Here is a 54,553-nt window from a genome sequence, read left to right on the forward strand (position 1 = left end):
CCCGTTGCGGGCGTTCAAGGTGAGCGGGTGGGTAGTGCTATGTCGCAAAAAGACCTGGAAACTTAATTTACGGACTACTCACGCCATACGAACCTACGGGCATATCCACAGAGATCGTGATATAGGCCGCAGTGATGTCATCATCATCAGCAACCAGATCTCCCACATAGTCCACGCTATAATCGGGAAGAGTTAACCAGAAGCTGATAACCTCTTTGGGCTTAAAGCCACTCAAGGACATGGCGATAAATTCGCCTTGCTGGATAGAGGTCGGAGTCACAACCATAGATGCGCTTTGAGCGCGAGCCGGGGTAGCAAAAGCGGTCATCACCAACGCAATCGTAGCCAACAAGACAAACATGCGACGCATCAGGACACCTCCGTAGCTAATGCTCGATCACGATACTAGTGTGCAACACTGCACATCTAGCCATTCCGCAACGCGCTTCACTCATCGGTCGTTCCGCATCACAGTCAAGTAGTATGTTGAGCAAGATGTTGAGTGTATGCTTCTACTCATTCTAGTGGTTTGCTCCAACACCTCCTTAGTATTGACAGCAGGATTGATGCTGCTTATTGTACACTACTTATTGATGAAAAAGTAGTGTATATTAGGTTAATGATCCGCATTCTATGGATAGACTCCACGGGTCTGATCAGCATCAGCGACGCGCTGGACGGCAAGCAGATAGGCGGCGGTACGCATCGGGAGGTTACGAGTCTGGGCGATCTGCCAGACATGCTCGAAGGTTGCAATCATAATCCGTTCGAGCCGATCATTGACATCACGCTCATCCCAGAAGAACTCCTGAAGCCCTTGCACCCACTCGAAGTAGCTAACGATCACCCCACCCGCATTGGCGAGAATGTCGGGCACAACCAAAATACCGCGTTCGGTAAGGATCTGATCCGCATCGGGGGTGGTAGGGCCATTCGCTCCCTCGACGATCACCGCTGCACGAATGTGTGGGGCATTGGCGCTCGTGATCTGGTGTTCGAGCGCCGCCGGAATGAGCACATCACAATCGAGTTCGAGCAACTCGGCATTGCTGATGTGTTGCACACCGGAGGCGGTGTAGCCCTCTAGGGTATGGGTGGGATGCTGCTCACTAAAGGCACGCATGGCAGTGACATCAAGCCCGTGGGGGCAAGCATAGCCGCCACTCGCATCGGCAAGCCCAACCACCCGGCAACCAATCTGGTCGAGCAGCAGAGCCGCAGTCCCGCCTACATTACCGAAACCCTGCACTACCACCCGCAAGTCAGTGACGTTGCGCTGCATGCGGTGGGCCACCTCGCGCACCATCAGCATCACGCCGCGCCCGGTCGCCTCCATACGCCCCAACGACCCGCCAATGATCACCGGCTTGCCCGTCACCACTGCCGGAACAGTATAGCCACGGTGCATGGAGATGGTATCCATGATCCAGGCCATCATCTGGGCATTGGTGCCCATGTCCGGGGCCGGAATATCACGTTCTGGGCCGAGCAGAATGGAGATCTCCGTTGCAAAGCGGCGTGTCAGGCGTTCCAATTCACCCATTGAGAGCAGTTGGGGATTGACAATCACTCCGCCCTTGGCTCCACCATAGGGGATGTTGACCAGCGCACACTTCCATGTCATCCACATGGCCAGCGCACGCACTTCATCAATATCTACGTTCGGATGGTACCGAATGCCGCCCTTGACCGGGCCACGGCTGAGGTTGTGCTGCACGCGGTAGCCGGTAAAGACTCGTGTACTCCCATCATCCATCTTTACCGGGAAGTTGACGGTGAGTTCGCGCTGGGGAACCCGCAGGATGGCCCGAATACCTTGGGGAAGATTGAGCAGATCGGCAGCCAGATCAAACTGCTGCTGGGCGATGGCGAAGGTGTTGGGGTGTTCAGACGTCATTGTCTTGCCCTCGTGTGTTGAGCTTCCGGGAAGCTTCAAACTTCCCGGAAGCTATGGGAGATCATCACGTGTGTTTACAGCAGGCTCTTCCGCATGTAGTACCACGTTCCTTGCCCAAAGAGGAGCCAGGCAAAGAAGGAGTGACGGGTGGAAGCATGGACAAATCCGAGGTGCAGGTAGAGGTTCAGTGCGGTGGTATTTCGCGCACTCACATAGAGACCCAGAAAACGTTTGTGGCGCGCCCGTGCATCCTCTTCGGCGCGCGCCAGCAGACTGCGCGCCACACCACTGCGACGGTACTCTTCGCGTACCGCCACGTCGGTCAAGAAGCCCTCGTTACGATCAATCAGGTGGTCGAGCAGCGAGAGCGCAAACATCGAGCGAGTGGCCCGCCACACCCCTAATACCTCCTGAAAAGTCGCCTCAGCCAAGGTCGAATCATAATTACCCATCTCGGATGTCCGTACCGTGGTCGTTCCGATCAGGCGACCTTCATATTCAGCTACCAACATCCCGCGCATGGCACCATCACCTTGACGCTGCCAAGTTGTTGCGAGGGCGTGTACCCCCCGATCTATCTGGTCGCGGCCAAATGCTCCGCCGAAGGTATCGGCGAAGGCATTGCGGTGCAGATCGAGGATAGCGGGAACATCATCAAGATGGGCAGGCCGAATATGCACCGTGATCGGCGGGCCAGCAACGGGGGTGGCTACCAAGTTGGAGTTACTTAGGATCGCCTGGGTCGTCATACATGACCTTCCGAACCAGCACACCACGGATGCTACTTGGTCAGCAATTCCGTCACCCGACGGTCGAGGCGCGCCGAAATATCACGGTACATGTTGCCGCGCATCTGCTCGGCTTGGAGTTGACGCCGGAGCACAACGGCATAGAGCGCTGCGGCAGCAAGCAGGGTAAAGAGGAAGAGATTGAGTTTCATTCAGGTTCTCCTTAGGCGGATCTTCCGCTTAGGTCTCCATTCTAACGCAGTGTGATACAAGCATCAAGGCTGTTTATCCGCAGATGTTTGTCCGCAGATGTTTGTCCGCAGATGTTTGTCCGCAGATGTTTGTCCGCAGATTACGCAGATTGCGCAGATTGCGCAGATTATTTTCTTTTTTAATAATCTGCGTAATCTGCGTAATCTGCGGATAAAAACGCGGGACTCCCTACTCAGCCACCTTTTTGCGCTGGCGCCATGCGTTGTAGAGCGTGATACTCCCGGCGACAGATGCGTTGAGCGAGGCGATCTGGCCGGCCATGGGCAGGCGCACAAGAAAATCGCAGCGCTCGCGCACCAGGCGCGCCAATCCCGGCCCCTCGGCACCGACCACTAAGGCCAGCGGCAGGTTGAGATCAGCGGTATCAAGATCTTGGGCCTGCTCATCATCTTCGAGGCCCACCACCCATACACCCTCGCGCTGCAAGGTGGCTATCGTCTGGGCCAAATTGCCCACCAGCACCACCCGCAGGTGCTCGGTGGCTCCGCTGGAGGCGTTCACCACCGCCGGGGTGATCTCGGCGGCCCGGCGGCCCGGTATGGCAACGCCATGCACGCCCACCACTTCGGCGGTGCGCAGCAGTGTGCCGATGTTCTGCGGGTCTTGCAGGTGATCGAGCAACAACAACAGCGGTGGCTCGCCACGTTCTGCCGCGTAGGCAAGGCAGTCCTCAAGTTCCACGTAGGGGTACTCGTCGGTCTCCAACATCACCCCTTGGTGGTTGGCATCGCGCAACTGCTTGTCGAGTTGCTGGCGCTCCACCCGCTGCACCGGCACCCCCACCTGCTCGGCCAACTTGATGATCTCGGCAATAATGCCCGTCTCCTGCACCCCGTTGGAGACGACTAGGCGCTTGATGGTGCGCCGCTTGGCGCGTAATGCCTCGCGCACGGCGTTGCGACCATAGAGAAGTTCTGTCATTAGGTATGTACGCTTCTTCTAGGAGAGACGCAAATAGTAGAGACGCAACATGTTGCGTCTCTACGTTGCGTCAAAACGTTGCGTCAAAACGTGAACCATCACAACCCCAGTGCATCCTTGATCCGCCCAAAGAAGCCCTCGTCATGTTCACCCTGATCTTCGGGCTCGAAGGTGCGCGCCAACTCTTGGAAGAGCTTGCGCTGGTGCTCATTCAGACGGCTCGGTACCATCACCCGGCTGACCACGATCTGGTCGCCGCGCCCACTCTGACGCAGGAAGGGCACGCCCTTCCCGCGTAGCCGGAAGGTCTGGCCGGTTTGGGTTCCGGGCGGAATACGCAGACGCTCCGTACCATCCAACGTGGGCACATCAATTTCCTCACCAAGAGCGGCCTGCGCCACATTCAGCTTGAGTTCGAGGATGATGTCGTTGTCATCACGGGCAAAGAGCGCATGCGGCTGCACATCGAGCGCCACATAGAGATTGCCGGGAATACCACCGCGTGGCCCCGCCTCACCCTCGCCGCTGATGCGAATCTGCTGGCTGCTATCCACCCCCGCCGGTACCTTGACGGTAATGCGGCGGCTTTGACGCACCCGGCCCTCCCCGCGACACTCCCGGCAGGGCATGGGGATGACATAGCCCGACCCTGAACAGGAATCGCAAGTGGTCACCGTGACCATATTGAAGAGCGGGGCACGCTGGCGAACCTCGCCACTGCCGCCACACTTGGGGCAACGCACCGGATCAGTGCCGGGTTCAGCACCATTACCCTTACAGGTGGGGCATGTTTCGAGGCGGCGGAACTCGATCTCCTTATCACAACCAAAGATCGCCTCTTCAAACGAGAGCTTCAGGTTGTAGCGCAGATCGGCCCCACGCTGCGGGCCACGCTGGGTGCGCCCGCCACCGCCCGCCCCACCAAAGAAGGCATCGAAGATCGTACTGAAGGCATCGCCGCCCCCAAAGGGATCATAGCCCCCACCACTGCCGGGGGTACTATGGCCAAAGCGATCATACATCGCCCGCTTCTGCTCATCAGAGAGCACCTCGTAGGCTTCGTTGATCTCCTTGAACTTCGACTCCGCGTTCTCCTCTTTGTTCACGTCAGGGTGGTACTGACGTGCCAAACGGCGGAACGCCTTCTTGATCTCATCCGGCGAAGCACCCCGGCTGACGCCAAGCACCTCGTAGTAGTCACGTTTTGCACCCGTTGTCATAGCGCTTCCCTCAGACTACTCGGCCTTAAATTCGCCATCCACCACATCATCGGGTTGGTTGGCATTTGCTTGGTAGGCCATCTGGCTGACCTTCTGCACCGCAACGCCCAGTTCGGCATTACGGTTACGAATGGTCTCAACATCATCGCCGCTCAGTGCCGCCCGCAACGCGGTGATCTTATCCTCAACCTCAGTACGGGTTAGGCCATCAACCGCATCACCGGCTTCACGCAGAGCCTTCTCCGCCGCGTAGATCATCGTGTCGGCGGCATTGCGCACCTCGATCTGCTCGCGGCGTTGGGCATCCTCCTCGGCATGCACCTCGGCATCCCGTACCATCTGCTCAATCTCCGCATCGCTCAGGCCCGACGAGGCGGTAATGGTGATGCGCTGCTCTTTGCCGGTGGCCTTGTCGGCAGCGGTGACATTCACAATTCCGTTGGCGTCAATATCGAAGGTAACTTCGATCTGGGGCACACCACGCGGAGCCGACGGAATACCACCGAGTTCAAACTTGCCCAGGCTCTTGTTGAAGCGCGCCTCGGCACGTTCGCCCTGAAGGACGTGGATCTCAACGCTGCTCTGGCTATCGCTGGCCGTCGAGAAGACCTGACTCTTGCGGGTGGGGATGGTCGTATTGCGCTCGATCAGCGGCGTCATCACGCCCCCCAACGTCTCGATGCCCAGCGTCAGCGGGGTGACATCGAGCAACAGCACATCCTTGACCTCGCCACCGAGGACGCCCGCCTGCACAGCGGCACCCACCGCCACCACCTCATCAGGATTGACGCTGCGGTTCGGCTCCTTGCCGAAGAACTTGCGCACAGCATCCTGCACGGCGGGCATACGGGTCTGCCCACCAACGAGGATAACCTCATCAATCTGGGCGGGGCGAATGTCGGCATCCTTGAGCGCCTGACGCACCGGACCCATACTGCGCTCGATCAGATCGCCGGTCAGTTGCTCCAGCTTTGATCGGGTCAGCAAATAGCTCATGTGCTTGGGGCCAGTCGCATCAGCGGTGATAAAGGGCAGATTGATCTCGGTCTGCATGACCGTCGAAAGCTCCATCTTGGCCTTCTCGGCAGCCTCCTTGAGCCGCTGGAGCGCCATACGGTCGGAGCGCAGATCGATCCCGAACTCCTTCTGGAACTCACTCGCCAGCCAATCAATGATGCGCTGATCGAAGTCGTCACCACCCAGGTGGGTATCGCCACTGGTGGACTTGACCTCAACCACACCCTCGCTCAGTTCAAGCACCGAGACATCGAAGGTGCCACCGCCCAGATCATAGACGACGACCAGTTCGTCCTTGCCCTTCTTATCGAGGCCATAGGCGAGAGCACTCGCGGTAGGCTCGTTGACGATGCGCAGCACCTCAAGGCCCGCGATCTTCCCGGCGTCCTTGGTCGCCTGGCGCTGGCTATCATTGAAGTAAGCTGGCACCGTGATCACCGCCTGCGTCACCGGCTCACCCAGATAGGCTTCGGCATCAGCCTTCAACTTCTGCAACACCATAGCCGAAATCTCAGGCGGAGCATAATCACGGTCGCCCATCACCACGCGCACATCACCATTCGCCGCACCAGTCAACTTATACGGCATCAGATCATGATCACGCTGCACCGTCGGATCAGAAAACTTACGGCCAATAAAACGCTTGACCGAAAAGATCGTATTTTCAGGATTAGTCACCGCCTGACGGCGGGCGACCTGGCCGACCATCCGCTCACCGGACTTATTCATCGCCACCACCGAAGGGGTCAAGCGGGCACCCTCAGCATTGGGGATGACCACCGCCTCACCCGCTTCAACGACGGCAACCACCGAGTTGGTCGTTCCAAGATCGATACCGATAACTTTAGGCATAGGAAGTCAATCTCTCATCATACATAACGAAATACAGCCGAATCGCACCTACCCGCGCCCGACCTTCACCATCGCGGGGCGCAACACCCGCTCGTGGAGCTTATAGCCACGCTGAAGCTCGGCAACCACCATGCCATCCTGGCCCTCAGCCTCCTCATAGAGCACCGCCTCGTGGATGTTGGGGTCAAACTCCGTCCCCACCGCCGGGATCGTCTTAACGCCCTCACTCTCCAGAAGTGTGCGCAGCTTTTGGGCAATAAGCTGGGTGCCGCCCCACCATGCCGACTCAGCAATATCGGCAGGAATATTGGCAATCGCACGGTCAAAATCATCAACCACAGGCAACAGCTTGAGCAGCACACCCGCCCCAGCACTGCGAATAAGTTCCGCACGCTCAGTATCAGAGCGGCGCTTAAAGTTCTTATAATCAGCCGTAGCGCGCAGCCACTGATCCTTAAACTCAGCCGCCTGGGCTTCAGCCTTGGCGAGCCGCGCCTCCAGATCGGCTAGGCTCGCGCCACTCGACTGGCCAACCGCCGCGTCCACCACCTCAGCAGCAGCGTGACCATTGTTCTCAGCTTGTAGGTTATTCTGTTCCTCGCTCATAGTTCTCCTCGTCTATCTATCTTCGTCCGGTGGGGGCGGCTATGCCGCACAGTCGTTCGGTTATGCGTCCTCTTGCGCCCCGGTTGTTGACCGCAGAGGACGCAGAGGAACGCAGAGGAAGAACCAGAGGTAGTGTGAAACCCATCCCTCTGTGTCCTCTGCGGTGGTTATGGTGTACCACCGAGGATGATGCCCTCCTTAACCGAATACCTATGCAGCTAGGCCGCCGCCAAAGAAATAGCACAATTCAGCCCAAACCTTACCATTACTCCTCAACTGGGGGCCGTGATTCACCAGCATAGAGTTCGGACAGCAGATTACTCATCAGCGACGAGATATAGCGCACCGTCGAGATCGAGCGCGGATAGGCCATGCGGGTCGGCCCGATCACGCCCAGCACCCCCGTGACCGCACCACCCACGCCATAGCGGGCCAGCACGACACTATACTCACGCATCTCATCTTCGCTATGTTCCCCGCCGATGATCACCTGAACACCCTCACTCGCCAAGGCTTGCGGGATGAGTTGGCCCAAACCGCGCCCACTCTTGAGAATATCCAGCGCACGGCGCAGGCGCTCGACGGCACGTTCAGCATCATCGCGGGCCAAGGCGGGGATAAACTCCGGCTGGCTGAGCATCTCCAAAAGACCATCGGAATAGATATGTTCGCGGGCCTGCTCTTCAAACGCCTGCATCGCGTGGGTGACGAGGCCAATCACTACCCGCTCAAACTCACCGAAGGTGGGGTGGGGGCGCACGGCATCCTGCGCCAGAAGCTCCTCAACCCCACTCAGCGTAAGATCGGCCAGTGCCTCACTCATCCGCCCGGCACAGCGGCGCAGATCCTCAGACGTGCGCACCCCATCAAGCCCAAACGTCTGCTGTTTAATAATCCCGCTATGAAAGACCATCACCGCCAGCACCATGGTCTCATGGATCGAGATCAGTTCCAGATTCTTAAAGCGCAATTGCTCGGCACGTGGCGGCGTGACCAGCGACGCATTCTGGGCAGTACGCGCCAAAACCGCGCCAGCCAATTGGATCCACTGATCCAACTCCCCACGCACCTGATAGAACTGATGGCGAATCATCCGCTGCTCGACCAACGAGAGCGACGTGCGCTCCATCAGATTCTCGACAAAAAAGCGGTAGCCCGCGTCCGTCGGCACCCGACCCGCCGAGGTATGCAGGTGCGTCAGATAGCCCAACTCCTCCAGCGCGGCCAGATCATTCCGCACCGTCGCCGAAGAGAACCCCAAGCCAAACTTGCGTACCAGCGCCTCCGAGGCGACGGGGTTTGCCGTCTCGATAAACTCCTGCACCACCAGTTTGAGAATGAAGAGACGCCGTTCGGTGAGATTGGGTGCCATAGCTGCCCATCCTAGTCGCTCGATGACGGGTAGCGCATCGTTGGGAGTTGTTAGCACTCTCAAGGGTGGAGTGCTAAGGGTTCAAGCGAAATGATTGGCGTGCATTTATGCACGCCGCTGAATATGATACCACGATTCGGCGTAGTTGTCATGGGGTATACTAGATGACTCAGGGCATGGGCAAAGTCACCTCCGGTGGGGGGGCGGGAACGGCTGCGCCGCCAAAACATACCAAAAATGGGGTTTGGGGCGTAGCCCCAAGAACGTTGCCCATGCCCTGCTGGAGGTACACGAAACTTTATTGAGGACATACCTATGCCCCCAGCAGATCAGAATCCGTTCGAGTCTGGTATTCGGGATAACCGTTCGCGGGGTCGGGTGGGCGATTTTCTGCGTGCGCAGGTTCAGCCGGGTGCGCACCTCGCTTTTGTTTCGGCCTATTTCACGATCTATGCCTACCACCAACTCCAAGGGACACTTGATCAGATCGAACACCTGCGCTTCCTCTTTGGGGAACCGCGCTTTATACGCACGCTCGATCCTGATCGCAGCGATGCGAAGGCGTTCGCGATCCAAGAAGATGGCCTCAAACTTGCTACGCTCTTGAGCCAACATCGGGTGGCCCGCGAGTGCGCTGCGTGGATCAGGCAGAAAGTGGCCATCCGCTCGGTGAAGCAGGCGGGGTTGCTCCACGGTAAGCTCTACCATATCAATAATGGCGGGCTTGATGAGGCGCTCCTCGGTAGCTCCAACTTTACCGTGCGGGGTCTTGGTCTGGCTCCTACCAATAGTAATATCGAACTCAATCTGGTTGTTGATAGTAGCCGCGACCGCCGCGACCTCAAGCAGTGGTTTGATGAGATCTGGGAGAATCACGATCTGGTGGTTGATGTGCGCGATGAGGTGCTTCAGTATCTTGCGCAGCTCTATGTCAATCATTCACCCCAGTTGATCTACTATAAGACGCTCTTTCATCTCTTTGAGCGTTATCTTGATGAACAACAACGCAGTGATCTGCTCGATGTCCATACCCAGATCGTTGATAGCGATATTTGGCAGTCGCTCTATGAGTTCCAGCGCGATGGTGTCAAGGGCGCAATCAATAAGATGATGCGTCATAATGGGTGTATCATTGCTGATAGTGTCGGTTTGGGTAAGACCTATGAGGCGCTGGCGATTATTAAGTATTTTGAATTGCGCAATGATAAGGTATTGGTACTCTGCCCGAAGAAGTTGCGCGAAAATTGGACGATCTATCAGGCGCAGAATAATAGCCCGCTTAATCCCTTTTTGCGTGATCGCTTTAGTTATACGGTGCTCTCACATACCGATCTGAGTCGCGATGGTGGTTATGCCGATGGAATCAATCTGGCAACCCTCAATTGGGGTAATTATGATCTGGTGGTGATTGATGAGTCGCATAATTTCCGTAACAATACCCGTGGCCGCCGTGATGAGGAGGGCAATCTGATCCGTAAGAGCCGCTACGAACGGCTTATGGAGGATATTATTCAGCAGGGGGTGCGCACGAAGGTGTTGCTGCTTTCGGCCACGCCGGTTAATAACGATCTGCGTGATCTGCGTAACCAGATCTATCTGCTGACGGGGGGGGCCGATAGTGCCTTTAGGGAGTCGCTTGGTATTGAGAGCCTGGAACAGACCCTCACTGTTGCCCAGCGTACCTTTAGCGAGTGGGCACGCAAAGGGAGTGAGCGCCGTACCAGTGTGCTGCTGGAACGCCTGAGTGCGGGTTTTTTTAGCCTGCTTGATGCGTTGACGATTGCGCGTTCGCGCAAGCATATTCAGCGTTACTATGGGGCAACTATCGCTGCATTAGGCGGCTTCCCTGAACGTAAACGCCCCTTGGCGATCTATCCTGAGATTGATCTCGATGGACTCTTTATGTCCTATGACAAGCTCAATGATGAGATCTCGAACTACCGTTTGGCGCTCTTCAACCCCACCCGCTATGTGCGCCCCGAATTTCGCGCACGCTATGAGCAGGCCAGCCAACGCGATCAGAAGACGCGCTATTTTAGCCAGGGGTTGCGTGAACAGTCGCTGATTGGGATGATGAAGGTCAATTTCCTCAAACGCTTGGAGAGTTCGGTCGCTTCGTTTGGGATTACGCTGAAGCGCACGGTGGAGAAGATTCGTGCGCTTGAGGATCAGATTAAGCAGTTTAAGTCTGTCCAGGATGCCGAGATTGTGGTCGAGCCGCCTTCGCTTGATGTGCTTGATGCTGAAGATGAGGAACTGCGCGATATTCTGCTGGTCGGCCAGAGTCTCAAGTTTCAACTCGCACACCTCGATATTGATACCTGGTTGCACGATCTCCAGAATGATAAGCAGCAACTCCATGGCCTCTATATCGCGGCGCGTGATGTTGGCCCCGAACGCGATGCAAAGTTGGCTAAACTGAAGGAGTTGATTCGGGCAAAGGTGTCTCATCCACCACTCGATACGCATGGGCAACCTAACCGTAAGCTGCTGGTCTTTACGGCATTTGCCGATACGGCTGCCTATCTCTATACCCAGTTGGCTCCCTGGGTGCAGCAGGAATTTGGTATCCATGCGGCGCTGGTGTCGGGTGGCGCTGCCGAAAATAGAACCAGTTTCGGGCGTGCGCAGTTCAATGAGATCCTGACCAATTTTGCCCCGCGTGCGAAACAGCGCGACCGTATGCCCACTATGCCCCAGGATGCGGAGATTGATCTGCTGATTGCTACCGATTGCATCTCTGAGGGTCAGAATCTGCAAGATTGTGATTACCTCGTGAATTATGATATTCACTGGAATCCGGTGCGTATCATTCAGCGTTTTGGGCGGATTGATCGCCTGCGCAGTAGCAATCAGGCGGTGCAGATGGTGAATTTCTGGCCGACCCAGGATCTGAATAAGTATATCAATTTGAAGAATCGGGTTGAGGCGCGCATGGCGCTGGTTGATGTCACCACAACGGGTGATGATAACCTGTTGGCGAATGAGCAGCTTGAAGAATTGATCGCTGATGATCTGCGTTACCGCGACCGCCAGTTGCTGCGGCTGCGCGATGAGGTGCTCGATCTGGAGGATTTTAGCGAGAGTGTGGCGCTTACCGAGTTTACGCTTGATGATTTTCGTGCCGATCTGCTGCGCTTCCTGCAAACCAATCGGCGCATGCTTGCCGATCTGCCGCTGGGTCTCTATGCCGTGGTGCCTGCCGATGCGCCCCATGAGGCCATCCGTCCCGGGGTGATCTTCTGCCTACGCCAAAAGCGGCCAACCGGCGAGACCCATATCGTCAATCCGCTCCAGCCCTACTATCTGGTCTATGTCTATGCCGATGGCACGGTGCGCTTCGGGTTTGCGCATCCCAAGCAGATCCTCGAAATCTATCGCCTGCTCTGCGCTGATCGTGCCGCTGCTGATGCGGCGCTCTGTGCGCTCTTCGACCAAGAGACTCATGATGGGCACGATATGGTACGCTATAATCTGCTGCTCGAAGCATCTCTGCGCGATATTGAGCGCCGGTTTAGCCGCCGCGCTGCCGCGACCCTGACGAGTGGCCGCACGGGGGTGTTGCCCGAACGCGCACAGCAGGTGCGCTCGTCTGATGATGTTGATCTGATTACGTGGTTGGTGGTACAGTGAATACTCCCTCCCTCCTCGCATCGCTTAAAGATACCCTCGCCTCCCTCGCCACCGCGCCCCTCGCCTCTACGGCACGGTCTCTCCTGGCCACTCTCGGCTATCAGAGCCAGCGCTGGTTGGAGTTTGAGCCGACTCCTGCGGCGTTCTGTGCGATGTTCGATCCCGATCAGCGCATGAACCCCACCCATGCCCGCCTTAGTCAGTGGCTTTCGGTGGCGATGTTGGCGCAGATTACGGGTGAGGAATTGGCTACTCGTGCCCAACTCCATCTTGATCTGGGTGCGCCACCCAACTTTAATGCCCAAACCTATCAGTCGTTACTCTTCTTTGCGGTTGATCTCGCGCCTAAGCCCGCTGCGCGCCCCTATACCCGTGGCGAGTTGGCGACGATAACCCGCGAGATCAATAAGCTCTTCCTTATGCCGGTAAGCGTGATCTTTCGCTATGATGCCACCCTGACGCTGGCGATTGTCACCCACCGCCCCCATCGCCGCGATGCTAACCGCGATGTCCTGGAGAAGGTGTCGCTCATCCGTGATCTGGATCTCTCCGCCCCCCACCGCGCCCACCTGGAGATCCTGGCTGATCTGAGTCTGCCCGCGCTGCTTTCCCGCCAGACGATCAGCGGCTTCGCCGATCTCCAACGCGCTTGGGCACGCACGCTCGATAGTAGCGAACTGAATCGGCGCTTCTACCGCGAGATTGCTAATTGGTATTTCTGGGCGGTGCAGGTGGTGGAGTTCCCTGATGATGCGACCCCGCGCCCGCGCCGCAATGCCGACCGGGTCATCCGCCTGATTACGCGCCTCATCTTTATCTGGTTCCTGCGCGAGAAGGGGCTGGTTGACCCGCGTCTCTTCCGGCGTGCCGAGGTTGCCGATCTGCTCGTGTCGCTTGATGATGCTGCCAGTAGTTACTATCTGGCGATTTTGCAGAATCTCTTCTTTGGTACGCTCAATCAGGAGATGCGCAAGCGCGCCTTCCGCCGCCCCGAACAGAATTATGGGGCCACCAATCTCTATCGCCATGCCGCGCTCTTCCGCGATCCGCAGGCGGCGCTGACGATCTTTGCGCGGATCCCCTTCCTCAATGGCGGTCTCTTTGAGTGTCTCGATGATGTTGAGCAGAAGCCGCCGCTGCGGATTGATGGCTTCTCCGACCGCCCCGATAGCCAGCCCTGTGTGCCCAATGCGCTCTTCTTTACCGCTCAGCCGCTGGCGGTCGATCTCAATAGTGCCTATGGTACCCGTGGCCGCCGCTATGAGGTGCGCGGTCTCTTGGAGATTCTGGAGAGCTATAAGTTTACGGTGGCCGAAAATACGCCGATTGAAGAAGATGTCGCGCTTGACCCCGAACTGCTCGGTCAGGTCTTTGAGAACCTGCTGGCGGCCTATAACCCGGAGACGGAGACGACCGCACGCAAGGAGACGGGGTCGTTCTATACGCCGCGCCATATTGTGGCCTATATGGTGGATGAGTCGCTGCTGCTCTACCTCCAGCCGCATCTGCCCGCCACCCCCGACCGAGAGGCGCGGCTGCGCGAATTGCTGGCCTATAACGATCTGCCGCCGCGCTTTAGTCCCGATGAGATCGCACTGTTGATCCGCGCTCTCGATAGCCTGACGATGATCGATCCCGCCTGTGGCTCTGGGGCCTTCCCCATGGGTGCCTTGCAGAAGTTGGTCTTCCTGCTCAATAAGCTCGATCCCGGCAACCACGCCTGGAAGGCGCGCCAGATTGCCCGCGCTCAAGAGATCGAGGATACCCTGGCCCGTGAGGCGGCGATTGAGAGTATCGAGGAAGCCTTTGAGCGCAATGATCTTGATTATGGGCGTAAGCTCTTCCTGATCGAAAATGTGATCTATGGGGTGGACATCCAGCCGATTGCGGTGCAGATCGCCAAGTTGCGCTGCTTCATCAGCCTGATTGTCGAGCAGCAGGTACATGATGAGCGCGATAACCGGGGCATTCGCCCGTTGCCCAACCTAGAGACCAAGTTTGTCGCCGCTGATGCGCTGCATAGTCTGACCGGCCAGGGCGCACTGCGCAGCGATAGGGTGATCGCCCTCGAACACCAGTTGAAGCAGGTGCGTTCGGCCTATTTTAGTGCCAAGACGCCCCCAACCAAGCGCAAGTATCGCGAGCAGGATCGCAGCCTGCGCCAGGAGTTGCAGACCCAGCTTGAGGCTGAGGGCATGCCCAAGGCGACCGCCGCCGCGCTTGCCGAGTGGGACCCCTACGCCCAGAATCGCCACGCGCCCTTCTTCGACCCGGAGTGGATGTTCGGGCGTGAGCAGGGCTTTGCGCTGGTGATCGCCAACCCGCCCTATGTGCGCCAGGAGCAGATCAAGGAGCGCAAGCCCGCGCTGCAACAACGCTACACCACCTACACCGGCACCGCCGATCTCTATGTCTACTTCTACGAGCGCGGCGTCCAACTGCTCAAACCGGGCGGCATCCTCACCTTCATCTCCTCCAACAAGTTCTTCCGCGCTGGCTACGGAAAGAATCTGCGCAGCTACCTAAAGCAGCATACCCACATCCAGCAGATCATAGACTTTGGCGACGCACCGATCTTTACGGCTATCGCCTACCCCAGCATCATCATTGCCCAGAAGCATACCGACGCGCAGGCCAGCAGCGATACGGCGAGCGAGCAGCGCCTGCTGGCGCTCAACTGGAACCCGGCCAGCCGCCTCGACGAGTTCCCGGAGGTGATGGCCAACACCCGCGCCGCCGCTGCCAACCCCACCCCCAGCGGCCCGCTCATCCTCCAGCGCAGCCTGAGCGACGACGGCTGGCGCCTTGAGGGTGCCGCCACCCAGCGCCTCCTGGAGAAGCTGCGCCGCGCTGGCAAGCCGCTCGGTGAGTATGTCGGGGGAAGGTTCTATCGCGGGATCTTGACCGGCTTCAACGAAGCTTTCGTGGTGGATCGCGCCACCCGCGACCGCCTGATCGCCGCACACCCCTCCAGTGCCGAGGTGCTCAAGCCCTTCCTGCGCGGGCGCGATGTGAAGCGCTGGCGGGTAGACTTTGCCGAACAATACCTGATCAAGATAGAATCCTCCGAGAACACACAGCATCCCTGGTCAGGCAAGCCAGAAAGCGCGGCTGAACATATCTTTGCCAGCCACTATCCAGCCATTCATAGCTGGTTTGAGCCATTGCGGAGCAATCTGATCAAACGCCAAGATCAGGGACACTATTTCTGGGAACTGCGTTCATGCGCCTACTGGCAGGAGTTTGAGCAGGCGAAGATCGTATATCCAGACATCTACGAACACCAGAGCTTTTCTTTTGACCGCTCAAAATACTACGCAGGTAACACCTGCTACTTCATACCCACTGAAGAGATCTGGATGTGTGGTCTACTCAATTCCACGGCGATAGAGTGGTTCTACTCATTTACCTCGAATCGTATCAGAGGTGGTTATTTGCGGGCATTTAGTGACTACATGAAACAACTCCCCATCCCGCCCGCAGAGACCAGCAACGCCATCGGGGGGCTCGTAGAGCGAATACTGGCACTGAAGGGCGAGGAGCGCCACGCGGACGTGGGCGCATTGGAGCGCGAGATTAACGAGCGGGTGTATGCGTTATACGGGCTACGCCCGGATGAGATACGGATGATCGAGGAGATAGTGGGCGGAGGAGAAGGGGTATGAGATCTTCCAATGAGACCCAAACGAGAGTCCGATCCCACGTTGCAGAGGATGAAAAGATCCCCATACTCTTACGCGCATTAAGTCTTCTTGGCCCCGATCCGCATAGCGCAGAAGAGATTGCAGAGATCTTCGAGGCCACCGACGCCTTACCCGAACTCAGCAACCAAGAACGGCGGGAGCTCCTACAGCAAGCCACCAACCTAACCCCCATCGTCCTCTATGACGCTGCTGCCCAGACGTGGCAACTCATGCCAGCGGGATATGATCGGCTTGATGAGATCAGCACTGCGACCGAGATCATTGACGATGAGACAACAATACCATTTGATCCGGCAGACATTCGTTTTGAGGTAGGCCAGGATTCAATCTTCTCGATTCTACAACAAATTGAGGACAGCGCGATCATTATCGCCCCTGACTTTCAGCGTCACTTTGTCTGGGACAGCGTGCGCCAGAGCCAACTGATCGAGTCCATCCTGCTGCGCATACCCTTACCGCCGATCTATCTCAGTGCTGAACGTGACGACACACTCGTCGTCATGGATGGTCTTCAGCGACTTACCACACTCAAGCGTTTTTGTAGCGACAAGACACTCAAACTCAAGGGGCTACGCTACCTCAAAGAGCTTGAAGGGAAGGGATTTCATGATCTGCACCCTCCACAGCGACAAATTCTGTTACACCGCACCAAACTCACACTCTATACAGTAACCTCCTCCACACCCAAAGAAGTACGTTTTGAAATCTTCTCACGTGTCAACCGGGGTGGACTAACCCTAACCGCCCAAGAGATCCGCAATGCCCTCTACCAGGGTAAAGCCACAACCATGCTCAAAGAATTAGCCGAGTCAGAGGATTTTCTGCGCGTCACCGGGCGATCAATCAACGCAAGACGTATGGATGATCGCGAATGTGTCCTGCGCTTTCTCGCATTCACACTTGAGCGTTATGATCGTTTTGGGAACACCAACGATCCGAAAGCGCCGCGCAACCTCGACAGCCTACTCAACCGCACGATGGAGATACTCAATCAGCACAGTGATTCACGGAATCAATCGCTGGATCATCTGTTCAAAGAGAGTCTACGAAAAGCAGAACTACTCTTTGGCGAGTTAGCATTTCGCAAAATTGACCGGGACGCATTTGATCGTCGCCACCTGAGTGAGACAGGGCAATACCAATGGGCAGGAGGCAAACGCAACCCGATAAGCAAAGCCCTCTTTGAGATCTGGACAGTATTGCTCATCCCATACAGTCAAGAGCAAGTCAGCATGCAGCGCAATGCGATTATCGAGGGTTTTCTGGCGCTGCTGAATGATGAAAGCTTTCTGAAAGCCATTTCGCTTGCCACCGGCGGACGTGACGCCATCATGTACCGTTTCTCAAAACTTGAACTGCTGCTCAACGAGGCACTGTCATGATCACAAGCCTGCACCTACAGAACTTCAAATGCTTTAGTGACCAACGCATCGCATTTGGGCCACTCACCCTCCTGGTAGGCGCAAATGCCTCTGGCAAATCAAGCGTAATCCAGTCATTGTTGCTCCTGCGACAATCACATATACAACAGCGGCTCCAAGAGGGCAAGCTACTCTTAGCCGGGCCACTCGTCAATGTCGGCACCGCCAGCGACATCTATAGCCTCGATCCCATCGAAGAAGAAGAGCCTTGTATCCACTTGGGGCTTGACGAGGTAGATGAGATACACACACCCTTTAGATTTCAGATTGATACTGGTGATCAAACGAGCTACGTATTACATGGCACCGATGGGCCATATCACCCAGGCAACCTCTTCCAACCAGCATGGAATTACCTGAATGCCGAACGTATTGGCCCCCGCCTACTCTACCCCTTACCAACCGATGATCGCTGGCCAAACGATGTCGGCATCCATGGAGAGTACGCACCATTCATTCTCGGTCGCTCAAAGCAACGCGATCTCATCGCGAATGACGCCGCGCTTGCCGATGACCGCACCGGAGAGATCGAATCGCGGTCGCTCACCGAGCAAGTCCGACTCTGGATGCGTCAGATCATTGCCGATGTTGAACTCAAGGCAACACTCCTCAATGAAGCGGATCAAGTCAAAGTGATGTTTGGCAATCGGGGGCCAGACGATCTTGTCCGTCCCACCAACATCGGCTTCGGGCTCATCTACACGCTCCCCATCGTCGTAGCGGCACTCGTAGCCCCGCCGGGGTCACTCCTCATCATCGAGAACCCCGAAGCCCACCTCCACCCGCGCAGCCAATCAATCATGGGGCGATTTTTAGCCCGCGTCGCCGCCGCCGGGGTGCAGGTGGTGGTAGAGACGCACAGCGACCATATTCTGAACGGGATTCGCGTAGCGGTACGCCAGGGTGCGTGGGGGCAAGCGATCAGCGCCGATGATGTTGTGATCCAGTACTTTATTGCGGCGAACGACGGACGACCGCTGCGGGTGCGCCAACCGCGTCTCTACGCAGACGGAGGCATTGACCCATGGCCAAGAGGTTTCTTCGACCAGATGGATGACGATCTGCGGGAGTTACTCTAATGCACATCCTCATCAATGAACACTCAATTCAACAGCAAGCACCCACCCCGTATGCTGCTGATCGCATCCTCATCGAGTTTTCAGATGCCTTAGACACATTGGAGCCACGGCGGATCAATGACTCCGACGACCCAGATGAAAATCGTGACCCGATCTATTCCCACTCATCAATATTCTCTTTGCGGCTCTGTGCGCAGATGACGCTCAAAGACCTATTTTACACCGAGCGCGATCACGACAGCGAAACCCTCCGCAAACTACGCACTGTACGCACCTCGCTCCTACGCCGCATCCGTAACGGCCCATACATTGATACCATCCTCGAAAAGATTCTCCATGAATGTACACGCGATGAAGCCGGCAGCAAGAAGAGACTCGACGAGAGTACGATTGCTGGCGCAGCCTATTTTGAAGGCATTCTCGTCAGCCTTCAGCACAGCCCACACTACCCACCAGGAGACATCGAGGTCTATTTTTCCAAGGGTGAAGAACCGCAGCCCGTCGAGATCGAACACTACACCTCAGTTGATGAGATCAAGGTGCGCCGTCGGCACTACTGGCCCCACCCCAAGCATGACAAATCCATGCCAACCTATGGTGTCATAGGCACCCAAATGGATCTTCCACCGGAAGAAGCTGAGAAGGTCCTGAACGCGGGCATACCGATTGGCAAACGAGTCTTTGGCCGTTCTGCCAAGGGAAAGCTCTACGCCTTCCATCGTCACCACAGCAATGAATACCACGGCTACCCAGTTGATGAGGAGGAACTGCGGAAGCGCGCCAGGGTTATCTATAACTACTTGCGGAAACTAGGTTGGTGTGACTGATGACCATGCCCCGTTTCATCCACTTTCTCACCCTAGCCCGCGAGCAGACGGCACTGATCGTTGACATCTGCGCCGAGTCCGATCTCCTCAGTCGCGCTCAGTTGCTCCACTACCTAGAACATCATGGTGTGGCGGCTGGCCTCAAGGAGTCCCTGATAGATGATCTCTGCCAAGCCGCCATTCTGCTGGAAGAACACAACCAAGGCTTCATCGTCAACCCGGCAGTAGTCGATCTCGTCAACTATTATGAACGACGCGGACGCCTGATCAGTGCAACCTTCCTGCGCGACCAGATGCTCAACATCGCCGAATTGACCGAGCGGTTGCAACGCGAACTCTTTGCTACTGAAGCCGACCGTACCGCGATCCTCGATACCATTGACAACCTCTACCGACTAGTACGCGAGGTACGCGAGGCTGGATCCGAACACTATATCGCCTGTATGCGGCTCCTTGGTGACATCAAACGTTCTGGCGGTAAGCAACCCATCGAGCAACGACTATACGAACTAGAAACCGCACAGCGTCGTTATATCGAGCCACTACGTGCGCTCATTGACCCTAGTGGCGACTATGTGCCCCGTATCGCCCAACTACACCGCCATGTGGGCGAACTTGGCCGCCAGGATGTACTGCTGGCCCAATCACAGGAACTCGATCACCGTCGCCTGCGTTTGGCGAGTGACCTACACTTCATTGACCATGAACTATTACGCGGATTTGCAGTGATCGTTGATACCGCCCGTACCCTGTTACGCTCATTGTTCGATGAGAAGTCACTCAAGGATGCCTTAGCCTTCTGTTTGGCCCACCTCGACCAAGTCTGGGTGGCACTCGACACAACAACTCTGGTCGCCGTTGGGCGTAACGTCACCCAGGCCACGCCACTAGAAGGCCAAGAATCCTTCTTCGCCGATGTGGTACACCGCCGACTGCTACCGCAACCCAGGGCACTCAGCATCAACCAGCCCGAACAGTGCCGCGCCGAAGACCTCGTGTTGAGCGAGAGCCGCATCTGGCAAACCATTGCTGCAACCGGAAACATTGGCAGTTGGCCCACCTTTGCTGTCCATACATTCTCTGGTTATGCCGAAGAGGAACAGTTGCGCGCCATGGTACTACCATTGCTACGCCCGCACCCGCAGATCACACTCATGCTCAATGACCAATTGTTTGTTCACGAACTAAGCACCCAAACGCTCCACATGCACGACTTCGGCGTGCGCTGGGAGGAACACTATGCCCGTTGATGCCCCACCCCGCAGCGCCGAGATCTTCCAGCGCCTACTGCGTGGCTATCAGTTTAGCGCATCGGATCACGCATCCGACGACCTTGGCCCACTCTACACGGTACTCGATGATCGCTTTATTTGGTTCCAAGATCACCTCGCTGCGATGGGTTTCAGCCTCGTCCGCGACAGTGAAGTCATACTCCTAGAGAAGGAGCAGAAGGAAATAACCAACGAAGAGCGCCAAATAGTCGTTGCGATCTTTCTGCTAAGTGATCTCTGGCTTGAACAAGGCGGTAGCTACCAAGATCTCTTTACCATGCCCATTCGTTGGGCCGACCTAAACTGGCTACGTGATGGCTATGGGCGCGAATACCTAGCCCAAGTCAGTCTCCAAGATCTCGACTCTCTTGAGGATCTCTGGCGTCGCATGGTTCGCAAAGGGTTCGTTACCTATAACAACGAGACACGAACCCTAACCCTACGCGATCCCGCCGCACGCATTCTCACCATGGCCCGTCGGATCCACCAGAGCCTACGTTCCACCGAGGAGGCCGTTCATGCGTGAGATGGCGAGCAGTATCCTCAAGATCGGTATGATCAATAGTGGCATGTTCGATACACTAGAGATTAATACCGATGTACGTGCCGTACACTTGGTAGGCGACAATAATGTCGGTAAGACCAGCCTAATCGAGATTATCCAATTTCTCTATTTTCCCGATCTGCGTGACATGCACTTCTCGAAGAGCCTGACCGAAACCCTAGCCTTCTACTTCCGACGCGAAGGTTCCTACATCCTCTTCACCATACGCAACGTGCATGGTAAGCAACGCACCCTCGGTGTCTATGGTACTGGAACCGCGCACACACGTCAGGTTTTCGCCTTCGATGGGAGCTTCACGCTCACCGACTTCCTTGATGAGCAGTATCACGTACTCTCACCGCAAAATGTCGGTATACACCTAGCAGATCGGCGTTTCTATATCTACCAACGTGTAGAAGATCACGAGCGCGGGTTGATCGGCGAGCAGAGCGAGGATGCAGCCAACATCCATCTCTTTGATATGGGACGCGACAACTTCCGACTGCTGCGGCGTCTACTCCAGAACCTCCTGCGTCTAGAGCGCCTGACTGATCGCGATATCCGCCTCTTTCTCAATGCCCTAGTTGAGAGTACCGGTGCCAAGACGCGCATTGATGTCGCCCGCGACTTTGAACGCAAGTATGCCGACGCCCGTAACATCCGCGAACGCATCAACAGCCTACAACGCCTCAAACCATTGATCGACCAGTGGATCACAGCGAACACGCGATTGACACAAGCCAAGAACGCGGAACATGCAGCTCGCCTGCGCCTGTACTACGCCGCACAGTGCTACGCCACGCTGCTTGAGGAGCAGCAGCGCGATCTAAGTGGACGCATATCTACGATCAACGTGGCACTAAACGAATTAGATGAACAACGCCAACGTCTTGCTAATCAGATCGCGAAACAAAACAGTCGCAAAGACGAACTCAAATGCATGCTCGATGAGCTACAGAATCTGATCGCGCGCTGCTCTGGTCGTCAGCGCGAGGAGGTACGCACTGAACGCGATGGCTATACCTACCGTGCAATCGAACTGCAAAAACGCATTGACCAGTCCAGCAACGTAAGTGTTGCGCAGATTGAGAGCCGACTGCGGCGTGACCAGGAGGAGCGCGAACGCATCCGCCGCCAGATCGCGAGCCGCACGATCAGTCACTTGCTGGTCGAGGCCAGTTTGAGCGATGAGCAGCGCGCCCTGCTGCGCTTCCTAATCTCGGAACAGCTACTCAGCCTGCCCCTCGCCGACAGCGTCGCCGATGCCTCGCAGTTGCTAGCGGCTGCGCATGCCGCCGCCAGCCAGGTTGACCCACAGGGGAATTTCCACGGCTTTGGTCTCAATATCGCTCGCCATGTCTGGTATCGCCCAATCACCGAGGAAGAATCGCTCACCGACCGACTCGCCGAGATTGAGCAGCGCATCGCCAGCCATGAACTCGAACTGAAGATCGCCCGTGACCGCGAGCAGGCTCAACAAGAGATCAGATCACTACAGCGTCAAGCCGATGAACTCGACAAATTACTCGGCGCATTCGATCACTTGGCGGTGTTAGAGGCAAGCAGTGGTGGAGTAGCATCTGTTTTGCGGGAGTTGGAAGCCTGCCAACACGAACAGGGAGATCTTGAGGCACAGCAAGGCCCACTTAGGGATCGCGTGCGATCTAAACAAGATGAGCATGTGGCGCTACAGTCGCAACAACGTGCATTGCAACAACACCTCGGTGAGGTGCGTCAGGAGGTTAAAGAGATTGGTAACATCGAAGACCCATGCCCCACCGACATTGCAGACCTCGCTGCTGCCGAACTACCTAAAATCTTTGATCAGAGCCGTGAGCACTATCGTGACCAGCGTAGTGAGCGAAAACGGGCCGAAGAAGCACTGCACAATCCGCGTACACAATTGGATCATCTCTATGAACGCGAAGCGCCAGAACTACCTTTTGAGCAGTGGGTAGACGAAAAACACCGCTTGACTGCTGAAGTTGAGCGGCTCGAAACCCAACTGCATGAAAGTTACACCAACCTATTCACCCTTGCCAAAGGCGAACTCGACAAGCTCACTCAAGCCTTTGATGTGGTACGGAGCCGGGTCGCTGAACTGAATAACAGCATCCGGCGGGTAAGCATCTCGAATATCGAGCGCATTGAGATTCAGGTACAAGAAAGCCAATTGGTCGAGGCTATCCGGCAGACCAGTCGCGCACAACTCGACATGTTTACACCGATCACGGGCAATCTTTCACTGGAAGAAGCCGAACAAAAGATCGAAGAACACCTGGCTAACACGTTGCGCGCCCACGGGCACGAGTTGAATCTCGACAATCTCTTCCACCTAGAGTTTCGCGTCACCTACGCCCAAACTGGCGAACAGCGCACCGTCACCGAAATCCACAGCTTCGAGTCAAACGGAACTGCCATCGGGGTCAAGATCGTTGTCTACCTGGGACTGATCCGGCTGCTTCAGGGCAACCGACGCAGCATCGTCAGTCGCATCCCCTTCTTTCTTGATGAGGTCGGTAGCCTTTCTAGCAATAACGTTCGCCAGATCATCGCCTACTGTGCCGAACACAATTTCCTACCAATCTTCGCCAGCCCAACGATGCGCAGCGATATTCCACATTCCTACATTTTGCAGCGCGATGGCGACCGTAGCCGACTGGTCAATGAGGTTATTCTGACTGAACGAGAATATACCGATGCAGCCACCCGCATGGATCACGCAGCTCGCTGATAACGAAGCAGTCGCATATAGCCAGATCCGCCCTAAGGACAAAGTGTTACTTGAGCAGATCCAGGCGCTCCGTCTGGTTGAGATTGCAACCCAGGGCAACCAACGCCGAGTTGTTATTATCAACAAAGAAGGGTTTAGCCAATGGTTCCGGACGAAGTACCCCGAAACAGCCCTAGCCCCAGTCACTGGTCAACGTGCCGCCAACATTGCCCGTGCTGGGCATAGTAAGGCAGGCGTCGCTACCCACAAGGCACAACCCATCCTACTGCGCTGGTTCAGCACCGACCCAAATTCGACTTGGGCTGATCTGACCCGACGTTGTGGGATCATCGGCATCACGAGTGATCGTCTAGCCACGCTCGATCTCCCACCATACTGGACGCTACTGACTATCGAGAACTGGGAGCCATTTTTAGCCGTAGACTATGCGCCACAGACAGGCGCAATTATTACCATCTTCACAGGCGGTAATATTGCTGAGACGACGCTTCAGGCTCTCGCCACACTTAGGCCAACACCGACACAGGCTATTCACTTCGGCGACTATGACTGGTCAGGTCTGGCTATCTACCGGCGTATTCGAGCAACAATTCCGCAGTGTCTTCTCTATATACCTACCGACATTGCGCTACTTTTCCGCAACTTTGCCAGCCACGATCTGCTCATTGGTCAATCCCCCCTTGTAGTACGCGAGGACGATCCACCTGAGTTCCATGAGGTAACTATGCTGATTGCGCAATACAACGCTGGTCTGGAGCAGGAGATTATTGCCCCGCCAGTGCTCTAACATGCAAAAATCTACACAAAGTAGAACACCAACACAAAGGCCCCACCATGCTCCACGCCCTCATCTTCGACTTCGACGGCCTGATTCTGGATACCGAGACGCCCAAATACCAGGCGTGGCAGGAGGTCTTTGCCGCGTATGGATGCGATCTGCCGATGGCGACCTGGGCGCAGGCGGTGGGCAGCAATCAGCGCTTCGATCCCTACCGCTACCTCGAATCACTCGTGGGGCGCGAACTGGATCACGACACCCTGCGCGCCACCACCCGCGCTCGCTTCCGCGAATTGCTCGGTGTGCCGCGCCCGCTCCCCGGCGTGGTGGCCTACATCGAGGCGGCGCAGCGTCTGGACATGCGCCTCGCAATTGCCTCAAGTTCGCCGCGCACCTGGATTGACGAGCATCTCAGCACGCTGGGGCTGCACCACCACTTCAGCATCTTCTGCACCATTGATGATGTGGCGCGCAGCAAACCCGACCCCGATCTCTACCTGTTGGCGCTGGAGCGCCTGGGGGTGAGCGCGAGCCAAGCTCTAGCCCTGGAAGACTCGCCCAATGGGGTACGCGCCGCCCAAGCGGCGGGCATCTACAGCATCGCCGTACCCAACCCCGTCACCGCGCAGATGGATCTGCGCCACGCCGATCTGGTGCTGCCGAGTCTGGCGGCGATGAGTCTGGAGGAGGTGGTGGGGCATGCACAAACCCGCCGGTCATCCTGACCGGCGGGCATTGGGTTGAAGTGGTGGAGATGGGGGGATTCGAACCCCCGTCCAGAAAGCTGGACCGCAGACATGCTACAGGTTTATCCCATCGTTTGAGCTCGCCCGCGACCATACGATGAGCAGAACGGTCTTTGGGCAAACCGATTTATCTTAAGCCTAAGCTAACCGGTGTTCGCCTAAGCAGCACCCGACTTGCTGACGTCGTACCCCCAACCATCAGGTGAATTGAGGACGACGCGCTACCTAATTAGGCAGCGAGGGCCAGGCGCGGAGCCTGAGCCCGAATGTTGTAGTTGGCAGTTATTGCCGTTGCCCCTTTAACGTGACTGGGCGGCACGACCTGCAATCCACGGCTTGCCCTCCCTGTCGAAGCCAAGCATCCCCATTCGTGTCTGTATTATACCCCAGTTAGGGGGGGCGTCAATAGGTCTTTGGGTGGTAACTGTTCACACTTGGGGTAAAGGAAGCTTCTGATTAATGCTAGGAGAACTGTGAACAATTACTTTTGGTGCAGCTACACGCTCCCAAAGTAGCGTAGCGCCAACCGTAACCGCGACTCCAGATCCTCCGGCGCATCAGCCGGGAGCGCCGCAACCGCCGCACTCGCCTCGCTACTGTTATACCCCAGGCTCACCAATAGTTCGGCTAGTTCCGTATTCAGCGCCGAAGGTGCCGCCGCTGCCCCACCCGCAGCCATCGGCAAACCCTTCAGATCCAGCTTACCCTTCAACTCCAACACCAAACGCTCGGCGGTCTTCTTGCCAATCCCTGGCACCCGTGCAAGTGCCGCTGTGTCGTTCTGGGCCACCATCAATCGAATATCGTCCGGACTACCCGCCGATAGCAGGCTTAAGCCTACCTTCGGCCCCACCCCACTGACACTCAGCAAACTCTCAAAGAGTGCCCGTTGCGCCAATGTGCTAAACCCGTACAACAACAACGCATCCTCACGCACGATCATGTGCGTGTAGAGGAAGAGCAACTCGCCAACCGCCCCGCACGCCCCCAACACGCTGCGCGGCGCATAGACCAACCAGCCCACGCCACCCGTCTCGATCACCAGGTGGTCGCTGCCAATATGAATGAGTGTTCCGCGTAATGATGCGATCATGGCACGATTATACCATCCTTGCCATCCCGTAGGCAGAAGGGGTATACTGGTACCTATATCATAGGAGTGGCGAAGCATCGCCAACCAATGTCGTCCGTGTTCCTCATGATGCCACATGGAGGGCGATGCTTCGCCCCTACAACCATATCGAAGGAGGAATGATCTATGTCATTCAAACTCCACGAGATCACAACGCCCAAACCTACCTCAACGGCTGCAACGGTTGATGCCAGCAGTTTTCCAGACATCCCGCCCCAACCCAGAACAATTGCGGAATCAGGATTGGCGTTGGGTTTCCTTACCGATCTCATCCTCAAGATTATCTACTTTACCGGTGCAATAACTGGCCAGCGCATTGAGGAAGTCACCAAGTTGCCCTTCCTGGGGATTATTGACAAAGCCCTTGAGTTTCTCAAACTTGAAGAGTTTGTTGATATTATCGGCTCCGAGGGTGGTGGATTTAGTGAACGCTCCTTCCAGTATGTGATCGCCAATAAGGGTCGCGCCAAGATCCTGGAGATCCTCTCGCGCTCACAGTATGCCGGGCCTGCTCCGGTGACGTTTGATGAGTATATTCGAATCACCAAACGCCAAACGATTGGCGAGATGGTTATTGATCAGGCTAAGATCCGCCAAGCCTTTAGCCATCTGGTCGTCAACGACCGGATGCTCGATAAGATCGGCCCCGCCGCCAACTCGGCACGCTCGCTCTTCCTCTATGGCCCACCAGGGAATGGAAAAACGACTATCGCTGAAGGTATCGCTAATCTGCTCGGTGGCTATATTCTGATCCCCTACGCCGTCGAAGTTGATGGCCAGATCATTAAGATCTTCGATCCCCTTAATCATCAGGTCGTACAACAAAACCAAGTCGGCCATAGTGAAGCTGCCGCCGCTTTCCCCGGTGCCCCTGCACAGCCCATCAATGCCAACTTCCCCGATGCTCGCTGGCTCGTCTGTAAGCGGCCCCAAGTGGTGGTTGGTGGTGAACTCATCCTTGAACAACTCGAACTCATCTTCGATCCCGTTGTTAAGATCTATGAAGCCCCCTTCCAGCTTAAAGCCAATGGTGGCCTCTTCCTGATTGATGACTTCGGTCGCCAGAAGTGTAGCCCTAAGGATCTCCTTAATCGCTGGATCGTGCCCCTAGAGAAGAAGTTCGATTACCTCGCTCTTCAAACTGGTAAGAAGCTTCAGGTACCATTTGATGTCCTGATCGTCTTCTCAACCAACCTCGATCCCAAACAACTGGTTGATGATGCCTTCTTACGCCGTATTCGGCATAAGATTGAAGTGCCCAATCCTTCACCGGCTGAGTTCCGCTCGATCTTCCAACTGGTCTGTAAAGGCAAGAAGATCCCCTATAGCGATGAAGGCTTGCGCCACCTCATCCAAGAACACTATATGAAGGCCGGACGCGATCTTCGCTCCTGTCACCCGCGTGACCTCTGCGACCAGATTCTTGATGAGGCGAAGTATCGGAGTATCGATCCGAGTATGTCCAAAGAACTGATTGATCGCGCCTGTGAAGCCTATTTCGTCAAACTTGGCTAGTACACAGCCCTATCCGCCCACATAGGCGGCACCAGGAGGTAGTATGTCCCTGCTCAAACGTCTTGGCGGTGGTGGCGGTAGCCCCCAACCCCCTGAGAGTCCTCCGCCCACGCCCTCCATGCGCGGGCCAGCCGCTGCACCAGCCCCCCCCCCACCAGCGGCGATCCCTAGCCCGCTGCCCGAACCAGTAGCCCTCCCTCCTCCAGCCGCTGAAGCACGCGCCAGTAGTAGCAAGGTGGAAGATCCCACTCCGCCTACCGATCCGAAGCGTATGCTCGAACTCTCGCTCTGGATCGTGGATCGTATCCAAGCCTCGTTGGGTAATCAGAGTGAACTCAAACGCTCACCAGAAAGCGAGAAACTACTCCAGGAACGCTTCGCCCGCATCTACCAGCAGGCGGGGGTCACACTGCCCGATGCGGCGATCAAACAACTCTTCGAGATGGTCTGCGATGAACTGATGGGCTTTGGGCCGATCCAGCAACTCCTCAACGACGATAGTATCTCGGAGGTCATGGTCAACGGCCCTGATCGTATCTATATTGAGCAGAAGGGTAAACTGCGCCTCAGCCCAGTTCACTTCGCCAGCGATGAACACGTCCTCAAGGTGATTGACCGCATCATCCGCCCGCTCGGTCGCCGTGTGGATCGCAAGTGGCCCATGGTTGATGCCCGTCTCCCCGATGGATCGCGTGTCAATGCGATCATTCCTCCCTGCGCAATTGATGGCTGTACAGTCACGATTCGTAAGTTCTCCAAAAATAAACTCAAGATTGATGACCTCATCCGTTTCGGTTCGATGACCCCCGACATGGGTGAGTTCCTCCGCGCATGTGTGATCAGTCGCCTCAATATCGTTGTCGCCGGTGGTACCGGTTCCGGTAAGACGACCCTGCTCAATGTGCTCTCCAACTTCATCCCCGAAGACGAGCGCATTGTTACGATTGAAGATAGTGCCGAGTTGCAGTTGGCCCAGGATCATGTGGTGCGCCTAGAGGCCAAACCGGCTGAGGTTGATGGCAGTGGCCGCGTCACCATCCGCGATCTCGTGATCAACTCACTGCGTATGCGTCCTGAGCGCGTCGTCATCGGTGAGTGTCGCGGTGGCGAAACGCTCGATATGCTCCAGGCCATGAATACTGGCCACGATGGCTCGCTTACCACGCTGCACGCCAATACCCCGCGTGATGCGCTCGCTCGTATGGAGACCATGTCTATGATGGCCGGGATGGATCTGCCGCTCAAGGTTATCCGTGAGCAGATCGCCTCGGCAATTGATGTGATCGTCCAGCAGTCCCGCTTGGATGATGGGCAACGCAAAGTGACCTATATTACCGAGGTGCAAGGGATGGAGGGCGAGAAGGTGGTGCTCCAAGACATCTTTAAGCTCGAAATCCTAGGCAAGACTCCCGAAGGTAAGATTCAGGCCGACCTACGCCCCACCGGCGTGCGGCCACGCTTTACGCCGCGCCTCGAAGCCCACGGCTTTAAGCTGCCGCCGAGCATCTTTGGTGCTCAAGTTCCCGGCCAAAAGAAGGGCTGGTAGGAGAGCCTCCCGGCGGGGGTTCGGGGGAGGCTTCGCCTCCCCCGAAGAACTCTTTTTCGCCTATGTTGGCGGCTTCGCCGCCAACATAGGCGAAAAAAGCGGGTCTGGGGCGTAGCCCCCAGCTGAAATCTGCTTAGCTTCAGGGGTATAGGGGCGCGTTACGCCGCGCCCCAACAAGGTGTTGAGGTGTAGCCATTCATACCCAAACGATTATTGTTGGCGGCGGCCTCGGTGGCCTCGCCGCCGCAATCCACCTACGCCGCGCTGGTCACACGGTGCTCCTGCTTGAAAAGAACCCCCGCCTCGGCGGGAAACTTAATCTCCTCCAGGCCGCAGGCTATACCTTCGATACTGGCCCCTCGCTCTTTACGATGCCCTGGGTGGTGCGTGATCTCTTCACCGCTGCCGGGCGGCGGGTCGAGGATTACCTCCACCTCGAACAGATCGAACCCACCTGCCGCTACCGTTGGCCCGATGGTACCCGCTTTGATGCATGGCAGTGCCTCCCCCAACTGATTCAGGAGATTGAGCGCCTCGATCCCACCGATGTGGCCAACTTCCTACGCTTCCTCGCCTATACCGCCGATATCTATGGCGCGGTGGCCGACAATTTCCTCCTCAAACCCTTCGATGGCATCGCGGAACTGATCACCCCACGTCTGCTGCGCGATGGCCCAAAAATTGACGCATTCCGTAGCGTGGATGCGGCGGTTCGTAGCGCCTTTCGCAGCCCCTACCTACACCAGATCTTCAACCGCTACGCCACCTATAACGGCTCCTCGCCCTACCTCTCGCCCGCCACCTTCAATGTGATCGCCTATATTGAATTTGCCGAAGGCGGCTGGTATATCCGGGGCGGCATGTACGAACTGGCCCTAGCCCTGCAACGCCTCGCCGAAGAACTAGGCGTCGAGATCCGCACCGATACCCCCGTCTCCGAGGTGCTGATCGAGCACGGAGTCGCCTGTGGGGTGCGCCTCACGAGTGGCGAACTACTCCGCGCTCGTCAGGTGATCATCAATGCCGACCCACGCTATGCCTATACCCATCTCATCCCCGGACGGGCGCGAACCGCCCAGCGTCTCACCCGCCTGGAGCCGTCGTGTAGTGGCTTCATCCTCTTCCTCGGTATCAACCGCCACTACCCCCAACTGGCCCACCATAACATCTTCTTCAGCGGCGACTATCCGCGTGAGTTTCAGGCCATCTTCCAAAAAGGTGTCCCCGCCGCCGACCCGACCATTTACGTGGCGAGTACGTGTCTGAGTGACCCCCAGCACGCCCCACCCGGCCACATGAACCTCTTCGTCCTCGTAAATGCCCCCGCGCTCAACCAGCGCATCAACTGGTACCGCGAGGCACCCGCCTACCGCGATCTGATCGTGGCCAAGTTGGAACGTATGGGTCTGCACGATCTGCACCACCACATCACCTACGAACAGATCTGGACACCCGTTGAGCTCCAGCGCCACTACAATGCCGCCGGCGGAGCCATCTACGGCCTCGCCTCCAACAACCGCTTCTCGGCCTTCATGCGCCCACCCCTCCAAGCCCCCGATGTGCGCAATCTCTACTTCGTTGGTGGCGGTACCCACCCCGGTGGGGGCATCCCCCTCGTGCTGCTCTCCGGCAAGGCCGTCGCTGAACGGGTGTTGCAGTAGAGGCGAAGCATCGCCCACCAACCTTGTTCGGGTTCCCCTGATCCATGGAGGGCGATGCTTCACCCCTACATACCAAAAAAATCCTTTACACTTCCCATATTACCCACACCCACTACAGCACGTCCTATTTAGTGTTTTTTGATGCATCTCATTCCATTATCGTTAATTTACGATAGATCGCTTGATTTTGTCGCATCAGAGTGCTATGATAATCACGAAGCCTCAAGAGAACAGTCCACTCTGAGGGAACCTGTACAACCGAAAACGTGCTACTGGAAAGCAAGCGCGAAACTCCAGTGTAAAGTGATTAGCAAGGAGTAAGCGTAAGTTAGGGGAAATGATCAGACCGTTGATCAAAGAGACTAACGACCAAGCGCCAGATCACTGAAGGAGTGATCGGATGCTCTGCAAGCATAAAGGTAGCCTCCAACGCCAAGCTCACCGCGTACGGAACAACAATGAACCCTACGCATAGAAATGAGCCATACCCAAAGACAAAAGCTGACATAGCACCGTCATACATACTGTCGTCTGACAGGAGAAGACAAAGGTGCTGCATGGAGGGCGGTCGAGGGTCGCAATGGATAAGTAGGCAAAGCAGGGGAACGATATAACAGAGGTATTGAACTCTTGAGGTGCCACTCTTGTACGCTCGGATGACGGACGATGACGGACTTCGGACTTCGAACTTGACCTTCGGAACTCGGACTTCGGACTCGAACGCGAACGGACGTTACGTAAGATCGGACGAAAGAAAGTTAGTAATGACACAGCGGGCCACCGGAGCATATGCCGGTGGCCTCGCTGATTCTTAGAGTTGCGCTACAAACGCCTGGATATCGGCCAAGTTACTTAGTGTAACCAGACGCGCCTGCGGTGCAATCCGCCGCACCAGGCCAGTCAGCACCTTCCCCGGCCCAATCTCCACAAAGGTCGTGCAGCCATGCGTCAGCATCGCCTCAACCGACGCGATCCAACGCACCGGGGCCGTCACCTGAGCCACCACCTCCTGGCGCACCGCCTCGGCACTCCGCAGCACCTCAGCCGTCACATTCGCAATCAGCGGGACTTCCAGGTCGCGCACATCCGCATGCGCAATCTCGTGGGCCATGCCCTCTGCCGCCGCCTGCATCAACGGCGAATGGAAGGCGGCACTCACCTTTAAGCCGAGCACCCGCTTGGCCCCGCACTCCTTGGCGATCTGCCCCGCCTCGGCCACCGCCGCCGCACTGCCACTGATCACCAGTTGGTCGGGGGCGTTGTAGTTGGCGATTACCACTGTCTCCCCATGATCGCCACGACGCACCTGCTGACAGATCTGCTCCAGATCGGGTTGCGCGAGGCCAATCACCGCCGCCATACTGCCCTCGTGGGCCGCCGCCATCAACTCGCCGCGCCGCCGCACCAACCGCAGCGCCGTGGCAAAATCGAGCGCCCCACCTGCCACCAACGCCGAGTATTCCCCCAGGCTGTGCCCCGCCACCGCCAACGGGCGCACCAAGGCCGTACCACCGATCTCCTCCAACACCCGCACCAGTGCCGTACTCACCGTTAGCAACGCCGGTTGCGCATTCTCCGTCGCCGTCAACGCCGTCTCTGGCCCCTCAAAGCAGAGGTGTGAGAGCGAAAACCCCAACACCTCATCGGCCTGATCAAAGACCGCCCGCGCCGTCGGAGAGTGTACGTAGAGATCATGGCCCATGCCGACCGCCTGCGAGCCCTGGCCTGGAAATACCCACGCAGCGTTCATGTCAGATCCTTTGACGATACGTAGCTGTTCACATTTTCCCTAGCATCCTGGTTTTGACGCAAAGACGCCAAGGCGCAAAGTATTCAAGATAGCCCCTCATCAAAACCTTTGCGTCTTTGCGCCTTGGCGTCAATATGAGGATTCTGTCAGGCAGCACTCCGCCCCCAGCGGATCACCACCGACCCCCAGGTCAACCCACCACCAAAGGCGGTCAACAACACATAGTCGCCATCCTTGATCCGCCCCTGTTCCACCGCCTCGTAGAGCGCAATCGGCACCGAAGCCGCCGAGGTATTGCCGTAGCGATCCAGGTTGACCATCACTCGTTCCATGGGGATGGCGAGGCGCTTCGCAACCGCTTCAATGATGCGCGCATTGGCTTGATGCGGGACAACTAGGCTTATGTCATTCAGGCTCAACCCGGCGTCAGCCACCGCCTGAAGAGACGACTCGCTCATGTCGCGCACCGCATTTTTGAAGATCTCGCGCCCATGCATAAAGACGTACTGCTTACCCTGCGCCAACAATTCAGGTGTGGCCGGCATGCGCGTTCCGCCCGCCTCAACCGCCATCATCGCCTCGCCCTCACCGGCAGCCCCAATGCGCGCACTCAGTAACCCCACCCGCTCCTCAGTCGCCTGCAACACCACCGCACCCGCACCATCGCCAAACAGCACACAGGTATTGCGGTCGTTCCAGTCAATAAAGTGCGTAAAGATGTCCGCAGCGATGAGTAAGAGGTTACGACTCACCCCGCTCTGGATCATGCTGGTTGCGACCGTCATGCCATAAACAAAGCCACTGCATGCCGCCACCAGATCAAAGGCCGGGGCACGGGTAATCCCCAAGTTAGTCTGCACCACACACGCCGTCCCCGGAAAGACCCGGTCGGGCGTACAGGTCGCCAGGATCACCATATCAATATCGGTCGCGACCAGACCAGCGCGTTCAATCGCCTCGATCCCGGCCGCCGTTGCCAAGACCGAGGTATACTCATCGGGCGCAGCGACCCGGCGTTCAGTAATCCCCGTGCGGGTGCGAATCCACTCATCGGAGGTATCAATCCGCTGAGCCAGATCATCATTCGTCACCACCTGACGCGGGACGGCCATCCCCCAACCAATCACTGCCGCATAGCGTGAATTACTCACCCTGGCTGCCTTTCTCTCTACACAAAAGGCGACCGGCGCGGTGAGAACACCGTCCGGTCGCCCCTCGCCGCCGCACCACCATCAGTGCGCTCGATGTTTAGCGATTATCGGCAGCTTCGCCTGCCACCGCAATCACCTGACGGCCCTTGTAGGTACCGCAGGTCTTACAGGCGAAGTGCGCGCGCATCAGGCTCCCACACTGTGGGCAGATCACCAGCGTCGGCGCGGTGAGGGCCAAATGCTGGCGACGATTGCCACGGCGGTGGCGCGACACTTTTCGTTTCGGTAGTGCACCCATGATTGTCTCAACTCCTCGTTACTTGTTCTTCTGTTGGGCGGCCCAAGCCTTTAACGCCTCGAACCGGCTATCCACTATCTCATCAGTCGCTTCGTCCCCGATACCCTCTGAGTGTACCGTGTAGCGTACTGGTTGATCTCGGTACGCTGGGCTAACCGGACTGATCGGCAGTTCCAGCAGCGTATAATCGCGCAATGCTTCACCAATGTCGGCCATGTGCAATTCATTCAACAGGTACGGATCGTCTTCCATTGGTTCTGGAACGCCCGCACCCGTCATTACATCAACGACAGAGTGAAACTGGTCGCTAAAGTCCAATTCAACCGCATGATCGAACGGCTCAAGCGAGCGCACACAGATCAACTCGACCGTCCCGCGTGCCCGTACTTGGGCATAGACCCCGGTTGCTGTGCGGGTAAAACGAACCTCACCACTGATGTCACGCAATACGAGTTGATCATCGAGCGGGAGTTTTGCCTCGCTAAAGGTGTAATCCCGGCGCCCGCCAATCATTTCGCGCAAGAGTTGCGCAACATTAAATTTAATGGTTGACATGTCGGTGTGCGGCGCTCATTCTATGCGCTCCAAACGCCGCATTATAGGCCAGGGGCCTAACGGTTGTCAAGCGTGCTTTGGGCTAGGATGATCACTACCCAAGGTCGAGAGACCATTCCGCACACTCGTCACCAATTTGGTTAGCCGATCATCGAGATCTTCGAGTACCTGACGCGCATACTCATCCGCACCCGCCCGTACCTGCGCTGCTTCCTGTTCCGCATGCTGCAACAAGCGGGTACGTTCCGCATTGATCGCCTCAAGCAAGCCGCGCTCATCCAACACCTGCTTAACCCGCGCCTCAGCCTCAGCGATCAGCCGCTCCTGCTCCTGGATGATCCGGCGAGCGCGTTTCTGCTCCTCTGGAATGGCCACCCGCATACGGTCGAGGATGTCCAGAATACGCTCCTCATCCACCAGCAACCGCCCAATGAAGAGCATCCGCCGACCATCCGCCAGCGCATCCTCTATCTCATCGATCAAGTCGTCCAGTTCGATGGCCATCACCCTCCTCGCGAGAACTTCTCACGCAGTGCCGCAATCACGTGTGGTGGCGCAAAATCTACCGGTTCACGCCCCAGCGCAGCCATCTCACGCACGGCACTGGAACTGACATGCCCATAGTGACGACCAGCGGCCAGCAAGACGACCTCAATCGAATCATCGAGGGCTTGGTTGATCTGGGCCATCTGATACTCAGCTTCAAAGTCGCTAACCGTGCGCAGCCCCCGTACCAGCGCACACGCCCCTACTGAACGTGCAAAATCAACGGTGAGCGTATGGTAAGGCATCGCCTCGATCTCTGCGATCTGCGCAGTCGCTTCGCGCAAAAGCTCTAGCCGCTCCTCGGTGCTGAAGAGCAGATTCTTTTGCGGACGATCAAAGACCGCCATAATCACACGATCAAAGATACGAGTGGCCCGCCGGGCAATATCCAGATGAGCCAGCGTGACCGGATCAAAGCTGCCGGGATAGACTGCAATGCGCATAGATGGTATCTCTGGGATAAGCGATGTTGCCCTACCCTACTCGGCATCAATCTCATAGATCGAAAAGCACGCATCGCCCAGACGACGAAACTTGATCCGAGTCAGATGCGGGTACGCATCAGCCAGTGTCACCCGCGCCGAGTGCCCAACCACCAAGAGTGTCCCCGGATGCCCAAGCTGGAAGCTACCTACATTATTGATCGTCTGTTCAATCTGCGGATCGGCATAGGGTGGATCCATCACTATTATATCATAGTGACCAACGCCGCGTTGGCTCTGGATAAACCGATCCACCGGTAGGCAATGCACCTTACCGAGTGCATCAAGTTTGGTATGCCGCAGGTTCTCATTGATGATCGCACACACATGGGCATTCTGCTCGACAAAATCAGCCGCGCTGGCCCCGCGTGAAAGGCACTCGATCCCCAACGAGCCAGTGCCAGCATAGAGATCAAGCACCCGACCACGGATACGCCCATAGCCCTCTAAGATCGAGAAGAGTGACCCCTTGACCTTATCGAGCATCGGGCGAGTTCCCATGCCCTTGGGTGCCTTGAGGGTATGGCCTTTGGCTTTACCGGTAATGACACGCATAGCAGTAGGGGGGAGAAGAAAGAGGTTCGGGGGCCAATGGCCCCCGATTTCCAACACAAAACCGAACGCTTAACGCTTGGTGTACTGTGGTGCCTTACGCGCACGCTTGAGGCCCACCTTCTTGCGTTCCTTCATACGTGGATCGCGTGTCAGGAACCCGGCCTTCTTGAGCACCGCCCGCAACTCAGTGTCCATATCCAGCAGCGCCCGCGCCACACCGTGGCGTACCGCCCCGGCCTGGCTGGCCACGCCACCGCCACACACCTTGACCAGCACATTGAAGCTGCTCAAGTTGTTGGTCAGCGAGAGCGGCGAACGAATATCGCGCTGCAACACATCCCGCGCCCCGAAATAATCCTCCGGAGTGCGACCATTAACCACGAACTCCCCATTACCAGGGAAGAGACGCACCCGTGCGACTGACGTCTTGCGCCGCCCGGTGCCCTGGTAGTAGCGCTTTGCTTCCATCGAAAACTCTCCTTCGTATGACTGGGTTCGTCGCGAGAGCGACCATCACCCCTGTTTAGCGCGGTGTCCAGACCTTCGGCTGCTGGGCGGCATGTGGGTGCTTCGCGCCAGCATAGATGCGCAACTTGCCCATCAGGTGGCGGCCCATACGGTTCTTGGGGAGCATCCCCTTGACCGCGATCCGCAGGATGCGATCAGGATGCTTAGCGAGCATCATCTTGTACGGTGTGGCCTTAATCCCGCCCGGATATCCACTGTGGCGGTAGTAGACCTTCTGGTCGGCCTTGCGGCCCATGATCTTAATCTTCTCGGCATTGATGACGACCACAAAGTCGCCACCATCGAGCGAAGGCGTGAAGGTCGGCTTATGCTTGCCGCGCAAGAGAGTCGCGATCTGGGTGGCTAGCCGACCAAGGACTTGGTTATCGGCATCAACCAACAGCCAATCGCGCTGTACTTCGGAAGGTTTCTGGTGGTAGGTCTTCACAGCTACTATCCTTATGTGTGTCTGGTTGTCGGCCGCGCCGCGCCACGGCCCAACCGACCTCAAAAATGTATCGTGCTCAACAACGCAGCATCGTCCGGGTTATTCTGGCGTCGCTCCATCATCCCATCGCAACAGACCGGGCGGGTAGCCAACTGATACGAGGGTAAGCCCGTGGGGTACCGCCGTTGGCCCAGCAGCCTTACGGTCACGGCCCTCCAAAATGGACTGAAAGCCATCTGGGGTAATCTTACCGCGCCCAACTAACACCACTGTCCCAACGATCACCCGCACCATATGTTGTAAAAACGCATTCGCCGCGAGGTCAATTGCCATCAGATGGCGGTCAAACATCGTCACCGGATGCAAACGGGCGGTGTAACATGTCCGCACCGTAGAGCGCTGCTCAGGGACAAGGGCCGTAAAGGCTGCAAAATCGTGGGTTCCCTCCAGGCGCACCAGCGCCTCCGCCATAGCCGCCTGATCCAATTGCTGCTCAACAAACCAGACATAGTTGCGTAGGTGTGGTAACCAAGCCGCATTGTTATCAATCAGGTAGCGATACGAACGGCGATGAGCCGAGTGGCGAGCATGAAAATCGTCATTGACCTCAGCAACCGCCTGGATCGCCACATCGGGCGGAAGTTTCGCATTCATCCCGCGCAGGATAGTCCGGCGCGAGTGCCGAGTTTCGGTGCGAATATTGGCTACTTGGCCAATCGCATGAACCCCGGCATCGGTACGGCCAGCGAGATTCACCCGCCGACGTTCCTGGGTCAATCCCTCCCACGCCTGCTCCAGAGCCTCTTGCACCGAGCGACCCTGGTTTTGATACTGCGACCCGATAAAATCGGTACCGTCGTATGCGAGGCGTAGGGCGATATTACGCACGTTAGACCAACTCGATCAGCGCCATTTCGGCACCGTCACCCATGCGCGGGCCAATCTTGGTGATACGGGTATAGCCACCATTACGCCCAGAGTACTCCTGGGGAGCAAAGGTGAAGAGCTTGCGCATGGCATCCTTGCTATTCAGCTTGGAGAGCGCCATACGGCGCGCATGCGGCGTATCTACACGGGCGATGGTGATCAACTTCTCGATCTCCGGCTGAACCGCCTTCGCCTTGGCCAACGTGGTGCGGATACGACGATGATCGATCAGAGCGACCATCAGGTTGCGGTAGAGGGCTTTGCGGTGCTCGTAGGAGCGTCCCAGCAATTTCCCTGCGTGTCGGTGTCGCATTATCTCTATCCTTATCGGCTCAGGCACGCGGGATGCCTGAGCCAGTTATTATAGGTCTGCCTATTCAGCTTCGGCTGGCTCGATAACTGCCGCGTCAGCCTCACTCAACGAACCACTCCCCGACTGCTGAGCGATATAGCCACGCTCCACCAGCCGGTCGCGGATCTCCTCCATAGACTTCTGCCCCAGATTACGCACCGAGAGCAGCGCCTTCTCGTCCATCTGCAACACTTGGCCAACCTTGGTAATGTCGGCGCGCTTGAGGCAGTTGTAGGTACGAGTCGAGAGATCCAGATCCTCAATCGGCGTATCATAGATATCCGACGGGATGGCCAGACCACTCGGTGCGGGCAACTCCTCCTCTTCAACCGCCAAGCGGTTGAAGTCGGCGATAGTCTGGCTATACTGCACCAACACCTGGGCCGCGTGGCTGAGCGCATCACCCGGCTTCACCGTTCCGTCCGTCCAGATCTCGATGAGCAGACGGTCAAAGTCGGTGGCTTGGCCGATACGGGTATTCTCAACCACATAGTTGACCCGTGGCACCGGCGTGAAGATCGCATCAACTGGGATCTCACCAATCGGCAAGACATCGCGCTGATCAGCAGAGACATAGCCACGGCCACGCTCTACCGTCATCTCGATCTCCAACCGCGCAATCTCCGAATCGAGCGTACAGATGTAGTGGTTCGGATTGACCAACTCGATGTTACTCGGAACATCAATGTCCTTGGCCGTGACGATACCTGGGCCACGCTTGGTGAGCAGCACCTTAACGGGGCGCTCGGCATACGAGCGCAGGCGCACGCCCTTAATGTTCAGCACAATCTCGGTAACGTCTTCTTTTACGCCCTCAATCGTTGAGAACTCATGGAACACACCATCAATCTTGATCTTGGTGATCGCTGAACCAGGAATGGACGAGATCAGCACGCGACGCAGCGCGTTGCCAAGCGTATGCCCGTACCCCGGATCGAGCGGCTCGATCTTGAAGCGTCCATAATTCTCAGCCGCCTGCACAACCTCAATCTTGGGCATGGCGATATCAAGCACGGGTAGCCTCCTTAAAGCCTTGAAGATCTCAGATGACAAACGGCAGGTTGTCGAACGCCACCATCGACCATCTGCAATCGACCATCATCAGAAGCTCTTACCGGCTGTAGAACTCGACGATGAGCTGCTCGTTGATCCCAGCCTCAGCATCCTCACGGCGGGGCAGCGCAATCACCGTTCCAGAGAGATCTGCACCATCGAGGCGCAGCCAGTCTGGTGCCCGATACTTGTTCAGGTCACCGCTGTCAACCAGGTTCTTAAAATAGGCCCGCCGCCGACTCTCCGGGCGAACCGAAATCACCTGGCCGATCTTGAGGGTGAAGGAAGGAATATTGGTCTTGCGGCCATCAACCATGATATGGCCATGGGTGACGAGCTGGCGCGCCTGGGCGCGGGTCGTCGCCATACCGAGGCGATAGACGACATTATCCAGGCGACGCTCCAGCAAGCTCAGCAGATACTCGCCGGTCACCCCGCTACGGCGGGCGGCCTGCTCAAAGATCCGCCGGAACTGCCGCTCCAGCACGCCATAGATAAACTTTGCCTTCTGCTTCTCCATCAACTGGAGACCATAATCAGAGACCTGGCGGCGCCGCGCATTCGGGCCATGCTGTCCAGGTGGATACGAGCGCTTATTGAGAATGCGCTGCCCCTTCTCGGTGATACCGATACCAAGGCGGCGGCTAACTTTCCCGACGGGGCCATGATAACGCGCCATACTACATCTGCCTCCACATAGGTGCGGTGGGTTCGCCCCACCAACAATGAACTCACTCTAGCTGTGGGATGGGCGCTTGTGCGGCGGAATAATCATCCGCAGCGACTATCGTGGTGGGCGCCCGGGGCACTGCCCTGCGGTTCCATTCCACAATCGTCCCAACAGCTCCAACATCAACAACGACGCACTCCAACCCTTACACGCGGCGGCGCTTGGGCGGGCGGCAACCATTGTGCGGAATGGGCGTCACATCGGTGATTGACGTCACCTGTAGCCCTGCAGCCTGAAGCGAACGAATCGCCGCCTCACGACCTGAACCGGGCCCCTTCACAAATACCTCAATCGCACGCATGCCATTCTCCATCGCCTTGCGCGCCGCGCTATCGGCGGTGATCTGAGCGGCATACGGGGTGCTCTTGCGCGAACCCTTAAACCCACCCTGACCGGCGCTGGCCCAGCAGACCACTGCGCCCGACGGATCGGTAATCGTTACGATGGTGTTGTTGAAGGTGCTCAACACATGAGCCTGACCACGCGGAATGTTCTTGCGCTCACGGCGCCGACCACGCTGCCGGGTTGCGGTTGCCTTCTGACCTTTCGGGGGCATAGATCTCTCCTTAACACACAACGGGCACAGGCAGGCACACTCTGCCCACCTGTGCATCAAACCGCTGTTGGTACGTTACTTCTTGGTCTTCTTCTTGATCCCAATTGCCTGACCCTTACGACCACGGCGGGTGCGGGCATTGGTGCGGGTACGCTGGCCACGCACGGGCATACCCCGGCGGTGGCGCAGGCCACGGTAGCAGCCGATGTCCATCAGCCGCTTGATGTTCAACTGCACCTCACGGCGCAGATCACCCTCGACCCGGTACTCACGATCAACGATCTCACGAATACGTCCGACTTCTTCCTCGGTCAGATCGCGTACCCGCGTCTCCGGGTTGACATTGGCCTTACGTAGTACGTCCAGGCCATTCGAGGGTCCGATTCCAAAGATGTAGCGAATCGAGATCTCGATCTTTTTGTTGCGGGGAATATCTACCCCAGCGATACGTGCCATGAACTTCCTCGTACTAAAACGATCTCAGCAACGCACTCCAACCATTCCGACCCTGCATTGCAACAGTCGGGCCTGGAGCGCCAACTGCCGTATGCTGCCAACTAGCCCTGCCGCTGCTTGTGCTTGGGTGTGCGCGAGCAAATCACGCGAATGATACCCTTACGCTTGATTACCTTACAGTACTCGCAGCGCGGCTTTACTGAAGCTCGAACCTTCACAATCAACCTCCCCTCACAGTGGCACACAATGTCCCACCGCATGCTGTCTGGTCAATCCAGCATGTGCCTTTGAACAGCGCTACTTGTAGCGGTAGGTAATCCGACCACGAGTCAGATCATAGGGCGAGAGCTCGACCAATACCCGGTCGCCCTTCAAAATACGAATATAGTTCATCCGCATCTTGCCTGAGATATGGGCCAAGACTTCATGCCCATTCTCTAGTTCGACACGAAACATTGCATTCGGCAGTGGTTCCGTGATCGTACCTTCCATCTCGATCACGTCCTTCTTTTTCGACATATCACTCCTTCGGTGGTGCCGTTAGCTCAGGATTGATATTCAGAGCTAGGAGCATTGCATCAGCGACCAAAGAGATTTCGCGCTGCCCGTCAATCTCGTGCAGCAATCCTTGGTGCTTGTAGTAATCAATCAGCGGTGCGGTCTGAGTAAAGTAGACATCCAGACGGTTCTGAGCCGTCTCGAGCGAGTCGTCACTGCGCTGATAGAGCTTACCGGTGCATGCATCACAAATTCCCGGCCGATGGGACGGGAAGTAATAGATATTATATGTAGCCCCGCAGGTTTTGCAAGTCTGGCGACCAGCAATCCGGCGCAGCAGCACATCCTGCGGCACAAAGAGGTACAGCACGGCATCAATCGTGCTCCCATGCTTGGACAACGCCTGCTCCAGCGCGGTCGCCTGTTCCAACGTGCGCGGAAAACCGTCGAAGATGACCCCATTGGCGCAATCCGGCTGCGCAATGCGCTCCAGAATCATGCCAATCACGACCTCATCGGGAACAAGCTCACCACGATCCATATAGGACTTCGCCAACAAGCCCAACTCGGTCCCTTCACTCAGAGCTGCACGAAAGAGATCACCACTTGCGACATGGCTCAGAGAAGTACGCTCAGAAAGGGTCTTTGCCTGGGTTCCCTTACCAGCACCAGGCGGTCCAAGCAGAATAACATTGGTCATGATCGATGCCTCGTGTATCAAAACCGCATTGGTTCGCGTGTTTTGCCCGCTGTTACCACAATTCAGCGCCTGTCACCACCATGCAGTGCCAAGACTGCTTACTATACCACTAAATCGCCATCCCGGTAACGGCCTAGCGAGTCAAGAAGCCCTCATAATCGCGCATGATCAGTTGGGATTCAAGTTGGCGCATCGTATCAATCGCCACACCCACCACAATCAGCAGCGCCGTACTTCCTAAGCCAAGCTGCACCCCGGTAATGCTCTGGGTCAGGAAGGGCAAAATAGCCACCAGACCCAAGAAGAGTGCCCCCACCAACGTGATCCGATTCAGAATGCGCCCCAGGTACTCCTCAGTCTTCTTACCGGGACGAATCCCTGGAATGAAGCCGCCATTGCGCTGGAGACTATCGGGGATATCCTGTTGGCTGAAGAGCACAATGGTATAGAAGTAGGTAAAGCCGACCGTGAGCAGGAAGAGTAGGATCATATAGACAACCCCACCACTCTGGCCGGTCGGATTAAAGGTGGTGTAGAAGAAACCAGCAATCGCATTACCGATCCCCTCGACCCCAGGGCGGTAAAACCACGAGGCAATGATCCCAGGGAAGATGATGATGCTCTGAGCGAAGATCAGCGGAATCATCCCCGCCATATTCACCTTGAGCGGAATATTGCTACTCTGACCACCATAGACTTTATTGCCCCGCACACGCTTGGCATACTGCACGGGAATACGGCGCTGCCCCTCTTGGACAAGCACCATGCCAACAATCGTCACCAGCGCAATGATCAGGAAGCCGACCACACCAATAAAGGTGCTCAAACCACCCGCCTGGCTGACCTCGAAGCCCTGAATGATCATACCGGGCAATCGCGAGACGATACCACCGAAGATGATCACCGAGATACCCTGACCAATACCACGCTCATTGATCTGCTCACCCAACCAGACCAGCAACATCGTCCCGGCAACCATCGTGGTGAGAATGGTAAAGGTGGGCAAGAAGTTACTAGCAATGTTAAAGGGCGAACGGAAGAGCGACTGCGCCAGATCGCTGGTTGGATTGACCGTATACTCCAGCGTTTGGGTCTGACCATAGGCTTGCAGATAGGCCAGCGGGATCGTCAACCACATCTGGTAGCGGTTCATCTTGATCCGGCCCTGCTCACCCTCTTTGCTCAACTCTTGGAGCGCCGGGATGAGCGGTTGAAGCAACTGCATAATAATCGAGGCTGTGATGTAGGGATAGACCCCCATCGCCGCCACGGAGAAGTTTTGCAGCGCCCCACCAGCGAAGATATTGAGCAACTGAGCCAACTGGTTGGTGGCCAGTGCATCCTGGAGCTGAGCAAGCGAGGTCGGATTAATATTTGGAACCGGAATATGCGCGATCAGGCGGAAGATCATCAACATCCCCAGTGTGAAGAGGATGCGACGGCGCAGATCTGGCAACTGAATAGCGCGAAGCACAGCTTGGAGCATCGGGATACCCTCTGGATGAGCGACAATAACGGTACTCGCCACGGGCCACACCAGCAACCCGTAGCGAGCACTATTGTATCGGTTGGCTTACGCCTGCGCCTTTTTCTTGGCGTTGCGTCCACCGTAGTTGGGGCCACGCGAGCGCGAATGGCGCTCAACAACCCAGGGCAACTCGACAACCGTACCACCGGCAGCCTCGATCTTCTGGCGAGCACTCGTGGAGAACTTGTGGGCCTTGACCGTCAGGGCCGCACTAATCTCACCATCACCCAAGATCTTGACTGGCATGGTCTTGCGGCGTACCACACGTGCCTCCAGCAGGCTCTCTGGGGTCACCTCAACATCGGCTGGCCACTCGGCCAGATCGCCGACATTGAGCACCTCATAATCCACGCGGAAGATGTTGGTAAAGCCACGCTTGAAGGGCATACGCTTGACCAAACGGTTCTGGCCACCCTCAAAGGTGCGGTAGGGATTGGAGCCAGAACGGGACTTCTGACCCATCATACCCTTACCAGCAGTCTTGCCCTTCCCGGAGCCAGCACCGCGTCCGAGCCGCTTGCTCTTGCTATTTGAGCCTTCGGCGGGTTTCAGATCGTGCAGTTTCATTCCGTCACCTCGTCGGCAATTTCTTCAACCGACACCAGGTGCTTGACCTTAAAGATCATTCCCCGGACAGCCGGGTTATCGGGTTTGATCACCGAGTGGTTCAGCTTGCGCAGACCGAGGGAGAAGACCGTCTCCTTCTGATCCTTTGCATAGCCAATCACACTCTTGGTGTAAGTAATCTTCAGCTTACTCATGCCGCCGCCTCCTGGTCGGTCACCTTATGGCGAGCACGCCGGGCAACCAATTCCTGGGTGGTCATATCACGGCGACGGGCCATCTCGCCGAGCGAGACCAACTCACTCAACGCCTGGTAGGCCGCCTTCACCACGTTGACCGGGTTATTGCTGCCATAGACCTTGGAGAGCAGATCCTTGATCCCGGCTGCTTCAACCACCGGGCGCACACCCCGACCAGCGATAACGCCGGTACCGGGCGCTGCCGGGCGGATCATCACCTTGGTTGCGGAGAACTTGGTCATCACCTCGTGGGGGATGGTCGTATTCACCAAGGGGATGCGAATAATATTCTTCTTGGCAGCCTCGGTTCCCTTACGGATCGCCTCAGGCACCTCAGCAGCCTTACCCATACCGACGCCGACGTGGCCCTTACCATCGCCGACCACCACCACCGTGCTAAAGCTAAAGCGCCGACCGCCCTTGACCACCTTAGAGACGCGATTGATCTGAACAACGCGCTCCTCGAGTTCAAGCGACTCAGCGTTAATACGTTCTCGCTTCACAGTTCCTCCGGAAAGCTGCCCGAGGGGCACTAGAAGTTAAGCCCAGCTTCGCGTGCGGCTTCGGCAAGTGCCTTGATCCGCCCGTGATACTTGAAGCCACCACGGTCGAAGACGACCTTTGTAATCCCGGCCTCAAGCGCACGCTCAGCAACCAACTTCCCGACCAGAGCAGCCTGCTCCGTCTTGGTCATCTTGGTCTCACTGGCTGGCCATGCCTTCTCATTCGTCGAGGCAGCGGCGAGCGTGTGGCCGAGCGTATCATCGATGACCTGGGCGTAGATATGGATATTGCTGCGGAAAATATTCAAACGGGGTCGCTCCTGAGAGCCATTGACCCGTTTACGCAGACGATTATGTCGGCGGATGCGCAGTTCGCGCGGAGATCGCCTTCCCATATATTCCTCATCGTCGCAATAGAGATTATATCCCCTATCGCAAGCACTAATCACAGATTGGCGTGGGTGAGGCTCGTTTGAGCCTCACCCAGTTGCCACCTACTTGGCCTTACCGGCCTTACCAGCCTTGCGGCGGATCTTCTCTTCGAGGTACTTGACACCCTTACCCTTGTAGGGTTCGGGCGGACGCAGGCCACGAATACGTGAAGCCATCTCGCCCACAACCTGCTTATCAATCCCACGCACCAACAGGCTCAGTGGTTCGTTGGCGCTCTTGCGCTCACCAACCACAAACTCGACATCGGCGGGCGGATCGATCCGCACCGGGTGGGAGAAGCCCAACTGGAGCACCAGTGTCTTGCCCTCAAGCTGAGCACGATAACCAACGCCATTGATCTCCAGCGCCCGCTGCCAACCGTCGGTGACACCGACGACCATATTAGAGAGCAGCGTGCGGGTGAGGCCGTGCAGGGAGCGATGCAACTTGCTATCCGAAGGACGGGTTACCGTCAGCGTCTCTGCATCCTGCTCGATGATCATGTCGGGATGGAGCTGCTGGATCAGGGTACCCTTCGGCCCCTTGACCGTAACCAAGTTACCCTGAGCAATCTCCACCTTAATCCCTTTAAGAAGGGTGATAGGTTTCTTACCGATACGCGACATTCGCTTCCTCCGTGCGTGCTACCAGACGTAGCAGAGCACCTCACCGCCCACATGCTCCCGCCAAGCCTCGTGGCCTGCCAGAATACCCTTGGGAGTAGAGAGAATGCTCAGACCAAGGCCGCCACGCACCTGCGGAATCTCATCGTGCTTGGTGTAGATGCGCAGGCCAGGCTTACTTACACGACGCAGGCCAGTGATAGCCGGACGCCGGTCAGACATATACTTCAATGTAATTGCGATCATGCTGAAGGGCTTGCCCTCGATCAGGGTATAGTCCTTGATAAACCCCTCGCGCTTCAGAATATCGGCAATCGCCAGTTTCATCTTCGACGCAGGAATATTCACAGTCACATGCCGCGCCATACAGGCATTGCGGATGCGTGTCAGCATATCGCCGATAGGATCGCTAACGCTCACGGTGTGCCTCCTCACACGTCGGGTGCTGGCAGAGATGCCAGTCGCCCGCAACGTTATGATGTTCTACCAGCTTGACTTCACAACACCCGGAATCAGGCCCTTCAGCGCATTCTCGCGAAAACAGATGCGGCACATGCCAAACTTCCGCATATAGGCGCGAGATCGGCCACACGTCTTACAGCGATGGTACTCGCGCACCTTAAACTTGGCTGGGCGCGACGCCTTCACAACCAATGAGGTCTTTGCCAAGGATGGTTCCTCCTAAACAGCTGGACTAGTTAGCGTTGGCTCCTGGCCCATGCTAATCACGAAATGGCATACCGAGTCGCTTGAGCAGTGAATATGCCTGCTCATCATCGGTAGCGGTGGTCACAATTACCACCTCAAGCCCACGGATCTTGTCGATCTTATCGTAGTCAATATCCGGGAAGACAATCTGCTCACGCAGACCGAGGCTATAGTTGCCGCGCCCGTCGAACGAACTGCGACCCACGCCACGGAAGTCGCGGATACGTGGCAGCGCCAGATTGACCAAACGGTCGAAGAAGTCATACATACGCTCAGAGCGTAGCGTGACCATCGTACCAATCGCCATACCCTCGCGCAACTTAAACGACGCAATGGACTTTTTGGCCTTGGTAATCACCGGCTTCTGGCCGGTAATGGTGGTCAGATCGGCCACCGCAGCATCGAGCGCCTTGGAGTTCTGCACCGCCTCGCCGACGCCAACATTGACGACGATCTTGGTCAGGCGCGGAACCTGCATGACCGACGAGTACTTAAACTCCTGCATCAAAGCAGGAACGATCTCGGACAGATACTTTTCGCGCAGACGAACTATCATGATCTCTCTCCAGGGGCTTGGAGGTGCGCGAAAGTGCATCTCCGGCCCTGAGTATGGTTACTTCTTCTCGATCACCGCGTCACATGCCTTGCAGAAGCGCACCTTACGCGGGTGGCCCTTGTGATTCGTCTCCTCAAGGAAACGGTGCCCGGTGCGCGTAGCATGGCCACAACTAGGGCAGATCAGCATGACGTTCGAGCTATGGAGGGGAGCCTCCATCTCGATAATTCCACCGGGCTTACCGGGACCGCGTGCCTTGAGGTGTCGCTTGACAATATTCTTGCCCTCGACCACCACTCGGTCCATCTTGGGGATCACGCGCTTGATCTTGCCGCGCTGGCCCTTATTCTTGCCCGCGATGATCAGAACCTCATCGCCCGTCTTCACATGCATCAGAGCACCTCCGGTGCCAGCGACACGATACGCATAAACTGCTTCTCGCGCAGCTCACGAGCGACTGGGCCAAAGATGCGCGTGCCGCGAGGGTTATTTTCCTTACCGATGATCACCGCTGCGTTATCATCAAAGCGGATGTGCGACCCATCGGGGCGACCGTACTCTTTGGTGGTGCGCACGATCACCGCACGAACCACTTCACCCTTCTTGACCGAGCCGCCGGGGGCGGCCTGCTTGACCGAAGCGACGATCACATCGCCAACTCGGCCATATCTGACCCGAGAACCACCGAGGACACGGATGCACATAATCTCCTTAGCACCCGTGTTATCAGCAATCTTCAGGCGCGACTGAGGCTGGATCATGGCTCTTACTCCTCACCACGTTGGACGATCTCAATAACCTTCCAACGCTTTGTGCGGCTCAGCGGGCGAGATTCCTCGATCCGCACCAGATCGCCCACCTTACACGTATTTTCTTCGTCATGGGCGTGGAACTTGTTGGTCTTGCGGATAATCTTACGATAGAGCGGATGCGGCTTGAGGTAGTCAACCGCGACCACCACCGTCTTATCCATCTTATCGCTTACCACCCGCCCGACCTTGACGATCTTGCGTGATGTTTGCTGTTCACTCATATTAGATCTCCAGCTCGCGCTCGCGCAGGATCGTCTTAATCCGCGCAACATCCCGCCGCACCTGCGTAAAGCGGGCAGTATTGGTTAGGCGGCCCGTCACCTGCTGGAAGCGCAGATTAAACAGCTCCTCATCGAAGCTCTTGAGCTGGGCACGCAGCTTCTCGTTATCTTGGTTGCGCAGCTCACTCGCCTTCACTGCTCGCCTCCTCAACTTCATCGCGGGTGATAATCTTGCAGGGTACTGGCATCTTCTGTGCGGCGCGGCGCATGGCCTCCATCGCAATTTCTTCGCTGACCCCACCAAGTTCAAACATCACCCGGCCCGGCTTGACAACCGCTACCCAGTGATCAACCGAACCCTTCCCACCACCCATGCGGGTCTCAGCGGGCTTCTGGGTTACTGGCTTATCTGGGAAGATTCGAATCCAGACCTTACCACCACGCTTAATGTAGCCTGTGATGGTACGGCGAGCGGCCTCAATCTGGCGGCTGGTGATCCAGGTCGACTCCAGCGCCATCAGGCCATACTCACCAAAGGCCACTCCACTACCGCGATAGGACAAGCCACGGTTACGACCGCGCTGCTGCTTGCGGTACTTGGTGCGCTTAGGAAGCAGCATTGTCATTCCTCCTCGCCGGGCGCTCGCGGCGCTCGCTGGGGGCGCTAGGGGCGCTTGCCTGCTGCTCAACCGCAGCCTTGGCGAGCTGGTCGGGGAAGACCTCGCCCTTATAGATCCAGACCTTCACCCCGATGCGCCCGTAGGTCGTATGGGCATGCACCTGAGCGTAGTCAATATCCGCACGCAGCGTATGGCGCGGCACACGGCCTTCGCTCTCATTCTGGATACGCGACATCTCAGCCCCGCCGAGACGCCCGGAGCAGCGTACCTTGACACCCAGAGCGCCCAGGCGCATCGCACGCTGAACGGCCTGCTTCATCGCACGCTTGTACGAGACACGCTTGGTGATCTGCTCAGCAATACTCTCGGCCACCAACTGAGCATCGAGCTCTGGCTGATGGATCTCCTGAATGTTGAGCTTGATCTTCTTACCCGTCTTCTGCTCAAGATTGTTCTTTAGCAGATCCACATTGGCCCCACGCTTGCCGATGACAATGCCGGGCTTTGCGGTATAGACCGTCACTTCGATCTTATTGGCCGAGCGCTCGATCTCGATCCGCGAAACGCCCGCATTCTGCAATTCTTTGGCGATCAGCTTGCGCAGCGCCAAATCCTCGTGGAGTTGATCCGTGTAGGTACGCTCGGCAAACCACTTCGACTGCCAGTCTTTAATGTAACCGAGGCGGAAGCCGATCGGATGTACTTTTCGTCCCAAGACAACCTCCTAGTCCTATCGGCTAATAGGTCTGGCCATCGTCCACAATCACGGTGATGTGGGTCGTGGGCTTGCGGATATGGTTGGCCATACCGCGAGCACGCGGCATAAAGCGCTTCAGTACCGGGCCCTGATCGGCGAAGATCTGCGTAATTTTCAGATCAGCCGGATCCATATCGAAATTATGCTCTGCGTTGGCCGCAGCCGACTTAATCGTCCGCGCAACCTCGCGTGCTGCCTTCTGGGGCATGTACTGCAAGGTCGAGAGAGCGCGATCCACTGGCATCCCGCGCACCACGTCCATCACGAGGCGAACCTTGAGCGGCGAGATGCGCACATAGCGGGTTATAGCTTTGACTTCCATTGCCTCACTCGTCTGCGGTTCAGCCGCATCGTTGATAAGATCGTGCGCACGCAAACCCGTACATTGTACCACAATTCGGGTTCTGCGCACGCAACCACTTATGGATGCGAACCAACCGGGTCCAGAGTGATACCCGTGGGCATCACTACTTCATTTTGCCGCGCTTATCGGCCTTCTTGCCCCCATGGCCACGGAAGAAGCGAGTTGGTGCGAACTCACCGAGTTTATGGCCGACCATATTTTCAGTGACATAGACCGGAACGTGGCGGCGACCATCATGGATCGCAATCGTGTGGCCGATCATCTGGGGGAAGATGGTCGAGTCACGCGACCATGTGCGCAGGACACGCTTATCATTGGTGCGATTCATCGCCTCGACACGGTCGAGGAGCCGAATATCAACATACGGCCCCTTTTTGGAAGAGCGAGCCATAGAACCTCCTGGTACCTGATGCCTGATGCTTGATGCCTGGGAGCCATGCAGCTTCACCAAGCATCAAGGCATCAACTTTAGGGCTTGCGTCGGCGCACGATGAAGCGGTCGCTACGCGGATTATGGCGCGTCTTCACACCGCGAGCGGGCTTACCCCACTTGGTCTTGGGGGTGCTCATACCGCGAGGGGCACGCCCCTCACCACCGCCATGGGGATGGTCACGCGGGTTCATCACCGTTCCTCGCACGCGCGGGCGGCGACCGAGCCAGCGCGAACGGCCAGCCTTACCAATGCGCACATTCTGATGATCGACATTGCCAACCTGGCCAATCGTGGCCATGCAGCGGATGTGAATCATACGCATCTCGCCAGAGGGCATACGGATGGTGGCGTAGTCACCTTCCTTCGCCATGAGCTGGGCCGACGTTCCTGCGCTGCGTACCAGCACACCACCGCGCCCGATCTCCAACTCGATGTTGTGGATCTGGGTACCAAGCGGAATGGAGGCCAGCGGCAACGCATTACCGACGCGAATATCGGCATCGGGGCCATTGCTGAGCATGTCGCCCACCTTCAGGCCAACCGGAGCGATAATGTAGCGCTTCTCGCCATCAACATAGGCGAGGAGGGCAATGCGCGCCGAGCGATTGGGATCGTACTCGATGGCTTGCACCTTCGCCGGAATGCCGAGCTTGTTGCGCTTGAAGTCAATGATACGGTAGAAGCGCTTGTGACCACCGCCACGGTGGCGGACCGTGATCCGTCCGGTGTTATTACGACCTGCCTGCTTGCGCAACGGCGCGATCAGACCCGACTCGGGGCGCTTCTTGGTAATATCCTCGAAGGTCGAAACCGACATGTTGCGGCGACCCGCCGAGGTTGGTTTGTATTTGCGAACACCCATCGTGTTGCTCCAGGGGCAGAACATAGACACCAGGGCTATGCCCTCGCGCTATGATTAGCTTTCAAAGATCTCGATGCGGTCGCCGGCGATGAGCGTGACAATCGCCTTCTTCCAATCTCGGGTATAGCCGGACTCGCGACCACGGCGGCGCATCTTGCCACGCACATTGATCGTATTGACCTTGAGTACGGTAACATTGAAGATGCTCTCGACTGCGTGCTTGATTTCGGGCTTGCTCGCGTCGCGTAGCACCTCGAAGCAATACTGATTCGACTCCATGAGGATCGTATTCTTCTCGGTGATCAACGGGCGAACAATAATCTGATGCGGGGTCGGCATCGTTATACCTCCTCGCTCTGCGCAGACGCCGCGCCAGTGGCCAGATAGCTCTCGATGACCGCAATGGCTGCCGTAGGCATCACCACGGTATCGCAGGTCAGCAGATCGCGCACATTGAGGTAGTGGGCGAGCAAGATCTGGACATCCGGCAGGTTGTTGGCCGAAAGCCGGACATTGCCGGTCTGCTCATTCTTCTGGTCAATGACGATCAGCGTCTTACCGCTGAGGGTATGGGCCTTGAGGAAGGCGACCATATCCTTGGTGCGCGGCTTCTCAAGGGTGAGGGCATCAACAAAGCGGATCTGGTTGGCAGCGAGCTTAGCCGAGAGGGCCGAGCGTACCGCCAAGCGGCGCATCTTCTTGGGCATGTTAAGCCGGTACGAGCGCGGGTGCGGACCATGGGCAATACCACCACCCATGCGGTGCGGGGCGCGGACGGAACCCTGACGGGCGCGACCTGTCCCCTTCTGGCGATAGAGCTTCTTGGTGCTCCCCACCACTTCACCACGACCACGGGTATTGTGCGTACCGAGGCGGGCATTGGCACGCTGCATCACCACATACTGGTGCATCACCGGGACATTTGGCTCGATCCCGAAGATTTCATCGCTGAGGGCAATGCTGCCGATTTGCTCGCCGGCCTGATTATAGAGAGTTGCTTCCATTGCTGTTTCCTCTATCCTGCTCCGCGCTGATAATCCAGCACAGAGGAGGCATAGTGGCTAGGCCTTGACGGCGCGGCGGATCTCAAGCAGACCAGTACGAGCGCCAGGAACCGAGCCTTTGACCAGGATCAGGTTCTTTTCGGGCAGCACTTCCACCACTTCCAGATTCTGGATGGTGACGCGCTTGCCACCCATGCGCCCGGCCATCTTCTGGCCCTTCCAGACGCGACCGGGGGTGGTACCGGCACCAATCGAACCCGGCGCACGGTGGCGGTCGCTCTGACCGTGGGTCTTGGGACCACCCCGGAAGCCGTGGCGCTTGACCACACCCGCAAAACCGCGCCCCTTCGAGGTGCCCGAAACATCAATCTTCTGGCCGGGCTTGAAGAGCTCAACATTGATCACCTCACCAGGGGTGTGTTCCTGGGGGTTATCGGCGGGGAACTCGCGCAGGTAGCGCAGCAGCGCATTGGCGGCCTTCAGATGGCCCTGCTGCGGCTTGGTGAGCTTGCGCGGCTCCACCTGCTCGTATCCAATCTGCACCGCAGCGTAACCATCACGCTCAACGGTGCGTACCTGGGTAACGATGCACGGGCCTGCGGCGATGACCGTCACCGGCACCACCTCGCCCTTGTCGCTGAAGACCTGCATCATCCCCAGCTTGCGACCCAACATCCCACTAATCATTACTGCTACCTCCGCAGCTTGCGTCATTGCGCAGCGGCTGCCTTTTGTTATTTGACCAACGACCAACAACACCTGACCAATTGAGCGCCCGGATTGCCGTAGGCCGTCTGCCTTTTATCCTAACCACAATGCTTAGAGCTTGATCTCAATATCTACGCCGGCGGGCAGATTGAGCTTCATCAGCGCATTGATCGTCTGCTGGCTTGGGTCAAGCACGTCGATCAGTCGCTTGTGGGTACGGATCTCGAACTGCTCCTGCGAGTTCTTATCGATGAAGCCGGAACGAATGACGCTATACTTCTCGATTTTGGTCGGTAGGGGCACGGGACCGGCCACGAGGGCACCGGTACGCTCGGCGGCCTCAACGATTTGGCGCGCCGACTGATCCAGAATCTTATGGTCGTATGCCTTGAGGCGGATACGCACCTTCTGCTTTGCCATACTAGACTCCTCAGACGAGGGTAAATGCTGGGGGCAGCGGCCCGACAAACCGACCGCCGCCCCTCAGCCAGGATCGTAAACGATTATTCGACAATCTTGGTGACAACACCCGCGCCGACGGTACGCCCACCCTCACGGATGGCGAAGCGCAGACCCT

The 54,553-nt window shown here is 57.1% G+C and carries 64 protein-coding genes and 1 other RNA gene; 13 read left to right on the forward strand and 52 right to left on the reverse strand.

Translation table 11 applies throughout. The features are described 5' to 3' along the window. Window positions 1-67: 67 nt before the first annotated feature. The 9 genes from EKD03_RS11715 to hrcA form a co-directional block, all read right to left on the reverse strand. Entirely contained in the window at window positions 68-370 is a 303-nt protein-coding gene (locus EKD03_RS11715) for a hypothetical protein (protein ID WP_129630801.1), read from the reverse strand. A gap of 261 nt (window positions 371-631) precedes the next feature. After that, entirely contained in the window at window positions 632-1,897 is a 1,266-nt protein-coding gene (locus EKD03_RS11720) for a Glu/Leu/Phe/Val family dehydrogenase (protein WP_129630803.1), read from the reverse strand. A 74-nt stretch (window positions 1,898-1,971) separates the two neighbouring features. After that, complete coding sequence (locus tag EKD03_RS11725) at window positions 1,972-2,646, reverse strand: GNAT family N-acetyltransferase (RefSeq protein ID WP_129630805.1); 675 nt, start codon at window positions 2,644-2,646, stop codon at window positions 1,972-1,974. A 32-nt stretch (window positions 2,647-2,678) separates the two neighbouring features. Beyond that, window positions 2,679-2,837: a hypothetical protein gene (locus tag EKD03_RS18435; protein WP_161569253.1), complete on the reverse strand. Its 159-nt coding sequence runs from the start codon at window positions 2,835-2,837 to the stop codon at window positions 2,679-2,681. Between the two features lie 229 nt (window positions 2,838-3,066). Further along, on the reverse strand, window positions 3,067-3,819 hold the full coding sequence (gene rlmB, locus EKD03_RS11730) for a 23S rRNA (guanosine(2251)-2'-O)-methyltransferase RlmB (RefSeq protein ID WP_129630807.1): 753 nt from the start codon (window positions 3,817-3,819) through the stop codon (window positions 3,067-3,069). Window positions 3,820-3,917: 98 nt separating this feature from the next. Beyond that, window positions 3,918-5,039 (reverse strand): molecular chaperone DnaJ, encoded by a 1,122-nt coding sequence (gene dnaJ / locus EKD03_RS11735; RefSeq protein ID WP_129630809.1) that lies wholly within the window; start codon window positions 5,037-5,039, stop codon window positions 3,918-3,920. A gap of 15 nt (window positions 5,040-5,054) precedes the next feature. Next, window positions 5,055-6,908, reverse strand: a complete 1,854-nt coding sequence (gene dnaK, locus EKD03_RS11740; protein WP_129630811.1) for a molecular chaperone DnaK — start codon at window positions 6,906-6,908, stop codon at window positions 5,055-5,057. A 48-nt stretch (window positions 6,909-6,956) separates the two neighbouring features. After that, the gene (gene grpE, locus EKD03_RS11745) at window positions 6,957-7,514 is read right to left on the reverse strand and encodes a nucleotide exchange factor GrpE (protein ID WP_129630813.1); all 558 of its coding nucleotides are present in this window, start codon (window positions 7,512-7,514) and stop codon (window positions 6,957-6,959) included. Between the two features lie 265 nt (window positions 7,515-7,779). Continuing rightward, window positions 7,780-8,886: a heat-inducible transcriptional repressor HrcA gene (gene hrcA, locus EKD03_RS11750; protein WP_129630815.1), complete on the reverse strand. Its 1,107-nt coding sequence runs from the start codon at window positions 8,884-8,886 to the stop codon at window positions 7,780-7,782. 315 nt (window positions 8,887-9,201) lie between these two features. On the opposite strand from hrcA, the gene EKD03_RS11755 reads away from it, so the two are divergent. From EKD03_RS11755 to EKD03_RS11800, 10 genes are read left to right on the forward strand one after another with little or no spacing between them, the layout of a single operon-like run. Continuing rightward, the gene (locus EKD03_RS11755) at window positions 9,202-12,519 is read left to right on the forward strand and encodes a helicase-related protein (protein WP_129630817.1); all 3,318 of its coding nucleotides are present in this window, start codon (window positions 9,202-9,204) and stop codon (window positions 12,517-12,519) included. After that, window positions 12,516-16,184 (forward strand): Eco57I restriction-modification methylase domain-containing protein, encoded by a 3,669-nt coding sequence (locus EKD03_RS11760; RefSeq protein WP_129630819.1) that lies wholly within the window; start codon window positions 12,516-12,518, stop codon window positions 16,182-16,184. Before EKD03_RS11755 ends, EKD03_RS11760 begins: the two co-directional genes overlap by 4 nt. After that, window positions 16,181-17,605: a DUF262 domain-containing protein gene (locus EKD03_RS11765; RefSeq protein WP_129630821.1), complete on the forward strand. Its 1,425-nt coding sequence runs from the start codon at window positions 16,181-16,183 to the stop codon at window positions 17,603-17,605. Before EKD03_RS11760 ends, EKD03_RS11765 begins: the two co-directional genes overlap by 4 nt. Continuing rightward, window positions 17,602-18,723 carry an AAA family ATPase gene (locus tag EKD03_RS11770; RefSeq protein ID WP_129630823.1) on the forward strand — a complete coding sequence of 374 codons (1,122 nt, stop codon included), beginning with the start codon at window positions 17,602-17,604 and terminating at the stop codon, window positions 18,721-18,723. The genes EKD03_RS11765 and EKD03_RS11770 overlap by 4 nt, the downstream gene beginning before the upstream one ends. Then, window positions 18,723-19,550 carry a hypothetical protein gene (locus EKD03_RS11775; protein WP_129630825.1) on the forward strand — a complete coding sequence of 276 codons (828 nt, stop codon included), beginning with the start codon at window positions 18,723-18,725 and terminating at the stop codon, window positions 19,548-19,550. Before EKD03_RS11770 ends, EKD03_RS11775 begins: the two co-directional genes overlap by 1 nt. Next, window positions 19,550-20,800, forward strand: coding sequence for a hypothetical protein (locus EKD03_RS11780; protein ID WP_129630827.1), 1,251 nt, complete (start codon window positions 19,550-19,552; stop codon window positions 20,798-20,800). Before EKD03_RS11775 ends, EKD03_RS11780 begins: the two co-directional genes overlap by 1 nt. Then, window positions 20,790-21,347 carry a condensin complex protein MksE gene (locus EKD03_RS11785; protein ID WP_129630829.1) on the forward strand — a complete coding sequence of 186 codons (558 nt, stop codon included), beginning with the start codon at window positions 20,790-20,792 and terminating at the stop codon, window positions 21,345-21,347. Before EKD03_RS11780 ends, EKD03_RS11785 begins: the two co-directional genes overlap by 11 nt. Next, the gene (locus EKD03_RS11790; RefSeq protein WP_129630831.1) at window positions 21,340-24,099 is read left to right on the forward strand and encodes a hypothetical protein; all 2,760 of its coding nucleotides are present in this window, start codon (window positions 21,340-21,342) and stop codon (window positions 24,097-24,099) included. Before EKD03_RS11785 ends, EKD03_RS11790 begins: the two co-directional genes overlap by 8 nt. Next, complete coding sequence (locus tag EKD03_RS11795; protein WP_129630833.1) at window positions 24,065-24,886, forward strand: Wadjet anti-phage system protein JetD domain-containing protein; 822 nt, start codon at window positions 24,065-24,067, stop codon at window positions 24,884-24,886. Before EKD03_RS11790 ends, EKD03_RS11795 begins: the two co-directional genes overlap by 35 nt. A gap of 47 nt (window positions 24,887-24,933) precedes the next feature. After that, window positions 24,934-25,602 (forward strand): HAD family hydrolase, encoded by a 669-nt coding sequence (locus tag EKD03_RS11800; RefSeq protein ID WP_129630835.1) that lies wholly within the window; start codon window positions 24,934-24,936, stop codon window positions 25,600-25,602. Between the two features lie 21 nt (window positions 25,603-25,623). Here the strand turns inward: EKD03_RS11800 and ssrA are convergent. Continuing rightward, window positions 25,624-25,989, reverse strand: a transfer-messenger RNA (tmRNA) gene (gene ssrA, locus EKD03_RS11805). 130 nt (window positions 25,990-26,119) lie between these two features. Beyond that, window positions 26,120-26,716: a Holliday junction branch migration protein RuvA gene (gene ruvA, locus EKD03_RS11810; RefSeq protein WP_129630837.1), complete on the reverse strand. Its 597-nt coding sequence runs from the start codon at window positions 26,714-26,716 to the stop codon at window positions 26,120-26,122. Between the two features lie 165 nt (window positions 26,717-26,881). Between ruvA and EKD03_RS11815 the strand changes: the two genes are divergently transcribed. The 3 genes from EKD03_RS11815 to EKD03_RS11825 all read left to right on the forward strand — a co-directional run bounded on the left by EKD03_RS11815 (window position 26,882) and on the right by EKD03_RS11825 (window position 31,477). Then, the gene (locus EKD03_RS11815) at window positions 26,882-28,270 is read left to right on the forward strand and encodes an AAA family ATPase (protein WP_129630838.1); all 1,389 of its coding nucleotides are present in this window, start codon (window positions 26,882-26,884) and stop codon (window positions 28,268-28,270) included. A 43-nt stretch (window positions 28,271-28,313) separates the two neighbouring features. Then, entirely contained in the window at window positions 28,314-29,816 is a 1,503-nt protein-coding gene (locus tag EKD03_RS11820) for a TadA family conjugal transfer-associated ATPase (protein ID WP_238613499.1), read from the forward strand. A 212-nt stretch (window positions 29,817-30,028) separates the two neighbouring features. Then, the gene (locus EKD03_RS11825; RefSeq protein ID WP_338030943.1) at window positions 30,029-31,477 is read left to right on the forward strand and encodes a phytoene desaturase family protein; all 1,449 of its coding nucleotides are present in this window, start codon (window positions 30,029-30,031) and stop codon (window positions 31,475-31,477) included. 811 nt (window positions 31,478-32,288) lie between these two features. Here EKD03_RS11825 and fabD read toward each other — a convergent pair. From fabD to EKD03_RS12030, 41 genes are all read right to left on the reverse strand, one after another. Then, complete coding sequence (fabD, locus tag EKD03_RS11830; protein WP_129630842.1) at window positions 32,289-33,227, reverse strand: ACP S-malonyltransferase; 939 nt, start codon at window positions 33,225-33,227, stop codon at window positions 32,289-32,291. A gap of 146 nt (window positions 33,228-33,373) precedes the next feature. Then, entirely contained in the window at window positions 33,374-34,378 is a 1,005-nt protein-coding gene (locus EKD03_RS11835; protein ID WP_129630844.1) for a beta-ketoacyl-ACP synthase III, read from the reverse strand. A gap of 97 nt (window positions 34,379-34,475) precedes the next feature. Beyond that, window positions 34,476-34,676: a 50S ribosomal protein L32 gene (gene rpmF / locus EKD03_RS11840; RefSeq protein WP_129630846.1), complete on the reverse strand. Its 201-nt coding sequence runs from the start codon at window positions 34,674-34,676 to the stop codon at window positions 34,476-34,478. An 18-nt stretch (window positions 34,677-34,694) separates the two neighbouring features. Next, window positions 34,695-35,231 carry a YceD family protein gene (locus EKD03_RS11845; protein WP_129630848.1) on the reverse strand — a complete coding sequence of 179 codons (537 nt, stop codon included), beginning with the start codon at window positions 35,229-35,231 and terminating at the stop codon, window positions 34,695-34,697. Between the two features lie 66 nt (window positions 35,232-35,297). Beyond that, window positions 35,298-35,735: a hypothetical protein gene (locus tag EKD03_RS11850; protein WP_129630850.1), complete on the reverse strand. Its 438-nt coding sequence runs from the start codon at window positions 35,733-35,735 to the stop codon at window positions 35,298-35,300. Beyond that, a complete protein-coding gene (coaD, locus tag EKD03_RS11855) occupies window positions 35,735-36,220 on the reverse strand; it encodes a pantetheine-phosphate adenylyltransferase (protein WP_129630852.1) in 486 nt (161 codons plus the stop codon). Before coaD ends, EKD03_RS11850 begins: the two co-directional genes overlap by 1 nt. 36 nt (window positions 36,221-36,256) lie before the next feature. Continuing rightward, a complete protein-coding gene (gene rsmD, locus EKD03_RS11860; RefSeq protein WP_129630854.1) occupies window positions 36,257-36,814 on the reverse strand; it encodes a 16S rRNA (guanine(966)-N(2))-methyltransferase RsmD in 558 nt (185 codons plus the stop codon). 69 nt (window positions 36,815-36,883) lie between these two features. Further along, window positions 36,884-37,282 carry a 30S ribosomal protein S9 gene (rpsI, locus tag EKD03_RS11865; protein WP_129630856.1) on the reverse strand — a complete coding sequence of 133 codons (399 nt, stop codon included), beginning with the start codon at window positions 37,280-37,282 and terminating at the stop codon, window positions 36,884-36,886. Between the two features lie 55 nt (window positions 37,283-37,337). Beyond that, window positions 37,338-37,769 (reverse strand): 50S ribosomal protein L13, encoded by a 432-nt coding sequence (rplM, locus tag EKD03_RS11870; protein ID WP_129630858.1) that lies wholly within the window; start codon window positions 37,767-37,769, stop codon window positions 37,338-37,340. A gap of 99 nt (window positions 37,770-37,868) precedes the next feature. Then, window positions 37,869-38,657, reverse strand: coding sequence for a tRNA pseudouridine(38-40) synthase TruA (gene truA, locus EKD03_RS11875; RefSeq protein ID WP_129630860.1), 789 nt, complete (start codon window positions 38,655-38,657; stop codon window positions 37,869-37,871). Window position 38,658: 1 nt separating this feature from the next. Further along, window positions 38,659-39,009: a 50S ribosomal protein L17 gene (rplQ, locus tag EKD03_RS11880; RefSeq protein WP_129630862.1), complete on the reverse strand. Its 351-nt coding sequence runs from the start codon at window positions 39,007-39,009 to the stop codon at window positions 38,659-38,661. Window positions 39,010-39,069: 60 nt separating this feature from the next. After that, window positions 39,070-40,062, reverse strand: coding sequence for a DNA-directed RNA polymerase subunit alpha (locus EKD03_RS11885; RefSeq protein WP_129630864.1), 993 nt, complete (start codon window positions 40,060-40,062; stop codon window positions 39,070-39,072). 97 nt (window positions 40,063-40,159) lie between these two features. Continuing rightward, window positions 40,160-40,780 carry a 30S ribosomal protein S4 gene (gene rpsD, locus EKD03_RS11890; RefSeq protein WP_129630866.1) on the reverse strand — a complete coding sequence of 207 codons (621 nt, stop codon included), beginning with the start codon at window positions 40,778-40,780 and terminating at the stop codon, window positions 40,160-40,162. A gap of 196 nt (window positions 40,781-40,976) precedes the next feature. Further along, window positions 40,977-41,387 carry a 30S ribosomal protein S11 gene (rpsK, locus tag EKD03_RS11895; protein WP_129630867.1) on the reverse strand — a complete coding sequence of 137 codons (411 nt, stop codon included), beginning with the start codon at window positions 41,385-41,387 and terminating at the stop codon, window positions 40,977-40,979. A 75-nt stretch (window positions 41,388-41,462) separates the two neighbouring features. Next, the gene (rpsM, locus tag EKD03_RS11900) at window positions 41,463-41,843 is read right to left on the reverse strand and encodes a 30S ribosomal protein S13 (RefSeq protein WP_006560734.1); all 381 of its coding nucleotides are present in this window, start codon (window positions 41,841-41,843) and stop codon (window positions 41,463-41,465) included. Between the two features lie 101 nt (window positions 41,844-41,944). Next, the gene (gene rpmJ, locus EKD03_RS11905; RefSeq protein WP_083778546.1) at window positions 41,945-42,061 is read right to left on the reverse strand and encodes a 50S ribosomal protein L36; all 117 of its coding nucleotides are present in this window, start codon (window positions 42,059-42,061) and stop codon (window positions 41,945-41,947) included. A 79-nt stretch (window positions 42,062-42,140) separates the two neighbouring features. After that, window positions 42,141-42,362 carry a translation initiation factor IF-1 gene (gene infA / locus EKD03_RS11910; RefSeq protein WP_044199231.1) on the reverse strand — a complete coding sequence of 74 codons (222 nt, stop codon included), beginning with the start codon at window positions 42,360-42,362 and terminating at the stop codon, window positions 42,141-42,143. Window position 42,363: 1 nt separating this feature from the next. Then, window positions 42,364-43,041: an adenylate kinase gene (locus EKD03_RS11915; RefSeq protein ID WP_129630868.1), complete on the reverse strand. Its 678-nt coding sequence runs from the start codon at window positions 43,039-43,041 to the stop codon at window positions 42,364-42,366. 133 nt (window positions 43,042-43,174) lie between these two features. Further along, window positions 43,175-44,569: a preprotein translocase subunit SecY gene (secY, locus tag EKD03_RS11920; protein ID WP_238613501.1), complete on the reverse strand. Its 1,395-nt coding sequence runs from the start codon at window positions 44,567-44,569 to the stop codon at window positions 43,175-43,177. A 45-nt stretch (window positions 44,570-44,614) separates the two neighbouring features. Next, window positions 44,615-45,136 carry a 50S ribosomal protein L15 gene (gene rplO, locus EKD03_RS11925; RefSeq protein ID WP_129630869.1) on the reverse strand — a complete coding sequence of 174 codons (522 nt, stop codon included), beginning with the start codon at window positions 45,134-45,136 and terminating at the stop codon, window positions 44,615-44,617. Beyond that, window positions 45,133-45,330 carry a 50S ribosomal protein L30 gene (gene rpmD, locus EKD03_RS11930; protein WP_129630870.1) on the reverse strand — a complete coding sequence of 66 codons (198 nt, stop codon included), beginning with the start codon at window positions 45,328-45,330 and terminating at the stop codon, window positions 45,133-45,135. The genes rplO and rpmD overlap by 4 nt, the downstream gene beginning before the upstream one ends. After that, window positions 45,327-45,875, reverse strand: a complete 549-nt coding sequence (rpsE, locus tag EKD03_RS11935; RefSeq protein WP_129630871.1) for a 30S ribosomal protein S5 — start codon at window positions 45,873-45,875, stop codon at window positions 45,327-45,329. The genes rpmD and rpsE overlap by 4 nt, the downstream gene beginning before the upstream one ends. Window positions 45,876-45,904: 29 nt before the next feature. Next, the gene (gene rplR, locus EKD03_RS11940; RefSeq protein ID WP_129630872.1) at window positions 45,905-46,270 is read right to left on the reverse strand and encodes a 50S ribosomal protein L18; all 366 of its coding nucleotides are present in this window, start codon (window positions 46,268-46,270) and stop codon (window positions 45,905-45,907) included. 99 nt (window positions 46,271-46,369) lie between these two features. Next, window positions 46,370-46,933: a 50S ribosomal protein L6 gene (gene rplF, locus EKD03_RS11945; protein ID WP_129630873.1), complete on the reverse strand. Its 564-nt coding sequence runs from the start codon at window positions 46,931-46,933 to the stop codon at window positions 46,370-46,372. 18 nt (window positions 46,934-46,951) lie between these two features. Next, window positions 46,952-47,350 carry a 30S ribosomal protein S8 gene (gene rpsH, locus EKD03_RS11950; protein WP_129630875.1) on the reverse strand — a complete coding sequence of 133 codons (399 nt, stop codon included), beginning with the start codon at window positions 47,348-47,350 and terminating at the stop codon, window positions 46,952-46,954. Window positions 47,351-47,413: 63 nt separating this feature from the next. After that, window positions 47,414-47,599, reverse strand: a complete 186-nt coding sequence (locus EKD03_RS11955; protein WP_044199244.1) for a type Z 30S ribosomal protein S14 — start codon at window positions 47,597-47,599, stop codon at window positions 47,414-47,416. 52 nt (window positions 47,600-47,651) lie between these two features. Further along, on the reverse strand, window positions 47,652-48,194 hold the full coding sequence (gene rplE, locus EKD03_RS11960; RefSeq protein ID WP_129630877.1) for a 50S ribosomal protein L5: 543 nt from the start codon (window positions 48,192-48,194) through the stop codon (window positions 47,652-47,654). 57 nt (window positions 48,195-48,251) lie between these two features. Then, window positions 48,252-48,587, reverse strand: a complete 336-nt coding sequence (gene rplX, locus EKD03_RS11965; RefSeq protein WP_129630879.1) for a 50S ribosomal protein L24 — start codon at window positions 48,585-48,587, stop codon at window positions 48,252-48,254. Beyond that, window positions 48,587-48,955 (reverse strand): 50S ribosomal protein L14, encoded by a 369-nt coding sequence (gene rplN, locus EKD03_RS11970; protein ID WP_006560746.1) that lies wholly within the window; start codon window positions 48,953-48,955, stop codon window positions 48,587-48,589. Before rplN ends, rplX begins: the two co-directional genes overlap by 1 nt. A 5-nt stretch (window positions 48,956-48,960) precedes the next feature. After that, window positions 48,961-49,227 (reverse strand): 30S ribosomal protein S17, encoded by a 267-nt coding sequence (gene rpsQ, locus EKD03_RS11975; protein WP_129630881.1) that lies wholly within the window; start codon window positions 49,225-49,227, stop codon window positions 48,961-48,963. Window position 49,228: 1 nt separating this feature from the next. After that, window positions 49,229-49,423 carry a 50S ribosomal protein L29 gene (gene rpmC / locus EKD03_RS11980; protein ID WP_129630883.1) on the reverse strand — a complete coding sequence of 65 codons (195 nt, stop codon included), beginning with the start codon at window positions 49,421-49,423 and terminating at the stop codon, window positions 49,229-49,231. Continuing rightward, window positions 49,410-49,847, reverse strand: a complete 438-nt coding sequence (gene rplP, locus EKD03_RS11985; protein WP_129630884.1) for a 50S ribosomal protein L16 — start codon at window positions 49,845-49,847, stop codon at window positions 49,410-49,412. The genes rpmC and rplP overlap by 14 nt, the downstream gene beginning before the upstream one ends. Then, a complete protein-coding gene (gene rpsC, locus EKD03_RS11990; protein ID WP_129630886.1) occupies window positions 49,834-50,562 on the reverse strand; it encodes a 30S ribosomal protein S3 in 729 nt (242 codons plus the stop codon). The genes rplP and rpsC overlap by 14 nt, the downstream gene beginning before the upstream one ends. Before the next feature lie 22 nt (window positions 50,563-50,584). Continuing rightward, the gene (rplV, locus tag EKD03_RS11995; RefSeq protein ID WP_129630888.1) at window positions 50,585-50,926 is read right to left on the reverse strand and encodes a 50S ribosomal protein L22; all 342 of its coding nucleotides are present in this window, start codon (window positions 50,924-50,926) and stop codon (window positions 50,585-50,587) included. Between the two features lie 145 nt (window positions 50,927-51,071). Beyond that, a complete protein-coding gene (rpsS, locus tag EKD03_RS12000; RefSeq protein WP_006560751.1) occupies window positions 51,072-51,359 on the reverse strand; it encodes a 30S ribosomal protein S19 in 288 nt (95 codons plus the stop codon). Between the two features lie 77 nt (window positions 51,360-51,436). After that, window positions 51,437-52,264, reverse strand: a complete 828-nt coding sequence (gene rplB, locus EKD03_RS12005; RefSeq protein ID WP_129630890.1) for a 50S ribosomal protein L2 — start codon at window positions 52,262-52,264, stop codon at window positions 51,437-51,439. Window positions 52,265-52,318: 54 nt separating this feature from the next. Continuing rightward, the gene (gene rplW / locus EKD03_RS12010; RefSeq protein WP_129630892.1) at window positions 52,319-52,603 is read right to left on the reverse strand and encodes a 50S ribosomal protein L23; all 285 of its coding nucleotides are present in this window, start codon (window positions 52,601-52,603) and stop codon (window positions 52,319-52,321) included. A gap of 2 nt (window positions 52,604-52,605) precedes the next feature. Further along, complete coding sequence (gene rplD / locus EKD03_RS12015; RefSeq protein WP_129630894.1) at window positions 52,606-53,268, reverse strand: 50S ribosomal protein L4; 663 nt, start codon at window positions 53,266-53,268, stop codon at window positions 52,606-52,608. A 57-nt stretch (window positions 53,269-53,325) separates the two neighbouring features. Continuing rightward, complete coding sequence (gene rplC / locus EKD03_RS12020; RefSeq protein ID WP_129630900.1) at window positions 53,326-53,955, reverse strand: 50S ribosomal protein L3; 630 nt, start codon at window positions 53,953-53,955, stop codon at window positions 53,326-53,328. Window positions 53,956-54,087: 132 nt separating this feature from the next. Next, complete coding sequence (gene rpsJ / locus EKD03_RS12025) at window positions 54,088-54,396, reverse strand: 30S ribosomal protein S10 (protein WP_006560756.1); 309 nt, start codon at window positions 54,394-54,396, stop codon at window positions 54,088-54,090. An 83-nt stretch (window positions 54,397-54,479) separates the two neighbouring features. Then, on the reverse strand, window positions 54,480-54,553 hold a 74-nt coding region (locus EKD03_RS12030; protein ID WP_153188297.1), incomplete at its 5' end, for an EF-Tu C-terminal domain-related protein.

It is taken from the genome of Candidatus Oscillochloris fontis (assembly GCF_004138135.1).
Lineage (GTDB): Bacteria > Chloroflexota > Chloroflexia > Chloroflexales > Chloroflexaceae > Oscillochloris > Oscillochloris fontis.

What these genes read in the sequence shown, in the direction of transcription:
- EKD03_RS11715 (WP_129630801.1), bottom strand. Translation starts at nt 370, where the DNA reads ATGCGTCGCATGTTTGTCTTGTTGGCTACGATTGCGTTGGTGATGACC.
- EKD03_RS11720 (WP_129630803.1), bottom strand. Translation starts at nt 1,897, where the DNA reads ATGACGTCTGAACACCCCAACACCTTCGCCATCGCCCAGCAGCAGTTT.
- EKD03_RS11725 (WP_129630805.1), bottom strand. Translation starts at nt 2,646, where the DNA reads ATGACGACCCAGGCGATCCTAAGTAACTCCAACTTGGTAGCCACCCCC.
- EKD03_RS18435 (WP_161569253.1), bottom strand. Translation starts at nt 2,837, where the DNA reads ATGAAACTCAATCTCTTCCTCTTTACCCTGCTTGCTGCCGCAGCGCTC.
- rlmB (WP_129630807.1), bottom strand. Translation starts at nt 3,819, where the DNA reads ATGACAGAACTTCTCTATGGTCGCAACGCCGTGCGCGAGGCATTACGC.
- dnaJ (WP_129630809.1), bottom strand. Translation starts at nt 5,039, where the DNA reads ATGACAACGGGTGCAAAACGTGACTACTACGAGGTGCTTGGCGTCAGC.
- dnaK (WP_129630811.1), bottom strand. Translation starts at nt 6,908, where the DNA reads ATGCCTAAAGTTATCGGTATCGATCTTGGAACGACCAACTCGGTGGTT.
- grpE (WP_129630813.1), bottom strand. Translation starts at nt 7,514, where the DNA reads ATGAGCGAGGAACAGAATAACCTACAAGCTGAGAACAATGGTCACGCT.
- hrcA (WP_129630815.1), bottom strand. Translation starts at nt 8,886, where the DNA reads ATGGCACCCAATCTCACCGAACGGCGTCTCTTCATTCTCAAACTGGTG.
- EKD03_RS11755 (WP_129630817.1), top strand. Translation starts at nt 9,202, where the DNA reads ATGCCCCCAGCAGATCAGAATCCGTTCGAGTCTGGTATTCGGGATAAC.
- EKD03_RS11765 (WP_129630821.1), top strand. Translation starts at nt 16,181, where the DNA reads ATGAGATCTTCCAATGAGACCCAAACGAGAGTCCGATCCCACGTTGCA.
- EKD03_RS11770 (WP_129630823.1), top strand. Translation starts at nt 17,602, where the DNA reads ATGATCACAAGCCTGCACCTACAGAACTTCAAATGCTTTAGTGACCAA.
- EKD03_RS11775 (WP_129630825.1), top strand. Translation starts at nt 18,723, where the DNA reads ATGCACATCCTCATCAATGAACACTCAATTCAACAGCAAGCACCCACC.
- EKD03_RS11780 (WP_129630827.1), top strand. Translation starts at nt 19,550, where the DNA reads ATGACCATGCCCCGTTTCATCCACTTTCTCACCCTAGCCCGCGAGCAG.
- EKD03_RS11785 (WP_129630829.1), top strand. Translation starts at nt 20,790, where the DNA reads ATGCCCGTTGATGCCCCACCCCGCAGCGCCGAGATCTTCCAGCGCCTA.
- EKD03_RS11790 (WP_129630831.1), top strand. Translation starts at nt 21,340, where the DNA reads ATGCGTGAGATGGCGAGCAGTATCCTCAAGATCGGTATGATCAATAGT.
- EKD03_RS11795 (WP_129630833.1), top strand. Translation starts at nt 24,065, where the DNA reads ATGCAGCCACCCGCATGGATCACGCAGCTCGCTGATAACGAAGCAGTC.
- EKD03_RS11800 (WP_129630835.1), top strand. Translation starts at nt 24,934, where the DNA reads ATGCTCCACGCCCTCATCTTCGACTTCGACGGCCTGATTCTGGATACC.
- ruvA (WP_129630837.1), bottom strand. Translation starts at nt 26,716, where the DNA reads ATGATCGCATCATTACGCGGAACACTCATTCATATTGGCAGCGACCAC.
- EKD03_RS11815 (WP_129630838.1), top strand. Translation starts at nt 26,882, where the DNA reads ATGTCATTCAAACTCCACGAGATCACAACGCCCAAACCTACCTCAACG.
- EKD03_RS11820 (WP_238613499.1), top strand. Translation starts at nt 28,314, where the DNA reads ATGTCCCTGCTCAAACGTCTTGGCGGTGGTGGCGGTAGCCCCCAACCC.
- fabD (WP_129630842.1), bottom strand. Translation starts at nt 33,227, where the DNA reads ATGAACGCTGCGTGGGTATTTCCAGGCCAGGGCTCGCAGGCGGTCGGC.
- rpmF (WP_129630846.1), bottom strand. Translation starts at nt 34,676, where the DNA reads ATGGGTGCACTACCGAAACGAAAAGTGTCGCGCCACCGCCGTGGCAAT.
- EKD03_RS11845 (WP_129630848.1), bottom strand. Translation starts at nt 35,231, where the DNA reads ATGTCAACCATTAAATTTAATGTTGCGCAACTCTTGCGCGAAATGATT.
- EKD03_RS11850 (WP_129630850.1), bottom strand. Translation starts at nt 35,735, where the DNA reads ATGGCCATCGAACTGGACGACTTGATCGATGAGATAGAGGATGCGCTG.
- coaD (WP_129630852.1), bottom strand. Translation starts at nt 36,220, where the DNA reads ATGCGCATTGCAGTCTATCCCGGCAGCTTTGATCCGGTCACGCTGGCT.
- rsmD (WP_129630854.1), bottom strand. Translation starts at nt 36,814, where the DNA reads ATGCGTGTCATTACCGGTAAAGCCAAAGGCCATACCCTCAAGGCACCC.
- rpsI (WP_129630856.1), bottom strand. Translation starts at nt 37,282, where the DNA reads ATGGAAGCAAAGCGCTACTACCAGGGCACCGGGCGGCGCAAGACGTCA.
- rplQ (WP_129630862.1), bottom strand. Translation starts at nt 39,009, where the DNA reads ATGCGACACCGACACGCAGGGAAATTGCTGGGACGCTCCTACGAGCAC.
- rpsD (WP_129630866.1), bottom strand. Translation starts at nt 40,780, where the DNA reads ATGGCGCGTTATCATGGCCCCGTCGGGAAAGTTAGCCGCCGCCTTGGT.
- rpsK (WP_129630867.1), bottom strand. Translation starts at nt 41,387, where the DNA reads ATGCCCCCGAAAGGTCAGAAGGCAACCGCAACCCGGCAGCGTGGTCGG.
- rpsM (WP_006560734.1), bottom strand. Translation starts at nt 41,843, where the DNA reads ATGGCACGTATCGCTGGGGTAGATATTCCCCGCAACAAAAAGATCGAG.
- infA (WP_044199231.1), bottom strand. Translation starts at nt 42,362, where the DNA reads ATGTCGAAAAAGAAGGACGTGATCGAGATGGAAGGTACGATCACGGAA.
- EKD03_RS11915 (WP_129630868.1), bottom strand. Translation starts at nt 43,041, where the DNA reads ATGACCAATGTTATTCTGCTTGGACCGCCTGGTGCTGGTAAGGGAACC.
- rplO (WP_129630869.1), bottom strand. Translation starts at nt 45,136, where the DNA reads ATGAAACTGCACGATCTGAAACCCGCCGAAGGCTCAAATAGCAAGAGC.
- rpmD (WP_129630870.1), bottom strand. Translation starts at nt 45,330, where the DNA reads ATGAGTAAGCTGAAGATTACTTACACCAAGAGTGTGATTGGCTATGCA.
- rplR (WP_129630872.1), bottom strand. Translation starts at nt 46,270, where the DNA reads ATGGGAAGGCGATCTCCGCGCGAACTGCGCATCCGCCGACATAATCGT.
- rplF (WP_129630873.1), bottom strand. Translation starts at nt 46,933, where the DNA reads ATGTCGCGTATCGGTAAGAAACCTATCACCCTTCTTAAAGGGATTAAG.
- rplE (WP_129630877.1), bottom strand. Translation starts at nt 48,194, where the DNA reads ATGATAGTTCGTCTGCGCGAAAAGTATCTGTCCGAGATCGTTCCTGCT.
- rplX (WP_129630879.1), bottom strand. Translation starts at nt 48,587, where the DNA reads ATGCATGTGAAGACGGGCGATGAGGTTCTGATCATCGCGGGCAAGAAT.
- rplN (WP_006560746.1), bottom strand. Translation starts at nt 48,955, where the DNA reads ATGATCCAGCCTCAGTCGCGCCTGAAGATTGCTGATAACACGGGTGCT.
- rpsQ (WP_129630881.1), bottom strand. Translation starts at nt 49,227, where the DNA reads ATGAGTGAACAGCAAACATCACGCAAGATCGTCAAGGTCGGGCGGGTG.
- rplP (WP_129630884.1), bottom strand. Translation starts at nt 49,847, where the DNA reads ATGCTGCTTCCTAAGCGCACCAAGTACCGCAAGCAGCAGCGCGGTCGT.
- rplV (WP_129630888.1), bottom strand. Translation starts at nt 50,926, where the DNA reads ATGGAAGTCAAAGCTATAACCCGCTATGTGCGCATCTCGCCGCTCAAG.
- rpsS (WP_006560751.1), bottom strand. Translation starts at nt 51,359, where the DNA reads ATGGCTCGCTCTTCCAAAAAGGGGCCGTATGTTGATATTCGGCTCCTC.
- rplB (WP_129630890.1), bottom strand. Translation starts at nt 52,264, where the DNA reads ATGGGTGTTCGCAAATACAAACCAACCTCGGCGGGTCGCCGCAACATG.
- rplW (WP_129630892.1), bottom strand. Translation starts at nt 52,603, where the DNA reads ATGCCGACCCCGCATCAGATTATTGTTCGCCCGTTGATCACCGAGAAG.
- rplD (WP_129630894.1), bottom strand. Translation starts at nt 53,268, where the DNA reads ATGGAAGCAACTCTCTATAATCAGGCCGGCGAGCAAATCGGCAGCATT.
- rplC (WP_129630900.1), bottom strand. Translation starts at nt 53,955, where the DNA reads ATGATTAGTGGGATGTTGGGTCGCAAGCTGGGGATGATGCAGGTCTTC.
- rpsJ (WP_006560756.1), bottom strand. Translation starts at nt 54,396, where the DNA reads ATGGCAAAGCAGAAGGTGCGTATCCGCCTCAAGGCATACGACCATAAG.